Origin of the sequence: Streptomyces sp. NPDC018610, assembly GCF_044391765.1 — a bacterium.
Lineage (GTDB): Bacteria > Actinomycetota > Actinomycetes > Streptomycetales > Streptomycetaceae > Streptomyces.
In genome coordinates this window covers 113,106-169,885 of sequence record NZ_JBISAL010000010.1, presented here as the reverse complement: position 1 = coordinate 169,885, position 56,780 = coordinate 113,106, and the positions used below count along the sequence as shown (strand labels likewise).

The following is a 56,780-nucleotide window of genomic DNA, read 5'->3' as shown; positions in this document are numbered from 1 at the left end:
GTGTGGCGATCCGGACAGCGGATACCCGACACCGTCGGCCGTGGCCCGGTCAAGGCCCGCGCCACTCGCCGAGGCCCCGGCAGCCGCCGGACGGCGGGTATCGGCGCTCCTCAGTCCAGTACGAAGGTGCCGCCTGCGGTCGTCGCGAGGTCGGCTCCGAGGGCGGCTGCCGGCGTCCAGGCCCCGGGCCTGCCGACGCCACGGGTCAGCAGTTCCGTGACGGTGGCGGTGACGTCGGCCGTGAAGTCCATGCCGTCGCCGGCGCGGAGCCATCCCTCGTGCCGGGTGCCGTCCGCCCACTCGACGACGGCGTGCCCCCAGGAGTGCTTGCGCGGACGGGGTGCGGCCTTCACCGTGGCCCGGCCGAGCCGGTCGACGGCGAGGCGTCGCAGCGCCGGAACGGACAGCAGACGGCCGAGCAGCGGGAGCACGGCACGGATCAGCGGAGCGGTCGGCACGAGAGCCGAATTCGCGGTGACGAACGGTGCTCCGCTCACCGCATGCGCCGCGAGGAGTTCGCCGGACGAGACACCTGCCGACTTCGCCGATTCACCGTCCGGGAAGATGAGCTGCCGCGGGTCCGCGCCGAGGCGCGACGTCACCAGCCGCCCGTCCTCGTACCGCCGTCCGCCGGCGGTGAGCGCGTCCACGATGCTGGCCGCAAGGGCGGCACCGAGAACACCCGCCTCCACGGCCACCGAGGCCACGGCGTCGACCCGCACCCGGTGCGGCGTGGATCGGCCTTCGCACAGCTTCGCTGCCACCGCCTCCGTCGCCAGCACGCCGAATCCGGCGCCGGTGACCAGGGTGCTGCCCGCCCGCACCGCTTCGTCGTGCAGGGCGAGCAGCCCCATCACGGCGAGCACGTCGTTGGCCTGGTCGACGTAGTGGCCGCCGGGCATGCAGGCGCGGGCGATCACCGGTGCCGTGGCGGCGAAGGCGCCCATCGTGTTCACCACCACCCGCGGGCGCTTCCGGACGATCTCGTCCGCGATCCGCTCAGCAGAGTCGGCGACGATCACCTTCGCGTCCCCAGGCAGACCGGCTTCGGTCCCGGCGGCGAGCATCCGTTCCCGGCTGCGCCCGACCGGCACGACCGTCAGTCCCCGCGCGACCAGTCGCGCGGTCACGCCCCGGCCGACCCGGCCGGTGGCCCCGACTATCCATACCTCGTCGTTGGCCCTGCTCCTGCCGGCCGTTCCGTCGATCTTGCCGGTCTCGGTCATGTGAACGTCACCTCTGCCTGCTCCGGGCCGCACCGAGGACTGGTGTCCCCAGTGATGACACAGTGTGTCGTGAGTGCAGGCTAACACTGACGACACAGTGGGACATCACCTGTTACAGTCAACCTATGGCGAGGTGGGATCCGGGTGCCGAGCAGCGCCTGAAGCGGGCAGCTCTGGAGCTCTTCCTGGAGCGCGGCTACGACAACGTGACGGTGACCCACATCGCCGAGCGGGCCGGACTCACCCGGCGCTCCTACTTCCGCTACTTCCCGGACAAGCGCGAGGTCCTGTTCGCCGGCTCGGAACGCCTGCCCCCGGCACTCGCGGAGGCGGTCCTGGCGGCAAACCCGGACGCGGCCCCGCTCGCTGCTGTCCTCGAAGCGTTTGCCCGAGTCGGTGCCCAACTCGCCGAGCGAGTGGACGGCGCGACGGAGCGCCGGGCGGTGATCGACGCCAGCCCGGAGCTGCAAGAGCGCGAACGGACCAAGACGGTCGCGATCACCGAGGCGATCCGCGACGCCCTGAAGCAACGTCAGGTGAACGCCGAGACGGCCGAATTGGTCGCGCAGCTCGCCACGATGATCTTCGGGAACGCCTTCCGGCACTGGATCGAGAGCAAAGGGCATGCGAGTTTCGGCAGCTGCCTGCACACGGTGACCGACGAATTGCGAGCCACCCTCGCCGGGATGTGAGAAGAACGTCCGCCCAGTGCCATAACTGATCGCTTCACGGCGAGACCAACGTCTCCACCCGCCCGACTTCTTGATCGGCAGAGCGTCACCGGATCGTCGCTGTCAATAGCTCATTGCATCGCTCGCTTTCGTGCAGCCGGCGTGGGCTGCTTCGTCTCCTGTCGCCGGACGAGCGACACAGTCGGGCCCAGGCCTGGAGAGTCACGTGCCCAGCGGCCGGGCCGGTGCCGGCGAGACCGCCGTCGATCACGTCTGAACGTCCCGTCACCGGGCGGTGTCGCCGGCCGCCGGCGGCGGGACGGCAGAGGCGCTCGTCGTCCGACGCCGGCCGACCGGCGGCAGGAGACCGAATGAACGGCTTGGGTGGGACCGCGTTCGCCGCGCAGAAGCTGGCAAGGCCTACGGCCCGGCGGATGACACATGGTCGAACGCCGGCAGCACCTCCCGGGTGCTCGGCCGCGTCGACCTCGCCGTCCCGCCAGGCACGGCGGTGGATCGAGGCTGTCAGATCCGGAAGCGCGCTCCCGGACACCTCCCGCTGCGCTCCGAGCTGGTCAAGGAGAGGGGCGATCAGAGATCCCGCGTCGGCAGGCACGGGGCAGGCCGAGGCCGCGGAGCGCAGGGAACTCCGCCGTGACCACGGACGTCCGTGCGTGCTGTGTACCGAACGCCACCCGATATGACGATACGTCGACAACGGGCCTCAGTCGACTACGCCGAAGTTCTGACCGTGGAAGGCGCGGTAGTGCGCGACTTCCGGTTCGGGCTCCATCCGGATGCCGCCGGCGGGGGGCTTCGCTGTCGCGCTGTCGGACCATCCGGTTCGTTTCCGCTGCGCTCTTCGAGATGTACGGCGAATGGATTGCCCTACCTCGCCGCCACTTCCCCGACGGGGACGTGGGTGATATCTACCGTAAACTCTCTTTTGGTCCCTCAGTGCTACCCAACGCACCGAAATGCCACCGCCAGTTGATCTCCAACGCCACGACGAGCGACACTATCTGGCGGATGCGTGTTCCGGCCGAGCGGCGCTCGCTTCGCTATCCTTCCGTGCAGGTCATCGTGGGTCATTCGCCCAATGATTACTGGGCAGTTGACCTCAGGTTTTCATGGTAGCGTCCTTGTTCGGAGGGACAGTGCAACCTGAAAGGGAAATCGTGAACACGGAAAAGATCGCCGTTCGCCGCCTCTCGCTGGAAGAGGTGACGAAGCTCGGCGTGAAGGACAGGATATTCGTTTCCGCCGACACGGCAGAACTCAAGCTTCCCGACTGCTATGTCCCTGCTTTCCTGACCAAGTCCGGTGAGCGTTTCGAGGGCGGCTCGGTCACGGTGAGAACCGTATTCCAGGAAGAGGTCGCCTGCCTTCCCGACGATGAGAATGAAGCCGGCGTCTACTTGGCCGACGAGAACGGCTCGGTGACCATCGAGGTCCTCCAGTCCGCCGGTGTCGTGCTGGACCTGGCACTTTTCGTCCCCGGCGGGGACAAGGGGTCCCTCACGGCCCTTTACGCCGCGGCCCGGCAGGCGTTCGGCGCCGACATCGTGCAGATCTGGCGCCAGGGCCTCAAGGAGGTTCCCGACGTGAAAGTCGACATCTTCGAGGAGCAGATTCCCCGGGGGCGCAAGGGGAGCGACAGCCCCAAGCGTGACCGTCGCGCGATCGACACCTACCCCACCCGTGCGGACTTCATCGAGTTCTCCGCGGGGTGGAAGCCGGTCGTCGAGATCCACAAGCCGATTGTCGACGACACCCCGACCATCTGAGGCGGTGTCACCTCTCGGTCGCGGCCGCCTGCAAGAACTCCGAGAACGCATCGCCGGGCCCCGTCGACCTCTGAGCGGCCCAGGGAGCCGTCGGGAGACACCTCACGAACGCCAGAGCGCCGTTTCACTCGACGACCCCGCGAGGCAACCCGCCTGACCAGGATCGAACCCTGAAGTCATTCAGCGACAGCCCTCAGGGTTTCGGCGTAGTCGAGTACAGCCACTGTGTGCTCGGGGCGAGGCCGAGGAGCGTGAGGGGGCGGCGGGTGTCACGCGCATCGCGGCGACGGCCGGGGGCGATGTTCCTCGCGCCGTTCAGTCGCAGGGCGCCGACAGCGAGGTTGCGCCAGGTCGCCATGGCGACCTGGCGCGGGGCGGGCTGTACCGGGCGGGCCCCCGAGGCGCGCGGTGCGCAGGGCGCGCGGCCTGCGGTTCGGGACCCCCGGGATGCTAACGGCGGCGGTCATGGCGACCGGCATGCTGATGCCCGTCCCGGCGGCCCGCGCCGTCGAGGCCCCGGCTGGTCACCGCGCCCCTCAGGCGGCCCTGGAAGGGGCGGTGCGGGACGGGCCGCCAGGCCGCCTGGTACTCGAGATCGAGGACGACTTCGCCGTCACCCCGACCGGACTTCGTCGCCTCACCAGCCCCGCACCAGCCGACAGCCCGGCTTCATGACCGTTCTCGACCTCCACGGCGGTCTCCGGCTCGAGAGCGATCACGTGCCCTACGCGGAGGGCGTCGTCGGTGTCCATGCGCGCGGCAGCTGAGTGAAGTCCACGTCCGGCCGGGTCCCCACGTCTCCGGCTCATGTCCGCCGGTGCGGTGCTCGCCGCCGCCTGCGCGGCGCTCGGCCTGATCTCGCCCGCCTTCCTGGTGCGGACCGCCTGCGTCGTCGCCTTCGGCGTGCTGCTGGAAACCCGGGTGGTGCGCTCCCCGCTGGTCCATGCGCTCGTGCGGGACGCTGGGGCCCGCGTGTGGTGACCCACCAGGCCCGGCCCGGAACCGGGGAGCCGCACCGTCGCGGGGATCCGGAGGGCCGCTCAGCGGCACCGGAACGGCGGCCCCGAGCCGTCCCCCGGCGGCCGGACGGGGCCCTGACGGCCGCGCTCCGGGCGGCTGGGGGTGTCGCCTGAGCAACTCGATGCAGACTCGATGCGAGTTGCCCCCGCCGGGGTGCCGGACGGACCGTGACGACGAGGCAGGGAGCCATCCCGCACAAGGAGCGACACTCACCGCGGGCCGCCGTGCGTGCCGTGATGCCGAGCCGTCGGGCGCCCGCCCGTCACGCCGTCGCGCGCGCACCGCGCTCCTGCCGCAGTGGTTCCGATCCTCACCACGGCGCCCGCGGTCGGGCCCGTTCGCGCCGGCCGGCGTGAGGAGATTCGGCCCGAGCCGGTCGCCGGAGATCCGGTGCCGGGTGGTCACCGGACAGGCGCCTTCCGTGCGGACGGGGTGCGGCTCGCACGTGCGAGGGGTCGGGTGCGGTGGCAGGCGGCCCGGGGCGGCCTTCGGCCGCCGGCCCTCAGGCGCGTCCCCGGGCCCGCCTGAAGCGTTCCAGGCCCTCCGCCAGGGCCACCACCGGCTCGGGGTAACCGGTGCTCGCCCGCTCCCGTGCCGGGCGCTTCCACGGCTCGTGCACGTCGGCCGCCTTCACGTCCGCCAGTTCCGCCACCCAGCGCCGCACATACGCTCCGTCCGGGTCGTACCGCTTGCCCTGGGCGACGGGGCTGAGGACCCGGTTGGGCCGGGTGTCGGTGCCCGTGCCCGCCACCCACTGCCAGTTCAACTGGTTGTTCGCCACGTCACCGTCGACGAGCAGGTCCAGGAAGTGCCGGGCGCCCAGCCGCCAGTCGACGTACAGCGTCTTGGCGAGGAAGCTGGCGGCCAGCAGCCGGCCCCGGTTGTGCATCCAGCCCTCGTGACGCAGTTGGCGCATCGCCGCGTCGACGATCGGATAACCGGTGCGGCCCTCCCGCCATGCCTCGGCGTCGGCCTCCGCGTCCTTCCCGGAGCGCCACCGGTCGGCGCGTGTGCGGTAGTCGCGCGCGGTGGCGTCGGGACGTGCGGCGAGCACCTGGCGGTGGAAGTCGCGCCAGGCGATCTGCCGTACGAACGCCTCCGCGCCCGCGCCGCCGGCCCTACGGGCCCGGTGCACGACCTCGACCGGCGACACAGTGCCGAAGTGCAGGTGGGGGCTGAGCCGCGAGGTGGCGTCGCCCGCCAGGTCGTCGTGGCGTTCCTCGTACGCGGCCAGGCCGGAGCGCAGCCACGCGGTGAGCCTGCGCCGCCCCTCGCTCTCGCCGCCCGCGCACAGTCCCGGTGACACACCGCTCACCGCGGCGCGCTCCGGCAGCGGGGCGGAGCCCACCTCCGTCGGCACGGTGAGCGCGCTCGGCGCGTCGAACGCGTCCCGCAGGCCCTGCGCGGACCAGCGGCGGTAGTACGGCGTGAACACCGCGAAATGGTCGGAGGAGGCCGGTGTCACCGCCCCCGGCACCACGACGGTGCTCACCGTGTCGTGCACGTACAGACGCCGCCCCTCGGCCTCCAGCGCCAGGCGCAGTCGGCGTTCCCGGTGGTGCGCGAAGGCGCTCACGTCACTTGACATGTGCACTTCGTCGGCGTCCGCCTCAGCGGCCACCCGGCACGCCTCCGTGACCGTGTCGCCCTCGCGCAGCACCAGCCGGCCGCCCCGCTCCCGCAGTTGCGCGTCCAGGTCCCGCAGGCAGTCGGCGAGGAAGGCGAGCCGGTTCGGCGCGGCGAAACCCGCTGCGTCGACGGCCGGGTCACGTACGAACAGCGGTACCACCCGTCCTCCGCCGTGCAGGGCCGCGCGCAGCGGCGGGTGGTCCGACAGGCGCAGATCGCAGGTGAACACGACGACCGAGGTCTGCATGGGGCTCACTTCCGCTTCTGGTGGGAGGCACTCTCGGATGATTTCGCGGCGTCGGCCGGTGCCGGATGCGGCGGGCCGCCGGTAGCCCCCGTTCGGGTGTCGGCGCACCCGCGGCGGCGGCCGGCGGGAGCGGGCCGCGGGGCGATCTCAGGGTGACGGAACCCGCATCACGGGCCTCATGGCTGCGACGCCACGGCGGCGCGTGCTGGTCAGGGCGCTTTCGGCTGCGGGCCGTCCATCTGTCGGCCGTGCGCTGGGCCGGCGGAGTCGGTGTGCGAGAGCGCGGCGAGGAGCCGCAGTTTCTCGTCGCTGTCGCTGTCCTTGTCGGGGTAGTAGACGACGAGGATGACATCTTCGAGGGGAAGTTTGTCGCGGTGGAGGTGGAGCTCACCGACGACGGGGTGGTGCACCGTGGTGGTGCCTCCGTCGAGACTGCGGACGTCGTGGCGGGCCCACAGCGTGCGGAACCGCTGGCTGGACAGGGCGAGTTCTCCGACGAGCTCGACGAACCGGGGGTTGTCGGTGTCGTCCCCGATGGTGGTGCGAAGTGCGGCGACGAAGTCGGTGGTGGCCTTCGCCCAGTCCTGCTGGAACGCTTGTTCCTCGGGGTCGAGAAGGAGGGAACGGAGCCGGTTCTGGCCGGGCCGCAGACGGGGGGAGAGCGCGACGGCCATGGGGTTGGAGGCCAGGACGTCGAACGCGCGCCCTTCGATGAACGCGGGGATCTCGAGGTGGGCGAGCAGCTCGTGCGCGCGCGCCGGCACGTGCTCGGGCCGCTTGCGGCGCAGCGCTTTGGGGCGTGCCGCGGCCAGTCCGTGCAGATACGTCCGCTCGACGTCGTCGAGCTGCAGGACGCGCGCGAGTGAGTCGAGGACCTGCAGTGAGGGGTTCTTGTCACGTCCTCGTTCCAGGCGCAGGTAGTAGTCGGGACTGATTCCGGCGAGCAGGGCCACTTCCTCACGGCGCAGGCCGGGCACGCGACGGTTGCCGCCGGGCGGGAGTCCCACTTGAGCCGGGGAGATCAGCTCACGGCGGGCACGGAGGTAGCTGCCGAGCCGGTTGCCGGTTCCCTCATCCTTCATACCGACACCGTAATGCGGTGTGCGTATCCCTGAGGGGGCCCTGGCAGGACCAGGGAGAACGGGGCCCTGCCACCTCCGGCGGATGTCGTCAAGACTGCGTAGCGCCGCTGTGCACGTGGCATGCAGCATCACTGTCCGCGCTGTGGGTCCGAGGGCCGCCGGCGCACTGAGATGAAGGGACGATCTCATGGATCTCTCCGACCGCACGGTTCTCGTCGTCGGCGGTACCTCGGGTATCGGGCGGGAGCTGGCCCGTCGTTTCGCCGCGGCGGGCAGCACCGTGGCCGTCGGCGGCCGCAGCCCGCAGGCACTCGCGGAACTCGCCGAAGAGGGTTTCGGCGCCTTCCGCATCGATGTCACCGACGGCTCCTCCGTCACGTCGGCCCGTGACGCCGTGCTCGCCCGGTACCCCGAGCTGGACACCGTGGTGACCATGTCGGGCGTCATGCTTCTGGAGGACCTGCGCGACCCCGCGCACTTCGAGGCGGCGGAGACGACGATCGACACCAATCTGGTCGGCACCATCCGGGTCATCGACGCCTTCACCCCCCACCTGGTCCGGCGAGGTGCCGGCACCCTCATCACCGTCACCTCCGGCATCGCCTTCCTGCCGTTCCCGCCCATGCCCAGCTACGCCGCCTCGAAGGCCGCGGTGCACGCCTACTCCGAGGCACTGCGCGCGCAGCTCGACGGCACCGGTGTCGGCGTCGTCGAACTCGTCCCCCCGGCCGTCGCCACAGCAGGCCAGGAGAAGATGGCACCGCACGCGCTGCCGCTCGACGACTTCGCCACCGAGGTCATGCACCTGCTTTCGCAGGACCCCACCCCCGACGAGATCCTCGTCAAGGGCGTCCTCATGCACCGCTGGGCCGAGCGCGACGGCACCTACGACGACCTCGTCGCACAGCGCTCCCAGGCGTTGGCCATGCTCCCCGGCCGTGAAGGCTGACACCCCGCCGACGGCTCCTCGCTCATCACCCCCGGGGGCCACCGGGCGGCCATGTGCCCTGGACACGAACCCCTCTCCCGCGGGCCACCCCGGCGGCGGTAACGGGACGGCCAGGCACCATGTCCGGCGGCGGGATCTGCCAGGAACACGGACGCCGGGCGTGTGTCCGCGTCGGCCCCGGGTCCGGGCGATCGGTGGCGTCATCGAAACCCGGCCTCGTCCTCGGGGACGAGCCAGGCGCCGGACGTCGCCCTGAGGCTCTTACCCGCGGCCACACCTCTGGTAGTGACAGCGACCGCTCCGGACGACCCGGCGGGGGCGCCCACCACGTTCGGCCTGTGAACCCGGTCGTGCGGGGGCGTCGCCGGGCGAGGAATACTGGAGGGCGCCGGGGCCGAGGGGTATCCATCACATATCCCCCGGCCCCGGCGCCGGGCGTCAGCGCCAGGTGTCGTTGACGGTCAAGGTGCCGGTGGGCGGGGTGACGACGGTGCGGTTGTCACCGTTCTCCCAGGTGACGGTGCCGTCGGGGTCCTTCCGCAGGTACTTGTACTGCACGGTGGTGTTCGGCGGCAGCTGATGGCTGCCGGACCACAGCGGGTACGTGGCGGAGCCGGTGGTCAGGGGGACGGCCTTGGCCGGGTCCCAGCTGCCGAGGTCGGGCAGGTCGCCCGTGACGTAGATGTCCTGGCCCCAACTGGTGGTGGCCGTGGCGCGGAACGTGGCGGAGACCGGGCTGACGTTCCAGCTGTCGTGGTTGCCCGGCGCGTCCGGCGAGACGGTCAGGGTGCGGTTGGGGGTGCTCTCCCAGGTCACTGTGCCGGCGGGGGAGCGCTTGAGGTACTTGTAGTGCACGGTGGCGCCGACGGGCAGTCGGACGTCGGCCGACCAGTTCGGATAGGAACTCGCGGTGGTGCCCAGTGGGACGGCCTTGGCCGGGTCCCAGGATCCCAGCTGGGGAACATCGCCGGTGACGAGGAGGGCCTCCCCTGCCGTGGTGGTCTGCACGCGGAAGGTGACTGAGGTGTCCTGCGCCGTGGCCGCCCGGGCTTGGGGGGTCGTGCCGGCGAGCAGGCCGGCGAGGAGCACGGCGAACGCGAGCAGCGGCCGCAGTGCGGCTGGCACGCGGTGACGTATCGAGAGCATGACATCCCTTCGATGGAACGGTGGCGGGCGGATCCGCGTCCGCCGACCGCCGATCATCCCAACACAACTTGAAGTCAAACAGTGGCTTCCTGTGCTCTAAGCGTTCAATCACGCATGTGATTCGGCCGCGACGTCCGGCTGTTCTCGCTACTTCCTTGAAGTCTTGAACGAACTATCGACACCGGGTGCCCAAACTGATCGTCGAGGAAGTGGCTGCCTGCAGGGCCCTAAGGGATTCACCCGCGGGCCACGTCGCGTCGGTGACCATGCCTCCCCGGAGGCCGTCCCGACCTTGCGCAAGATGACGCAAAATCTTTCAGACCTCTCAGTCCCGCCGTCCTGATGCCGACCCGGCTTCCGGTCATGATGTGAGAGCGAGGCGCCTCCTGCGCCGCCCGCATCGAGAAGAAGCTCAAACCGCATGGACGGGGTCGAGGCCACCGTCAACCACGCCCCCGAGAAGGCCAAGGTCACCTTCCGCGAGGACGTCACTGTCGCCGATCTGATCGCCACGGTCGAGGCCACCGGTCATACCGCTCAGGAACCCGAGCGCGAGTCCGCGGTCACCGGCGGCTCCGCTTCCGCGCGGGGCGCGGCTGATCACGACGAACTGCGGCCGCTGCGGCAGCGCTTGACCGCGGCCGTCGCGCTTGCGGCGCCGGTCATCGCGCTGGCCATGGTCCCGAAGCTCCAGGTCGACTACTGGCAGTGGCAGTGGCAGTGGCTGTCGCTGACGTTGGCGGCGCCCGTGGTCACGTATGCGGCGTGGCCGTTCCACAAGGCCGCCTGGACCAACGCCCGGCACGGGGCAGCGACCATGGACACGCTGATCTCGGTCGGTACGTCGGCGGCGTTCCTGTGGGCGCTGTGGGCGCTGTTCGTCGGCACCCCGGCACACCTGGCATGACACACCCCTTCGAGTTCACCATCGCCCGCACCGACGGCGCCGGCAACGTCCATCTGGAGGCGACGGGCCGGGGTCACGGCCTTCATCCTGGCCGGTCGGTACTTCGAGGCCCGCTCCAAGCGCAAGGCGGGTGCGGCGCTGAAGGCGCTGCTGGAGCTGGGTGCCAAGGAGGTCACCGTCCTGCGCGCCGGCCAGCAGGAACTCATCCCCGTCGGCGAGCTCAAGGCCGGCGACCGGGTTCCTGGTGCGGCCCGGCGAGAAACCCTCGCCTCGTTCCCCAGCCTCGGCCTTTCGCCTTCGCACCGTGCCGCCGGAGCCGTGGCCACGCCGCGGCGGGCCGGGGCGGCGCTCGCCGCGCGGGCCCGCCGCCCCGGCGACGCGTCCGACGGCGATGTCACCTGGCCCCTTGTCAGCGCGCACGCTCCTCCTTACCTTTGTCCAGCGAGTGCTCGGCCCGGCGGGCTCACCGGCCCGTGCCGGCCATTGCCTGTTCCTCAGCGCACGACAGACCATGGAGGCGTCACATGCCCTTAGCCGTGCCGGATCTTCGGGAAGCCCACGGATTCCGCGACGCGGGACCGCTGGAGATCGACGACGAGGCGATCGTGTTCGAGGACGACGACCGGGGCGACCGTGAGCCCACGGCGTGTCTGGCCGACCCCTGGGTGACCGCCACCACCCGGTTCGCGTGTGACCTGAACTCGTAGCGGTGGCCGTCTCCATCGCCGGCCGCACCGGGTGGTCCGACGACGCATGGTCGTACCTGAACGATCCGCGGATGCCGGCGATGGAACACGGCTGGAAGCTCCACGTCTCGGCGCGTCCCGACGACCTCGACACCGTGACCGGGCTCGTCCTGCCGGTGCTCGCCCGGTACGTCTGCCACGCGAAGGTCGCCCGGGACCCGGAGACGCTGCGCCGTCTCAACTCCGGGACGGTGAGCGCCGGGGCCGTCGGCAAGGCGATCACCGTCTACCCGCTGGCCGGAACCGTCGTCGAGGTCGCCCGGGAGCTGGCCGCCGTGCTGCGCGACCGGGAAGGCCCGCGGATCGTCAGCGACCGGCGGGTCGACCCGAGGGCCCCTGTCTACTACCGCTACGGCCCCTTCACGGGCGACTACCGGACCGGCCGCAGCGGGCGGCTCGAATCCGTCATGACCGGGCCGGACGGCCGCGTCTTCGACGGCCTGGCCGTCGGCCGCTACCGGTGTCCTCCCTGGGCCGAGGACCCCTTCGCGACCGCCTCCGGACCCGGCACGGGACCGTCCGCGCCCGGCCTGGGCGGCGGGCGCTACACGGTCACCGCAGGCATCGCGCGCGCCGCCCATGGCAACGTCTACCGCGCCCTCGACACCACTCTCGGACGGCCGGTGGTGGTCAAACAGGCGCGGGCCTTCGTGGGCGAGGACGAGTCCGGCGCGGACGCCCGCCACCGGCTGCGCAACGAGCACACGGTCCTCACCGCGCTCGACGGCGCCCCGGGCGTGCCCCGCGCACTGGACTACTTCGCCCACCGGTCGGACGAATACCTGGTGATGAGCAGCTGCGGCGACCGGAACCTCCGCAGGGAGATCCTGCGCGACGGCCCCTACCAGGACGACGGCGCCCGACCGGGACGCGCCCTGTCCGTCCTCGCCGTGCGGCTCCTGCGGGTCCTGGACGCGATCCACGGCCGGAACGTGGTCGTCCGCGACCTCAAGCCCGACAACGTCGTACTCGACGCATCAGGCCCCGGCCACTGCCATGTGATCGACTTCGGGATCAGCGAGTGCGCGGGCGCCGGACCGGGAGGGGCGACCCCCGGATACAGCGAACCGGTGCTGCGCGCGGTCGGACCGGCCGCCCCCGCCGACGACCACTACGCCCTCGGCGCCACCCTCTTCTTCGCCGCCACCGGCATGGACCCGGTGATCGTCGACACCGGCCACGAGGTCAACCGGGACCGGACCCTGGCCTGCCTGTCCTGGGCCCTGCCCGGCCGCGCCCACCAGGAGATCCGGTCGACGATCACCGGCCTCCTGAGCTTCGAGGCGGCCGTACGGACCGCGGCCGCCGACCGGCTGCGCACCGGCACGGCCGGAACCGTGCACAGGCCCGCGCGCCGGACCGCGCGCCCCCGGATCGACCGCGACCTGCTGGACGAGATCATCGAGCACACGACCGATTTCTGCGTCGGTGAGGCGGAGGCGATCGTCGACCCGGCGCGGGCCGCGCGGCTGAACGTCCCCACCTCGATCGACGTCTACGGCGGCAGTTCGGGACTCGGCCTGGAACTCCTCCACCATGCGCACCGGCCCCGCGTGCGTTCGGCCGTCACCGCCCTGGCGCGCTGGACGGCGGAACAGTCCAGGGACCTGCCGCCCGGCCTCTACACGGGGCGCACCGGAGTCCAGCTCTTCCTCGCGGAGGCCGGCCTCGGGGAAGGGCCGGGGACGGACGAGGACGGTCGGTCCGCGCACCCCGCCGTGCCGGACCGCGCACCGGACGGGGGCCCGCCGGAGGCGGACCTGATCGCGGGGGTCGCCGGAATCGGGCTCGGTCGGGTGCTGCTCGCCCGGCACGCTCTGGGGTCCGGTCACCGGCAGGCCGCGGACCGGCACCTCGCCGTCGCCGCCGACTGCGACAGGATGCTGGCCTCGGGCACCGCTCGACTGACCCCGGCCGGTTCGGACACGGTCGGCAGCGCCGCCCTGCGTGAGGGCATGGCGCACGGCGAGGCGGGCGTCGTCGGCTTTCTGCTCGAACACGGCTTCCCGCTCGAACACGGCGGCCACGAACACAGCGGCGCGACCGGGGACCTGGAAGCGGCCTCTCGTGCCGAGAAGGCCGTGGCGCGCATGGCCGCCGTGACACCGGACATCATCGCGGCGGCCGCCGAGCCGGGGGCGACACGCCGCTACGGCTCATGGTGCCGGGGCCTGGCCGGCATCGGGACAGTACTCGTCCGGGCCTCCGAACGCCTCGACGAGCCCGGGTACCTCCGCCTCGCGCAGCAGGCCGCACGCGCCTGCGCGGCACTGGCGCCGCGGATGCCGCTGGTCACACAGTGCTGCGGACTGGCCGGGGTCGGCGACCTGATGGTGGACGTGGCGAAGGCGTCCGCGTCCGAGGAGTTCCGGGACGCGGCCGAGACCGTCGCGCTGCTCATCCTGAGCCGCAGCGGCGGCACCTGGTCCCGGCCCGTCTTTCCGGACGCGGGTCTCGCCCGGCCGAGTGCGACCTGGGCGGGCGGCTCCGCGGGCGTGCTGGCCTTCTTCAGACGACTGCGGGACGGGGGCGGCCCGCGGCTCGGCCTCGTCGCCTGACCGTTTCACCGCCGGGCTGCCCATACCCCACCTCGCCGGCCCCTTCCCCGACCTCACAACAGGAACGGCCGTGAGGCCTGCGGGCCGCACCGGCCGCTGTCAGCACCACGCCCGGCCCCGTACATCAGCCGGATCGGCGCGGGGTAGGCGGTGCCGGGACGGAACGTCTCCAGGCGCCGGACGGCGACCAGCTCGTTGAGGAGGGCGCTCGAACATGCGTGACACCGACGACCGCCGGCACCACTGGTGGGCGGCGCTGCGCCGTACGCCGGTCTCCGTCTGGAACGACGACGTCACGGACTGGGCGGCAGCCCTGACCTACTACGCCGTCCTCGCCCTCTTTCCCGTCCTGCTGGTGATCCTCTCGGTGCTGGGGCTGACCATGCCCGCCACGACTCCCGAGGTGATCGACCGGATGACCCGGGTGGTCCCGGCCGCTTCCCGCGAGCTGCTGCGTGGTGCTCTCCAGCAGATGGCCCAGCAGTCGTCCGCGGCCTGGGTGCTGGTGTGCGTCGGTGTCGTGGGGGCGCTGTGGTCGGGATGCAGCTACCTGAGCGTGTTCCGCCGGGCCCTGCACGCCATCCACCACGTCAGCTCGCACCGGCCGGTGTGGCGGACCGCGCCACGCATCATCCTCACCGCGATCGTGCTGATCGGCCTGCTGCTCACCACCACCCTCGCGCTGTTGCTGAGCGGCAGCGTGGCCGGTCGACTGGGACGGGCGATGGACCTGGGCGCCGTGCCGCAGACCGCGTGGGACGCACTGCGCTGGCCCGTTCTGGCCATGGTCGGGGTGGTGCTCGTGCTGGTGCTCTATCGTTCGGGCCCCGCCGCGTCCAGGCCGGTGCGCAGGATGGCACCGGGCGGCGGTCTCGCGATCGTCCTCCTGCTGACCGCCTCCCTGGGCTTCACCGTCTACGCCTCACATGTGACCACCTACCACCGCCTGTACGGCTCGCTGGCGGGTGTGGTGGTGTTCCTCGTCTGGCTCTGGCTGTCCAACCTGGCACTGCTGATCGGCGCTCAGTTCAACGTCGAACTGGCGAAGCCGACCGAGGCGGGGATCGGTGGCCTGACCCACGTGTGCCGAGACCCCGGCCCGCGCGCGGGGCGGCTGCGGTCAGCCGACGGTGACGCCGACGACCGGTGAGTCCGTCGGGCCGTTGATGATGCGCGGGATGTTCTTGCCCTCGAACCCGGGCTTGCCCCCAGCGAGCAGGAGCCGCTGCGAGACACGGCGGCGGACGCGGGCCGGGGCACCCACTTGCCGAGTCGACAAGGTCGCCGCCCACTGCCAGAGAACCTCTGCTCAGGTCACTGGTGCTGTGACCGTATACGTTCACCGGGTTGGGTTCCGTGACGCCAGGAGCTGAGCTGCTGTCGTGGACGGCTTGTACTCTGCACTCATTCGACGATCGGACGGTCACGGACGATGGGCATGCGGACACAGGGCGGGCGTCCAATGGGGGAGCGCGGGGACTTCGATGAGTGACGCACATCCGATACGAAGCCGCAGGCCGGCCCTCTCAGCCGGTGCGCTGATCATCGCCGGGATCGTCCTGGTCGTCTTCGGGGCCGTCGGCGCCTGGCTCCGGCACGACGCTCCCGGCCGGGGTGCGGAGCCGCGTACGGAGTTCACCGCGGACAACCCGCCCGCCGGTCTGTCCCACACGCTCACCACCGGCCAGCACCTCCGCTGGTCCCCCTGTACCTCGCCGCCTGCCGCGCGCACGGGCTACGACTGCGCCACCATGAAGGCCCCCCTCGACTACCGCGAACCCGACGGCAGGACGATCGACGTCGCCCTGATCCGCCGCAAGGCCACCGGCCCCAACGCCCGGCGCATCGGCTCGCTCGTACTCAACTTCGGTGGCCCCGGCGTGTCCGGCGTGAGCGAACTGCCCGAACTGCTCAGCCAGTACAAGCCGCTCCTCGACCGCTACGACTTGGTCTCCTTCGACCCGCGCGGCGTTGGCGCGACCATCCCCGTGCGCTGCGGAAAGACCGCGGACGACACCGGCTACGACGGGGCCCGCGCCTGTGCCGAGCACTCCGCGGCGCTCCTCCCGTACGTCGGCACCTCGCACACCGCGCGCGACCTCGACCTGATGCGCTACCTCCTCGGCGACGAGCGACTGCACTACTTCGGGGTCTCGTACGGGACGGCGCTCGGCGCGGTCTACGCCCACCTGTATCCCTCGCACGTCGGACGGCTCGTCCTCGAAGCGCCCGTCGATCCGACCGAGGACCGCGACGAGAAGCAGGTGTCGCAGGTCAAGGCGGTCCAGGCGGCGTTCGACCGGTTCGCTGCGCACTGCGCGGCCCGTATCCGCCACTGCCCGACCGGCGACGGGCCCGAGGAGGCCGCGCGACGCATGGCGCGCCTGGCCCATCGCCTGGAGAAGAAGCCGGCCCCGGCCGGCGGAGGAAACACCCTCGACGCCGACGACCTCGCGTATGCCGTCAGCGACTATCTCGTCCTCGGCACGGACGGCTGGTCGCCGCTCGCCAAGGCCCTCACCGCGCTGATCGACCGCAACGACGGCCGTCCACTGAGCAAGCACGCGGACGACATGGGCTCCGCCGACCACGCGGCGACCCCGCCCGACAACAGCCGCGCCGCCCTGACCGCGATCACCTGCGCGGACTCCAGCCTGCGCCCCGACTTCGAACGCCTCGACCGGGACGAAGCCCGCGTCAAGGCCGCTTCGCCCGTCTTCGGCGCGCCCTGGTCCACCGGCGTCTACCTCTGTTACGACTGGCCGTTCGACGGCGAGCGCGTCACGCCCCAGGTGAACGCCGACGGCGCGGCCCCCGTCCTTGTGATCGGCGGTACCGGCGACCCGATCACCCCGTATCCCGGCGCCCGCAACATGGCCCGCGCCCTGGGCGACGGTGTCGGCGTGCTCCTGACAGCCGAGGAGGAGGGCCACGGCACGTACCCGCAGAACCGCTGCGTCATGGAGGCCGTCGACCAATACCTCCGCACGGGCCGCACCCCAGCCACGGGAGCGGTGTGCCGGGGCACCATGTCCTGAGGCCCGTACGGATCCGCCGGGCGGCCGTCAGCACACCGGTTCGCTCGCGGAAGAACGTCGTCGAGGACCGCACTGGATCCCACTCCTCCTCGTGCTGCGCGCCGTGGACAGCGCGCAACACGCAAGCCCCTCCGCGACTCGGCCATCGAGATCTGACACTGCGACGCGTCCGGCGTCTGCTCCGGCTACACCCAGCACAGCAACGGCGGCGGCACACCTCCCGGCCCGCCACCCTCCGGCACGCCGACGGCACCGCCGGGCGGTCAGGGCGGTCCGGGTGGCGGGGGCGGCGGTCACGCGACCCCGACCGACGACCTCACCTGGCTGCGCGGCCCAGATGCGACAGACACAGCGGCCCGGACACCGTTCGGTCTCCGGGCCGCCACCTTCCGGCACTCCGCCTGGCATTCGGTGGACTCAACCGCCCTCAGCCTGCGCGGTCGAAGCAACGTTCCAATTCGTTCAGGTCGTAGAACGCGCTGCCCCTCGACACCGGGCGGCAGCCCTGCTTGAAGGTGGTCTCCTTCTCGTTGTAGAGCATGCGCACCAGGTAGGTGTCGTCCTTGCGGAAGACGTCCCACTGGATGTTCGCGGCCATAGGGGCGACGGACGCACCGCGCCACGCGTTGTCGGCGTAGGTGTACGGATGGTCGGGCGTCACCGCCTGGGTGCTGCCCGGCAGGCCCATCAGCGCGGCCAGCGGGATGATCTCCTCGGCGTGCGTGAAGCGCAGTTCCGCGCCCAGTGCGCTGGTGCCGTCGCGCTTGGCCTCGACCTGATCGAAGAAGTCGTCGAGCAGGACGTCGGCCATCTTGTAGGTGATGTCGCTGTCCGCGAAGCCGGGGCCCTTCTCGTAGAAGTCTTCCGCGTCGCTGAGATACCCGAACCACGCGGCGTCGCGCGGCGCGATGTAGCGCTCCATGGGCAGGCCGCGGCCGTCCGGCATCTCGGCGCTCATGGCCGGGGCGATCGCGTAGAGGTCGTAGACGGCCTGGGCGGCGTCGCTGTCGGAGGCGACGGAGGAGAACTCGCCGTCCGCGATGCGCTGGACGAACGCGGGTTTGAAGATCCTCTCCAGGACCCTGCGGGCGGCCTGCCGGGTGGCGCGCTGATCGGTGATGCTCTTGAGGGTGGCGGCCAGCCGCTGGTCGTGGTCGACGTAGTCGCGGTAGGCGGCGCCGCCGGCCGACTTGTGGAAGTAGAGCAGGTCCCTGTCGGACCGGGCGGGCCGGATGAGCGGCTTCAGGGCGGGGTCGTCGGCGGCGAGGGCGCCGGTGAACACGTTCCCGCTGGCGGCGGCGCGTGCCTCACCGGAGTTGACGACGTCGATGGGCGCGGAGTCCTTGGCGATCCGCCGGAACAGGTCCGGAAGACGCTTCTCCATGCGAGTGGCGGCGCCCCGCAGCTCTTCCTCGCCGCGCCCGCTCAGGTTCCCGTGGCCGATCTTGTCCATGGCCGCGAGGAGGGTTCGCACGTCGGGCCCGAACTGCTCGCCGGCGGAGGTGAGCTGGCCTTCATCGGCGGCTTGGTCCCACAGCCCGAGGATGAGGTCGCCGTCCTTGCTGCTGGAAGCGGCACGCGAGCCGTGCCGGGAGACAGTCTCAGTGAAGACGGGGACGTAGCCCTTGGGAGCGTGCTGGTAGCTGCGGACGCTCTGCTGCGGCTCGTACGACGCCTTGGTCCCGTAGCTGTCGAGAGACCGGGAGTCGGTGGCGTGGGCGGGCACCGAGGCGGCGAGCAGAGCGGACAGACCGAGGGCGAGGACAGGGGCGAACCGTTTCATGAGGTGCAGCTTCATCGGTACGGGTGAACAGAGGCCGACGCTGAGGTTGTCGCAAGAGGTATACGGCCTGGTCCGGCTGGATCTGCCCCGCCGGAATCCGGCGGCGCCGCCAAGAACTCACCGGTGAGGCAACCGACACCATCTCGATGACGGAGTTCAACCAGGGCATCGATCCGGTGGACATCACACTCGACGGGATGTTCGCACCCTGATCAAGGGCTGACCGAGTCCGGCCGGGTGCCGTCGCCGGTCTCCAGTGCGGTGACCAGCCGGTCCAGAGCCGGCAGCGCCTGGTGCAGCGCCGCCCGGTCGGCATCGGACAGCTCCTCCACGACGCGGGTGAGGGCCGCGGTGCTGGCCCGGTCGTAGCGCTCCAGCAGGTGCAGGGCTTCCTCCGACGCGGTGAGCACCACAGTCCGTTGGTCGTGCTCGGGCCGGACCCGTTCCACCAGCCGTGCGGCGGACATCGCCCGGACCAGGTTGCTCACGGTGGAAGGTGCCACCCGCACGCGTGTGGCCGCTGCGCCGGGGCTGAGACCCTCGGGCGAGGAGGACAGGGCCCGCAGCAGTTCGATCTGTGCCTCCGGCAGGTCGGGCAGTCCCTCGGCGTTGCGGGTGGCACGCAGGACGGCACGCCGCAGCGGTCCCAGAAGTCCGCCCAGTCCCGCCGCGACGCGGGCTGCCTCCGGTGTCCCGGGTGCACTGCGGTCACCCATCCCGTCCGCCGCTCTGTGTGTGTTGCGCATGCCCCATTGTGGACTGCGCAGACAAAGTTTTGCGGCAAACATATTTTGTGGCAAAGTGGAATGGAGGGCGATGGCACCGGACCGGCCGAACCGTACGCCGGCGGGTGACCGCTCGCAGCACAGCAAGGAGCACCACCATGACCACCCTGCACGACACCCCTACGACCGTCGAAAACCCCGTCCCGCCGCAGGATCTGTCCGGCATCGTCGGGCACCGGTTCATCTACACGTACGCCAACGGCTGGCAGTACGAGATGTACGTGAAGAACGCCACGACCATCGACTACCGCATCCACTCCGGGATGGTCGGCGGCCGCTGGGTGAAGGACCAGGAGGTCGACTTGGTGCGGCTCGCCGACGACGTTTACAAGGTGTCCTGGAACGAACCGACCGGCACCTCGGTCGTCGTCAACGTGCTGCCTCGCCTGCGGGTCCTGCACGGCACCATCTTCTTCCCGCAGTGGATCGAGCAGGACGGCAGCAAGACGGTGCTCTACCAGAACGACCACCTGGAGGAGATGCGCGCCTACCGGGACGCCGGCCCCACCTACCCGATCTACGTCGTCCCGGAGTTCGCGCGCATCACCTTGTTCGAGTACGTCGGCGAGAACGTTGAGAGCGTCGTCGCGGTGGGCCCCGAGGACCTGCCCCGGGGCTTCGCCGACCGCACTAACTGAAAGACGGCGGGTCTGTCGAACGAACGAATGATGTAACGGGGGTAGTTGGGGCTACTGGCGGGCTGCCGACAGTCGGCCGTCGAAGGTGATGTCGAAGGTCGTCGTCCGATACGAGGCGACCGTGCTGGTCGCAGCCCTCAACGAGTGGCTGTGATCAGCGCTTTCGGGACCGACTCCAGGTGTGGAATGTGGTGGTTGCCTCCAGGTCCACCCGGCCGGTCGCGACCCGGTTCACCGGCACATTCTCGTCGGGGATCAACGCGACCGGCATGGAGCAGATCGCGGAGCGGGCGCCGGTGTCCAAGCGCACCCCCTACACGCACTTCAGGACCAAAGACGAGCTGGTCCTCGCCCATCTCATGGACCTCTCCTCGACGGGACGCACCCTGGAGGGCGTGCTGGCACGCGAGGACATCCCCGCCAAGGAGCGAATCCTCGCACTGTTCGACCCGTCCCCGACCGGCACGGATCCCGTGCGCGGATGCCCGTTCATCGACGCCGCCGCGGAATTACCCGATCCCCAGAACGCGGTCCACTCCTACGCTCGCGAACAGAAACAGCTGTTGGTGCGGCTGGTGACCGACCTGGTAGCGGAACTGGGCTGCCGCGAGCCCGCCGTCCTCGCCGAGCAACTCGTGACCCTCGCGGACGACGCCGCGAGTCGCACCATGGTGCTGGGCGAGTCGAACTACAGAGCCGCGAACACCCAGGTCACGACGGAGCTGCCGTAGTGCCGCTGCTCGACGAAGGCCACCGCCAGCAGATCGAACGCCCCGGTCACCAGGCCGGTCGCGGTGGCCACAAGGACGGGCTGTGCCAGTCCCCGAGCGAACCTGTTCTGTCCGCCTGCCGGGCGGGGCTGCGGCTCGCCGCGATGGTGGAGCTGGGCCGTCCCGGGGGAAGAGACGAAGAGAAGGGTCCCCGGCAGCATACGAGCCGGTCGCCTGGCTCACAGAGAGCAGAACGGCGAGGGACGCTGTCCCGTACGACAGTCGGCCCACGAGTGCGGCGGTGAAGGTGGGGCGGGCGTGTGGAGTACGGAGAACGGCGGCGTACGAGGGGCGCGCAGAAGTAGGCGCAGACATGTGAAGGGTCCCTCGAAGGGGGGCGCGACAGGGACACCGATACGCCGCGACGGCTACGGCCGATTGCCGGGTGCCGATCGCGGGCCTGTGCGGGGCCCTATGCCAGGAGGAGGAGCACGAGGGGCAAGATGTCAGCGGTGCGGGTCCCACAGGTGGGAAGCCGGGGAAGTCGCCCCTGCGGCGGCCCGGATCACGGCCTGTCAGAACTCCCGACAGCAAACCCGTTTCACTGGTTCGTTCCCACTCGGACCCGAAACCCCCGTACCCGCGGAGAACCAACCCCGTGATCCGCGACCATCACCGGCTCGAGGGTGGCGCCGTCCAGCTCGGTGCCACCGGCCCCGGCCTGCCCGGGCCGTTCGGCACCTGACCCGTTCGGCACCTGACCCCCGGGATTCAACCAGGCGCAGCACCCTTCCGGGTGTATATGAGGCAGAAATCCCGGCACGGCCCAGGTGGGAAATCTGTCACGGTGACGGTAGACATTGGGTGCCTGCAGGGTTATTGTTTCTGTCGTACCCAGAAAGTCGAAGTGGGCACGGCAGACATGAACTGCCGTGCAAGCAGGTCAAGCAGGACGCGGCCCGAACGGGACGCGAGCAGTACCCGCGGTATCCAGCAGTACAACCGAGTAACCGAAGGTAAGGAGCAGAACGCCATCAGGATCGCCCGGGCGAGGAAGCAGTCCGCCCGGGTACCGCAAGACCCAGGATTGGAAGGTGGTCCCCGGTCACGCATCCGCGATCCCCGCAGCCCCGCCCTCCCAGGCGGACACTGCGGACAGACAAGGCCGGCGCAGCCGGCCGGTAGATGGTGTTGAAAGCTCGGGGCCCGGGTGCCGCTACGGCACCCGGGCCCCCCGACGCATCCCCGGAAGAAGAGGTATATGCCCCCTCGCGGCACCCGCCCCGCCGACAACCTCGACGACGACGGCTACCCCGCCTACACCATGGGCCGGGCCGCCGAGATGCTCGGCACCACCCCCGCCTTCCTCCGCACCCTCGGCGAACACCGCCTGATCACCCCCCTGCGCTCCGAAGGCGGCCACCGCCGCTACTCCCGCTACCAGCTGCGCATCGCCGCCCGGGCCCGCGAACTCGTCGACCAGGGCACTCCCATCGAGGCCGCCTGCCGCATCATCATCCTCGAAGACCAGCTCGAAGAAGCCCAGCGCATCAACGAGCGACTGCGCGCCCAAGCCGTCCAGCCGCAGCCGAAAGCCTCGGCCTGACAAGCTGCCGGTCCCGGTGCCATCGCGGGATTTCCAGCAGGCCGCCGAGCCGTGATCGGCGGCGCAACCGGCTCAAGCGCCTTCGGTGACGGCCCGCCGCCCTCGAGGCTTCATGGCCGGCACCGGCCTGGACCTCGACGAACTCACGTGACCTTGACAAGCTGAAGTCAGTAGCCGTTGTCGGACTCCCGGCTCACCCCCTGACGGCAGCCCTTGCCGTCAGGAGTCGAGCGTTCCGTGCGCGGTCTGTCTGCGTCGACGCTGCTCGGGGACATCCGCCACCGGGGCGGAGAGCATCAGCGCGCGGGTGTATTCGTGCTGCGGTGTGGTGGTGACGGTGTGGGCGTCGCCTGCTTCCACGATGTCCCCGTGGTGGATCACCGCGACCCGGTGGCTCATGAAGCGCACGACCGACAGGTCGTGGGTGACGAAGAGGTAGGCGATCCCGGTCTGTTCCTGAATCTCCAGGAGCAGGTCGAGAACGGTACGCCGGGTGGTGAGGTCGAGGGCGGACACCGGCTCGTCACAGATGACGAGCCGGGGTCGCAGGGCAAGTGCGCGGGCGATGGCGACGCGTTGGCGCTGCCCGCCGGAGAACTCGCGGGGCAGGCGGGCCGCCGCGTCGGCGGGGAGGTGGACACGGGCGAGCAGTTCACCGACCCGGCCGCGAGCCTCCTTGGCGCCGATGCCGTGTCCGAGCAGGGGTTCGGCGAGGGTGTCCCCGATGGTGAGGGAGGGGTTCAGCGAGGTGTAAGGGTCCTGGAAGACGACCTGGAGGTCGCGGCTCAGCTGGCGGCGGCGGGCGGCAGGGGCCTGCTCGATGCGTTCACCGGCGAAGGTGATGGTGCCTGACCGGACCGGGACGAGTCCGAGGACCGCGCGGCCGATGGTCGTCTTGCCCGAGCCGGACTCGCCGACCAGGCCGAGCGTTTCGCCCGGTCGGACGTCGAACGAGACGCCCTTGAGCACCTCCGTGCGCGGGGCACGCCGGCCCTTGCCGCGGAAGGAGACCCGCAGGCCCCGCACCTGGAGCAGGGCGTCCGTGGAGGTGGCGGCTTCGGTCGCGGTCATGCGGTGGCGCTCCTTGTCTCTCGGGCCCGCCAGGGGGCTCTGGGCGGGGCTTCGTCGAGCACGGCGCCGAGCAGGGTCCGGGTGTAGGGGTCGCGGGGGGCGTGGAGAACCTCTTCGGCGCTGCCGGTCTCCACGATCCGGCCGGCGTTCATCACGGCGACGCGGTCGCACAGGTCCGCGACGACGCCGAGGTCGTGGGTGACCAGGAGCACGCCCAGGGCGCGGTCCTTCTGCAGGCGGCGCAGCAGGTCGAGGACCTCCGCCTGGACGCGCACGTCGAGCGCGGTGGTGGGCTCGTCGGCGATGAGGAGTTCGGGGTCGCAGGACATCGCACCGGCGATCAGGACGCGCTGGGCCATGCCGCCCGAGATCTGGTGGGGGTACAGGCGCAGTGTGCGCTCGGGGTAGGGGATCTCCACCATGCGCAGCAGGTCGGCGGCGCGGCGGGCCGCTTCCCGGCGGGAGATGCCGAGGACGTGCCGCATGGGTTCCATGAGCTGGCTGCCGACGGTGAATGCGGGGTCCAGGTTGCTCATGGGTTCCTGGGGGACGTAGGCCACCGTGCCGCCCCGCAGGGCGCGGTAGGCGCGTTCGGGCAGGCCGGTGACTTCCCGTCCCTTTATGGTGATGCTTCCGCCGCTGACCGCTCCGCCGTCCGGCAGGATGCCCAGCACGGAGAAGGCGGTCTGCGTCTTGCCGGAGCCGGACTCGCCGACCAGGCCCACGATCTCACCGGCGCGGACGTCGAGGTCGACGCCGTGCACGACCTCCTTGCGGGTGCCGTCCGGCTGGGCGTAGGCGACGGTGAGGCCGCGCACCGAGAGCAGCCCGGAGCGGTCGGAGCCGTCGGCGGGCGAGTCCTTCGCGGCGGCGGCGGCAGCGGCAGGGAGCGGGGGTGCGGCGCCGTGCCGGGCCCGGCGGGGCGCGGCCGTTTCGGCGCCCCGGTCCTCCAGGATGTCGCGCAGGGCCCCGGCGAGCAGGACGAGGCAGCCGTTGGTCAGACCGAGAGCGAGGCCCGGCCACAGCATCAGCAGCGGCGCGCGCTGGATGTTCTGGAACGCTTCGTTGAGCATCGCCCCCCAGGTCGCGGCCGATCCGCTGCCGATCCCCAGGAATTCCAGACCGGCCTGGAGCCCGATGGCGATGCCGGTGACGAGGGCCACCTGGATGATGACGGGGCCGCGCACGACGATGAGGATGTGCCGGGCGACGATGCGGGCGTCGGACAGGCCCGACACCTTCGCGGCGTCGACGTAGAGCGCTCCGCGTACGCCCGCGACCACGCCGCGCACGAGGCGGAAGAAACTCGGTGCCGCGAGCACGCCGAGCACCGTCATCAGGGCCCAGACGCGCGGGCCGAGGATGGCACGGGAGGCGAGCAGCACCACCATGGCGGGCAGGGCCATGACGAGGTCGACGACCCAGTTGGTGAGGGAGTCGAACCAGCCGCCGCGGTAGCCGGCGTACAGACCCGACGGCACCCCGAGGACGAGAGCGATCCCGAGGGCGATCAGGGCTCCGCCGAGGGTGTTGCGCCCGCCGTAGAGGATGCGCGAGAGGATGTCGCGGCCGGCGGAGTCCATGCCCAGCGGATGCGCGCCATTGGGTGTGGCGAAGGCGTCGCCGAGCGAGGAGACCTGGGGGCCTTGCGGGGAGAGCAGCGGTGCCAGGCACACGGCCGCGACCAGGAGCAGCAGCACGGCGGCGGAGAGGGCGCCGAGCGGGTGCCTCAGCAGACGCCGGACGGTGCCTGTGCGGTGGGCCGGTGGTTCGCCGGCGGGCCCGGCGGCGGGGCCGGGGCGCCCCGTGCGGGCCGCCGCGGGCGCGTCGGCGGGAAGGTACTCGCTCATGCGGCCCTCGCCTTCGGGTCGAGCCAGCCGATCAGGATGTCGACCAGGAGGTTGATCAGGACGACGCCGGCCACGCTGAGCATGACGAGCGCCATGATCACGGGGATGTCGCCGCGGGTGGTGTAGGTGACGGTCATGCTGCCGATGCCGGGGAGCCCGAAGATCTGCTCCACCAGCACGGCTCCGCCGAGCAGGCCCACGAACTGCATGCCGAGGACGGACAGCGCCGGCGCCGAGGCGTTGCGCAGGACGTGTCGGAACACGATCCGGGAGGCGGGCAGGCCGCGGGCGCGCAGGGTACGGACGTAGTCCTGGCGCAGTACGTCGATCACCGCGCCGCGCACCTGCTGGGAGACGCCCGCCACGGATGCCACCGACAGGGACAGGACCGGCAGCGTGATGGTGGACAGCCAGCCGCCGGGGGACTGGGTGAACGCGGTGTATCCGATGGCGGGGAACCAGCCGAGGCGGACCGCGAAGACCAGCACGACGACCAGGGTGACGAGAAAGCCCGGGAGTGCGTAGCCGACGACGCCCAGGATCTGGACGAAGCGGTCCGCGGCACCGCGCCGGACTCCCGCCCAGACGCCCAGCAGGAACGACACGACGGTCGTGACGAGCGTGACGCCCAGCATCAGGCTCACGGTGACCGGCAGCCGGCCCGCGACGGCCTCGCCGACGTCCTCGCTGGTGAACCAGGAGGTGCCGAGGTCACCACGGACGGCGTGGGCGAGCCAGTCGGCGTACTGGGCGAGGACCGGGCGGTGAAGGCCCAGTGAGGCGTTCTTGGCGTCCACGGCCGCCTGATCGGCGCTCTGGCCGAGGAGCTGGCGGCCGACGTCCACGTCCGCGATCGACAGCAGCAGGTAGGTGAGGAACGACAGGACGAGCAGGAGCAGGGCTCCGGCCGCGATCCTGCGGGCGACGAAGTTCAGCATGGCACTCGGTATCCGTGACCGGCCGCCGGGAGCGGTCGCGCGGGTTCCCGCCCGACCGCCCCCTGGGCGGACTCACTTGACGGGGGCGTAGTTGTAGATCGAGGGGACGGCCATGCCGGACTGCGGGGTGATCTTCACCGTGCCGTCCGAGACGTGCAGGTAGGTCATCCGGTAGAAGGGGACGAACCAGCCTGACTTCACGAGGTGTTCGTTCAGGGCCCGTGCGGCCTGCTTCGCCTGCTCGCCGCTGCCGGTCTGGATCCGCGGGATCAGCTCGCGCACGGTGGGGTCGGTGGTGCCGAACATGTTGAAGGCGCCGGGGGTGACCAGTTCGTTGACGACGACCCAGTCGGACGCGGACTGGCCGATGTTCATGACGAGGCCTGAGTACGCACGGTCGGTGAACACCTTCCGGACCGCCGAGCCGCCGTCGAGGTCGTCCCAGACCAGCTTGACGCCGATGGCCTTGAAGTCGGTGGCCAGCGACGATGCGAGCGCGTCGTTGACCATGGCGGCGATGCGCGGCAGCTTCAGTGTGAAGCCCTGGGCGTAGCCCGCTTCCTTCAGCAATCTCCTGGCTCTGGCCGGGTCGTGGGGGTAGTACGTGTCCAGCTGCCTGTCATACCCCTGGGTGCCGGGGCCGAAGACCTGGTCGGTGACCTGACCGCGGTCCTGACGGATGGCGTGGAGCATGGCCGCGCGGTCGATCGCGCAGTTCAGTGCCTGGCGGACGCGGGGGTCCTTCAGGGCCGGGGTCAGCTTCCCGTCGCGGTCGAAGAGCAGCAGCCCCTGGAAGTCGAACTCCTGCTTCGCCGTCTTCATCCTGGCATCGGACTCGACGCTGATCTGCTGGTCGGCGGTCTGCAGGAGGGCGGCGTTCACCTGTCCGGTCTTGAGGCCGTTGACGATCGCCGTCTCGTTGTCGAAGAAGCTGATCGTGAGGTTCGCGTAGGGGAGCCGCTTGCCCCAGTAGGCGTTGTTGCGCTGGTAGACCCACTTGGTGCCGATCGTCGTGCGTGCCTTGACGAGGCGGTAGGGGCCGGTGCCGTCAGGGGTCGTCTTGAGGCTGTCGGCCTTCGCGAACTTCGCCGGGTTGGCCATCAGGCCGGCCGCGTCGCTCAGGTAGAACAGCATGGCGGGGTCGGCCTGCTTGAGTTTCAGGGTGACGTGCGAGGCGTCCGCGACGTCGACCGAGTCCAGGTCGTTCAGCCACTTCGCGTCGGCGCCGCCGCCCTTCTTGAAGCGCTCCATGTTCGCTTTGACCGCTGCGGCATCGAAGGCGGTGCCGTCGGCGAACTTCACGTCCTTGCGCAGCGTGAGGGCGAGTTCGGTGCGGTCGGAGTTGTACTTCCAGGAGGTGGCGAGCATCGGGCTGAAGGCGCCGTCAGGCTCCCGCTTGACGAGTGTGTCGTACGTGGCCTGGAAGAAGGGCAGGGCACTGCCGACCGCCTGCGTGGGGTCGAGGCTCTGCGGGAAGGTCAGGGTCGCGATGTTCAGCGTGGAGGAGTCGGCGCTCCCGGTGCCGGAGCCGGTGCATCCCGCGAGGGCGAGGGACGCCGCCGCGCATGCGGCGACGGCCCCGCTTCGGGTGTTTCTGCTCATGAGATTCGCTCCGTCTGGAGGGCCGGGGAGGGCGTCCCGGGCGAGATTGGCGGTGAGCTTACTCGTGGAATTAACCACTTGGTAGGTTTTTCGAGATGGAGTTGACCAGGGGAGTCGCGCCGACCGTCGGCCGGTCGGCAGCGGGCGGTGGCCGGTGCCGACCGGCCGCCGCACCGGACGGCCCGCAGCGGCGGGGAACCGTGGCAGGCTGCCTGTGACAACCGCCGCAGGGCGGGGACGCGCCCCCGCCCTGCGGCGGGCGCCGGTCGGACGACGGCAGGAGGCCGCAGAGTTGAGCGAACGACCCGAGAGTGTTCCGCGACGCCCGTCGAAGGGCGAACGCACACGGGCCCGCATTCTCGACTCCGCGGCCGAACTGTTCTCCCGTTCCGGCTTCAACGCCGTGTCGCTGCGTGACATCGCCGCGCACGCGGGGCTGACGCACGCCGGGGTGCTGCACCACTTTCCGGGCAAGGAGTCCCTGCTGATCGAGGTGCTCGGCCACCGCGACAGGATCGACGCGCAGTCGGTCTTTCCCGGCATCGTCCACCCGGGCACCCCCGAGCCGGATCCGGGTGAACGGTTGCGCCTGCTGGTCGGTCTGGTGGCGCGCAACAGTCGGACTCCGGGACTCGTCGCGCTCTACACGAAACTCTCCGCGGAGGCCACCGACCCCCAGCACCCCGCGCACCACTACTTCAGGGAGCGCTACCGCATCCTCCGGGAGGAGATGACCGTGCTCATCGAGGCCCTGCGGGCCGAGGTCGCCCCGCAGGTCCAGGGCGATCCGGCGATCATGGCACGGCAGTTGCTTGCGCTGATGGACGGTCTGCAGACGCAGTGGCTGATGGAGCCGGACGCCGTGGAGATGGAGGAACTGGTACGCGACTTCCTGCGCCGGCTGGGACTCGACCCGGAAGGCGGCGGGGGACAGGCCGGCGTCAGCGCGTGAGCGACGCGAGAACCGCATCGGCCGTACTCCGGTGCCCGGCCGCGTTGGGGTGGAACCCGGCAGCTTCCGCCGAGTCGCCGGGTTCGATCCAGCGCACGCCCGCGGGCTTGCACACGTCGTGCCCGATCGAGGGCCGGTAGGCGTCGACGTAGGTGGCGTCGTACACGTTGGCCTGCTGGGCGAGCATCGTGTTGAGCTGCTTCTCCTTGTCCCGGACCCAGGGGAAGTCTCCCGTGGCGAGCGCGACCGTCTCCCGGCAGGCGGTGCCGTCGTCGGGGAAGAGGGCCGGGTAGCCCACCAGCAGCACCCTCGCGCGCGGGGACCGGGCGTGGATCTCCGCGAGGACCGTATCGATCCTGGGTGCCGTGGTGTTGATGCGGGAACCGATCTCGTCGGTGCCGAGCAGGGTGTAGCTCTGTTTGCAGGGGGAGCCGTTCGGCGCCAGGTATCCGAGGAGCACGCAGCGTGTGATCACGCCGCCCAGGTCCAGGTCGTTGCCGCCGATGCCCAGGGTGACCAGGGTGGTGTCGGGGCGCAGGGCGTCGAGTTGCGGCGGGGCAGAGTCCTGGCGGCCTGTCATGTCGCTGGTGTCGGCTCCGGCGCAGGTCACGTCGGTGAACGACGTCGCGCCGACGGCACGCGCCACCAGCGACGGGTAGTTGTTCGAGGAGCGCCCGCAGAGGGAGTCGGTCTGCTCGGGGATGCCGAGGCCGGAACTGTAGGAGTCCCCGAGCGCGACGTAACGCACCTCGCCGGCGGCGCGCTGGGCGGTGCGCCCGGCAGGGTGCTCCGGTGCGGGAGCCGCGGTGGCGGCCGCCGTCGCGCCGGCCAGCAGGGCGATGGCTGCCGCGGTCACGACGCCGGTGCGCAGCAGCGCACTTCGGCAGGTGCCGGTGCCGTGCGGGGACGCGGTACGGGACGTGTGTCCCGCGGCGGGCGGGGCGGACGGCTGACTGGCTGGGGACATGTCCGGTCCTCGTTTCATCGGCGAGCGGAAGGAGGCGCGGCGGCGGGATCAGGACGCTGTCCCGGAGCGGCGCGGCTCGAGCGCGAAAACCGTAAGTTGATCGGTTTCTGCTCGTCAATAGGTTGCGCGGAGCGGAATCGACCGACGGGACTCGCCCCTTACTCGCCGGTAGACAGTCTTGACAGTGAAAACCGATCATTTTATGGTTTTCAGATCATCCGGCCGTCGACGCGGCTCACCCGCACCGGCCCGGAGGTTCTTCACACACCGTCAGCGAGCGGCCCGTCGCGGCAGCCCGGAAGCAGCGGCCCGGCCCCACCCCGCCTCACGAGACCTCGACAGGTGCGCCGAATGACCCACCAGACCCCACCGCCAGCGACCCAGGATCCGGCACCGCCGCAACTCACCCTCGCCCTCGCCGAGAAGGCGGCTCTGACCAGCGGTGCCGGTGACTTCGTCACCACCGCCGTCGCCTCCTGCGGCATCCCGGCGGTCGCCCTGTCCGACGGCCCGCACGGGCTGCGGCTGCCGAAGGAGAGCGGCGACGGCGGACAGCTCGACCTGCACAGCGCCGCTCCCGCCACCTGCTTCCCGCCCGCCACGGCCCTCGGCAGCAGCTGGGATCCGCAGCTCGCCCACCGCGTCGCCGGCGCGATCGCCGCGGAGGCGAGCGCCCACGGCATCCACGTCGTGCTCGGGCCCGGCGTCAACATCAAGCGGTCACCGCTGTGCGGACGCAACTTCGAGTACTTCTCCGAAGACCCCCTGCTGTCGGCCGAGATGGGCGGCGCGATGGTCCGTGGGCTGCAGGAGGCGGGCGTCGGGGCGGCACTCAAGCACTACGCCGCCAACAACCAGGAGACCGACCGCATGCGGGTCAGCGCCGACGTCGACGAGCGGCCGCTGCGCGAGATCTATCTGCGGGCCTTCGAACGCATCGTCCGCCGCGACCGCCCCTGGTCCGTCATGGCCTCCTACAACGGCGTCAACGGCGTCCCGCTGACCGAGAACACCCGGCTGCTCACGGACATCCTGCGCACCGAGTGGGGCTTCGAGGGCATCGTCATGTCCGACTGGGGCGCCGTGCGCGACCGCGTCGCCGCGCTGCGCGCCGGTCTCGACCTCCAGATGCCGGGCACGGACGGGCGCACCGACCACCAGGTCGTCGCCGCGGTGGCCGGCGGCGACCTCGACGAGTCGGTGCTCGACACCGCGGTGGAACGGCTCGTCCGCTTCGCCCGGCGCACGACCAGCGTGGTACCCCCTCACCGCGAGGTGCCCGTCGACGAGCACCACCGCCTCGCCCGAGAGGCCGCGGAGCGGTGCATCGTGCTCCTGAAGAACGACTCGGAGCTGCTGCCCCTCGATCCGGCCACGGGAAGGGTGGCGGTCATCGGTGAACTGGCCCGCACCCCGCGCTACCAGGGCGCGGGCAGTTCCCAGGTGACGCCGACCTGCCTGGACACACCCCTGGACTGCCTGCACCGGCTCTCCGGCGGCGCCCGGGTGGACTTCGCCGCGGGCTATGTGCTCCCGGGCGTCGCGGCGACGGACACGGCCGGGAAGGCGGCACCGGGCCCGGCCCCGGACGCGAACACGGACACGGATGCGGAGGCGGCCCTGGCCGACGAAGCCGTACGGCTCGCGGCCGTGAGCGACACCGTGGTGCTCTTTCTCGGCCTTGCCGCCCAGGACGAGTCGGAGGGCTTCGACCGCGACCACATCGACCTGCCGGACGTCCAACTGCGCCTGCTGGAACGGGTCCGGGCCGTCAACCCCAGGGTGTGCGTGGTGCTGTCCAACGGCGGCGTGGTACGGACCGCTCCCTGGCAGGCGGCCGTTCCCGCCCTGGTCGAGGGCTGGCTGCTCGGCCAGGCCGGCGGAGGGGCGCTCGCCCGGGTGCTGTTCGGCATGGTCAATCCCTCCGGCAAGCTGGCCGAGACCATCCCGCTGCGCCTGGAGGACTCGCCCAGCCACCTTTCCTTCCCGGGCGAGGAGGGCCGAGTCCGGTACGGAGAGGGAGTCTTCGTCGGATATCGCGGCTACGACGCCCGCCACTGCGAGGTCGCCTATCCCTTCGGCCACGGGCTGTCGTACACCACGTTCGCGTACTCCGGGCTGCGGGTCGCCCAGGACGGAGAGGGCGGGGCGTTCACCGTGTCGCTGACCGTCACCAACACCGGGGGCCGTGCGGGACGCGAGGTCGTCCAGATCTACAGCAGTGGCCCGACGGCCTCCGTGGTCGCTCGGCCGCCGAGGGAGCTGCGCGGCTTCGCCTCGGTGTCCCTGGCCTGCGGCGAGAGCCGCGAGGTGGTGGTGGAGCTGGCGCGCGACGACCTCGCGTACTACAGCGAACGCGAGGGCCGCCGGCGGGTGGAGGGCGGTGTCTACCGCATCGAGGCGGGCTCCTCCTCACGTGACATCCGCCTGTCGGCCGAGGTGAGCGTCCCCGGTGACCTCTCCCGCCTGCGCCTGAGCGGACGCAGCACGCTCGCGGAGTGGCTCGCGCACCCCGTGGGCGGGCCGCTGCTGAGCGAGAGGTTCGCCCGGGCCAGGCCGCAGGGGGCGGGACCGGGCGCCATGGGCGATCCGGTGATGCGCAGGTTCCTCGCGGGCATTCCGCTCGACGTGATCTCGGAGTTTCCGCAGAGCCCCGTGCCGCCCGAGGATGTGGCCGAACTGGCCGCTCTGGTCGCCGCCGCGGCGCACGGCCAAGGCGGCCGGGACCAGGAAGGAGAGTGACGTGACGAACGGGGCGGTGGTGGCGGCGGTCGGCGGGAGTGTGCAACCCGGCTGGGAGCGGGTGCGGGACGCCTTCGCCCGTGGCCAGGCGCACGATCCGGGTGCCGCTCAGCTGGCCGTCCATCACCACGGCCGGCTGGTCGTGGACCTTTGGACCACGGGCACCGCGGCGCCGCCGGACGGACGGCCGTTCGGACCGGACCGGATCGGCGTGCTGATGTCCGTGTCGAAGGCCATGGTCGCCGTCTGCGCCCATGTGCTGTGCGAACGGGGCGTCCTGGACCTGGACGCGCCCGTCGCACGATACTGGCCGGAGTTCGCGGCGCAGGGCAAGGTGGACACGCAGGTGGCCGACCTGCTCGCCCACCGCGCCGGGCTACCGGCCTTCACCGACGATCCCGCGGGTGTCGGGATGCCGGGGCACCTGGACTGGGAGGCACGCGTCAGCGCCCTCGCGGCCATGCGACCGGTGTGGGTTCCCGGATCGGCCTACCTCTACCACAGCCTCACCTACGGCCATCTGGTCGGAGAGGTCATCCGCCGGGTGTCGGGGGTGAGTGTCGGTTCCTTCTTCTCCCGGGAGGTGGCCGGACCGCTCGGACTCGACCTGTGGATCGGGCTGCCGGAACGGATGGAGCACCGGTTCGTCCCGCAGTTCGCCGTCAGGGACGCGCCCACGGCCGAACAGGTCGTGACGGCGATCGCGGATCTCGGCCTCTCCCCGGACGGCAGGCTGGCCGGCGCGCTGCGGGCTTCGGTGGCCGAACTGGACGCGGTCATCGACGCGTTGCGCACGCGACAGGGCAGGGCCTGCGAGCTTCCGGCCGCGGGGGGCATCGGCAACGCCCGCTCGCTCTCCCGGCTCTACGCGGCGCTCATCGGCAGGGTCGACGGCGTGCGGCTGCTGTCGAGCGCCACCCTCGACCGGGCACGCGCCCCGCACACCGACCACCTGCCGCAACCAGCGCCCCTGGACCGGCTCGACGGCCCGGACCGGTCCCGCTTCGGGCTCGGCTTCGAATTGCCCCGCCCGGGCGAACCGCTGCTGGGCGAGGGCTCCTTGGGCCATGCCGGAGCGGGGGGCCAACTCGGCATGGCCCACCCGGAGAGCGGGCTCGCGGTCGGCTACGTCTGTACGGCGATGTCCTGGGAGCCGTCGTCGGGACCCGATCCGCGCTGGGCGCAGTGGACGGCGGCCGTCAGGGAGGCGGCGGGTATCCCCGCCCGGAACTGACGTCGCTCCTCACGCGGCGCGGGCAGCGGCCACGGCAGCACGGCGACTCGCACGGCGGACGCCGGGCGGCAGTCCACGAATGGCGCAGGGACGGGGCGGGAGCCGGTACGAGACCGGCTCCCGCCCCGCGGTGTCCGCGTGCCACCCCTGGGACCGGCCCCCGCGACCTGACCCGGCTCCCCCCGCCCCGACCCCTCTCGACACGACCTGGCCGCCCTTCGACCCGAATGCCACCAGCGCGTCGCGGCCGCCCGCCCGTGGTGGACCTGGCCGGGCGCCCCGCGCGTCCCCTGCGCCTCCTCTTGGTCAGGCGCTCGGCTCTGCTGCGAGGAGCCGCATGATGTCGTCGATCGGCTGCTCCATGTCCACCGACCGGTCGATGAGCCACTGCAGCTGGATGCCGTCGGCCACCGCCAGCAGCAGGACCGCGAGGCGTTCGGCGGGGACCACGGTGGTCATCCGTCCTTCGTCCATCCGCTTCTGGACGAAGGCGGCGACGCGATCCCGCAGGACCGGATAGCGCTGGGCGAAGTGCTCGTGCGCCGGGTGACCGGGGTCGCTGGCGGCCGCCGCCATGGACACGAACAGCTCCACCAGACCGGGGGTCCGGGCGCTCTCCCGGATGATCTCCCGGTAACTCTCCGGGTTGGTCCGCTCGTCCTGCCGGACGCGGGCCGTCTCGTCGCGCATCCGCAGCACCTGCGTCAGCAGGTCTTCCTTGGAGTCGAAGTAGTGCATCAGGCCGGGCAGGCTGAGATTGCACCTGCCGGCGACCTTGCGCAGCGAGGTCCCCCGGTACCCTTCGGCCGCGAAGATCTCCAGAGCCGCGTGCAGGATCTCGGTGCGCTTCGCCTCGCCCTTCTCGTAAGGACCCCGTTTCGCCATGCCGACCAGCCTAACCCGCGGCCGGGACGCCGGTGGGGGCGGATGCCGGGCCGCCGGGAATACGTCCGGCGCGGGCCAGTGAGCCCAGCCAGCGGGCCGACTCCTTGGGTGTGCGGGCGAAGGTGTGCGGGTCGACCGAGATGAGCCCGAACGTCGGCCGGTAGGAACCCCACTCGTAGTTGTCCAGGGCGCTCCAGTGCAGATAACCGCGCACGTCGACGCCGTCGCGCATGGCCGCCGCCAGGCTTGCCAGGGCATCCGTGGTGTAGGCGATCCGCAGGGCGTCGTCGCCGGTGGCGATGCCGTTCTCGGTGACCAGGACGGGCACGTGCGGGCCGACGACACCGGCCGTGTGCCGCACCGCCTCGCCCAGGGCCTCCGGGTAGACCTCCCAGCCGGTCAGTGTGGTGGCGGCGCCCGCCGGCACGGGGAGCGGGCCGTCGGGGCCGATCCGGTGACGGGTGTACGCCTGCACGCCGACCCAGTCGTCCTCGCGGGCGGCTTCCAGGAAGACGTCCTCGCGCGGCCAGGCGTAGGCGGCGATGCGGTCCTCGGCTCCCGGCTCGGCATGGTAGACCTGGTTGGCCACCGTCCAGCCCACCTCCAGCCCGAGGCCGGACGACCTCAGAACGGCGGATGCGGCCCGGTGGGCGCGGATCAGCGCCCGGGTGACCTCGGCGTCCGGTTCGACCGCGCCGGGATCGAAGGCCGCGGCACCTTCCTGGCTCTCGTCCGCCGGAGTCGGTCGAGAGCCCGTGGAGACGCCGCCGGTGCGCTGGGCAGCCCTGCGCACCAGGCTGTGCATCAGCGCGATCATGTTCGGTTCGTTGATGGTGACCACGTGGCGCACACCGGCACGGAGGATCTCGGTGGCCGTCCGAGCGTAGGCCGCGAAGAGCTCGCTCGAATCCGGTGACGCCCAGCCCCCGAGTTCGCTGAACCAGCGGGGCGATGTGAAGTGGTGCAGCGTCACCACCGGGGTGAGGCCGCGTTCCAGGGCGCCGTTCACCATGGCGCGGTAGTGGGCGATGGCCGCGCGGGACACCTGCCCGCGCTCGGGCTCGATGCGGGCCCACTCGATGCCGAACCGGTAGGCGTTGAAGCCGAGTTCGCTCAGCATCTCCATGTCCTCGGGCCAGCGGTGGAAGCTGTCGGCCGCGTCCCCGCTGCGCTCGGCGACGAAGCTGCCAGGCCGGTTCTCCAGGGCCCACCAGTCACTGGAGACGTTGTTCCCCTCGACCTGGTGGGCGGAGGTGGAGGCGCCCAGGAGGAAGCCGTCCGGCAGCACGAGACCAGGCTCGGTCGAGGGGGTCATGAAAGGACTCCTTCCGCGTGGAGCCGGGGCGGCGGACGGCCGTGCTCGACTCCATGAAAAGCGTTCATTGATCGGTTTTCGTGTTAGCGTACAGGCGGACCCGGTCCGGCAGGAAGAGGCGACAGGGCCGCCGCGGACACGGCCCGCTGCACCAGGGCCCGGCGCCGACCTGACGCGGACGCCGGGTCCCTGGTCGCGGATGGCGCAAGCGACCTGTGAAGGTCCCGGACCAGCCCGTCGGAGGAGACCATGGACGCAGTCATTCCCAGCCCCGCGCGGCACACAGTGGTAGCCGGCGGCGGGGACCTGCCCGTCGCCGGGCCCTGGCGCATCCACGCACCCGACGGGCGTCTCGCCACGGTCGCCGGGGCGGTGCGCGCACTGCTGGAACCCCACCTGGGCGAGCGTCTGCTGCCGTCGGGCGCCGATGACGTCGCGGCAGACGCCGATCTCGCCCTCACCCTCGACCTGGACTTGGCGTCGCCCGCACCACACCGCACTCCCGTGGGTGTCAGCCCGCAGGGCCTGCCGGAACCGATGGACGAGTCCTACCGCCTCACGGTCGCCGACCGCGGCATCACCTGCCGGGCCGCCACCCCCGAGGGTGTGTTCCGGGCCGCCACCACAGCCGTCCAGTTGCTCACCGCGTCCGCTGCGGGGCTCGCCTACCAGGAACTGACGGACGCACCGCACTACGCGTGGCGCGGACTGATGGTCGATCCGGCGCGCGGTTACCTGACCCCGGGCGAATTGCGTCGCCTTGTCGACCTCGCGGCGCTCTACAAACTGAACGTGCTGCACCTGCACCTGACGGACAACGAGGGCTGGCGGCTGCACGTGCCCTCCGTGCCCCGCCTGACCGCCTGCGGGAACAACGGCACGGCGGGGGAGTTCTACACCACCGACGACTACCGCGATCTGCAGCGGTACGCGGCTGAGCGCTTCGTGACCGTCGTCCCCGAGATCGACCTGCCCGGCCACTGCGCCGCCCTGCGCGAGGCGGTGCCGGGACTTCCGGCCGCGCCCGCACCGGAAGGGCTGGCGGACCGCTTCCCGTTCGTGCCGCCGCTCGACCTGGCGGACCCGGCGACCCACGACATCGTGGCCGCGATCCTGGCCGACGTGTGCCGGCTGACCTCCGGTCCCTACGTGCACATCGGCGGGGACGAGGCCGTCGGGATGACCGCGGAGAGCTTCGCCCTCGCGATCCGCGAACTGCGCGCCCTGGTCGAGGCGTCCGGGAAACGGCCACTGGCCTGGCAGGAGTCTTCGCGGGCGGGAGTCACCGAGGACACCGTCGTCCAGTTCTGGGTGGACGTGGCGATGATGGACCTGCCCGACACGGAGGAGGAGCTGAGCCATCGCCCCGAACTGCTCAGGGCCGGACTCACCCTCGGGCTCATCAAGGCCATGAAGACGTTCTTCGCCCCCGCCGATCACGACGTCGCCCGCGTCGTCGAGGGCGGCGGACGCGTCCTGCTGTCCCCCCAGTCCCACCTCTACCTGGATCGCGCCTACGCCACGGACGTGACGCCACCCGACCAGACCGCGACCGCCGCCCGCCTGGGATTCCCCACCTACCGGCCGCGCGGGGTCCGGCACGCCGCCGCATGGGACCCGGCCTCCCACGCGATCCCGGATGCGCGGATCGCCGGGATCGAGGCGACGCTCTTCGGCGAGTCCGTCGAAGGGCTCGACGACGCGACCACTCTGCTGCTGCCTCGCCTCGCGTCCGTAGCGGAGACGGCGTGGACCGGACGGACGCCGGCGTGGCCGGACCACCGGGCCCGCCTGGCCCGCCACGCACGGATCTGGCAGGACCGGGGCCTGGCCTACTTGGCCTCCACGGAGGTCCCCTGGCCATGACCGGGCCGTAGCCGTTCCGCCGTCCCCGACCGCCTCCTCCAGGAGCCGTACGAGCTGGCGGGCGGCGGCGGAGAACCGACGGCCGCCCCGCGGAGAATCCGTCCGCGGGGCGGCCGTCGCTCACCTCACTCGGTGAAGCAGGAGTACTTCCAGGCGTCGTTGGCCGTGGAGTCGACGGTGTCGCCCGACGCACCGTTCACGTGGGAAGGGCGCACGCGCATCCGGTAGCCCGTGCCTGTCAGCGTGACGGCCGACTTGCCGTTGGTGCCGAACTCGAAGAACCGCGAGCCCGCGTCGCGCCACTTGCCCTGGTAGTGGATGTCGGGGGACAGTTTGTGCCTGTGCCCGGAGGTAGTAGCTCATCGTGGTCGTGAAGACAGCAGCGTGGAGACGGTCCGGGAAACGGTGACCCTGCCGGAACCGGACGCGGCCGAGCGCGACGCGTCGCCCGCGTGGGACACCCTGTACGTGACCTGGCCGCCGCCCGCGCAGCGAAGACGGGGTCCCGTTCGCGGCGGGCCACACGCACCGGTGACGAGCGATTCCCCGCGCTCACCGAGGCCTGCGTCAACAGTCCAGCCCGACGGGCAGGTTTCGGCGTGAGAGTTCGATCTGCGGCCAAGCCCTGGCGACGCGGGACACGAAGACCTCCGTGCGGTGCAGTCCTAAGGGCTGTCCCGTGATCCCCGGCGGGCGCGCGACGACAGCTACGGCACTCTCCCAAGCTCTTCGAGCAGGGGGCACCCCCACGCCGCGTTGTCGGATCGCCCGAATACGCCCAGTATGAGGACGACCCTCCGCCTTGCGGTGCACCGCATCTGACGCCGCGCGCTGATCCGCCGGGAATCACGGGACAGCCCTCAGACAGCTCCACCGCATTGGAGGTCTTCGCCGTGATCAAGCCCTACGAGCGTTGTCAACGTTCGTGATCAATACATCCAGGGCGTGTCGCGAGAGTCAACATCGGGACGGCGGGTTTCCGCCGTAGCGGTGGTTTGCCGTCCCGGCCGCCGTTCTGCCCGGTGCGCCGCCAGGACACTGGCCGGGGCGGCCAACGCGCCGCCGTGGAGGGCGGGAGAGCGCATGGCCGACAGCAGGATCCTGGTCGCGGTACCGGAACACCCTCGGGGCGAGGGAGCCGAGCCCGAGCAGTTACGGAAGATCCGGGACGCGATCGAGGCGGGCGGCTTCGAAGTCCGGTGGGCGGTGACGGCAGAGGACGCGGACGCGGTACTGCGCACCGAGGCTGGTCTGGCGGCGGCGCTGGTGGCCTGGGACCTTCCCAGGGCCGCCGGTGACGGGCCCGGCGCCGCGCTCGCCGCGCCGGGGAGCACACTCGCCCGGCCGGGCAGCACTCTCGACGGGACCCCGGGCGGCGGCGCTGTGCTGCGCCGGATCGGCCGCCGATTCCGGGACCTGCCGGTCTTCTTGGTGATGGCCGACGAGGGCCTGGGGGACCTGCCGCTGTGGGTGTCCGAGTCGGTCTTGGGTTACATCTGGCCGCTGGAGGACACCCCGGGCTTCATCGCGGGCCGCATCACCACCGCCGCCCGCGCCTACCGGGAATCCGTGCTGCCGCCGTTCTTCCGGGCACTGCGCCGCTTCGACGACGCCCACGAATACTCCTGGCACACCCCGGCCCACTCCGGCGGTGTCGCCTTCCTCAAGTCGCCGGCGGGACGCGCCTTCCATGACTACTTCGGGGAGCGGCTGCTGCGCAGCGACCTGTCGATCTCGGTCGAGGAACTGGGATCGCTGTTCGAGCACACCGGCCCGATCGGCGAGGCGGAGCGCAACGCGGCCCGTGTGTTCGGCTCCGAACTCACCTACTTCGTGTTGCACGGCGACTCGACGTGCAATCGCCTGGTAGGCCATTTCAGCGTCACCCGCGACGAGATCGCGCTGGTGGACCGCAACTGCCACAAATCCGTGCTGCACGGCCTGGTCGTCTCGGGTGCCCGGCCGGTCTACCTGGTCCCCACCCGTAACGGCTACGGCCTGGCGGGGCCGCTGCCCCCGGCCGAGATCGCCGCGGACGCGGTGGCGGCCCGGATCGCCGCGCATCCGCTCACCGAGGGCGCGGTGTCCCCGCACCCGCAGTACGCGGTGTTCACCAACTCCACTTATGACGGCCTGAGTTACGACGCCGTAGCCACCGCTCGCGCGTTCGCCGCGAGTACGCCCCGGGTGCACTTCGACGAGGCGTGGTTCGCGTACGCCCGTTTCCATCCGCTCTACGCCGGCCGTTACGGCATGTCGGTGGACGAGGAGGTTTTCCCCGGCCCGGACCGCCCGACCGTGTTCGCCACCCAGTCCACGCACAAGCTGCTGGCGGCGCTGTCGCAGAGCGCGATGGTGCACGTGCGACCCGCAGCGCGGGCACCGGTGGAGCATGAGCGGTTCAACGAGGCGCTGATGATGCACGGCACCACCTCGCCCCTCTACCCGATGATCGCCTCGCTCGACGTGGCGACGGCGATGATGGACGGCCCGCAGGGCGAGTGGTTGATCGACGAGGCGGTGAGCGAGGCGATCCGCTTCCGTCAGGAGATGGTGCGCCTGCGACGGCGGATCGAGAGCGCCGGGGACCGGCCGCCGTGGTTCTTCGGGGTGTGGCAGCCGGACACGGTCACCGACCCGGCGAACGGTGAACGGCTGTTGTTCGAGGAAGCCCCGCCGGAGCTGCTGCGCACCGAGCAGTCCTGCTGGCTGCTGGAGCCCGGCGCCGACTGGCACGGCTTCCCCGGGCTGACCGAGGGGCACTGCATGTTGGACCCCGTCAAGGTCACGCTGACCTGCCCGGGGATCAGCGCCACCGGCGAGATGGCCGAGGAGGGCATCCCGGCCCGGGTGCTCACCGCCTATCTGGCCACCCGCAAGATCGTGGTGGAGAAGACCGACAGTTACACCACGCTGATCCTGTTCTCCATGGGCATCACCAAGGGCAAGTGGGGCACCCTGCTGGACGCCCTGACGGATTTCAAGGCCCTCTACGACGCCGACGCCCCACTGGAGCAGGTCCTGCCGGAGGCCGTCGCCGCGCATCCCCGCCGGTACGCGGGCCTGACCCTGCGCGGGCTGTGCCAGGAGATGCACGAGCAACTGCGCTCGGTGCGCCTGGTGGAGCTTCTGGACACGGCCTTCCAGCAGCTCCCGCAGCCCGTGGCGCCACCTCAGCACTGTTACCAGCGGCTGGTGCGCGGTGACACCGAGCGGGTCCGGATCTCGGAGGCGGCGGGTCGGGTGGCGGCTGCCATGGTGACGGTCACCCCGCCTGGCATCCCGGTCCTGATGCCGGGCGAGTCCATCGGCGCACCCGACGGCCCGCTGCTGCGCTATCTCACCGCCCTGGAGTCCTTCGACCGCCGCTTCCCCGGCTTCCGCAGCGAGACCCACGGCGTGACCAACGATGAGGACACGGGCGACTACCTGATCGAGTGCCTGATCCAGGGTGCGGGGCAGCTGCCGGGGCACTCGCCCGGGCGTGTCGGTCAGAGGTCGTTTTCTCCCGTTGTTTCATCCCGTGATGCGGGGCTGGCCCCATGATGTCGGGTGGCGCCAGGAGAGGGGGTGCTCACCGGTGAGACGGCGGGCCATGAGGGCGGTCACGGTAAGGTGGATCATGGCTTCGGAGCGTTCGGGAAGGGTCACGTAGTCGCGGGCGAGCCGGCTGTGGAGCATGAGCCAGCCATGGGTCCGCCCAACCGTCCAACGTTTCGGGATCTGTGTGAAGCCCCTGCTCCCGGGGGTGCGTTGGACGATTTCGAGGACGATACCGAGAGTGGCGGCGTGCTCAAGGAAGTGTGTGCGGTAGCCGCCGTCGACCCACACTTCGCGGATGGTGGGATGGGCGGCCGCTGCCTGGCCGACTAGGGTCTGGCCCGCGGCGTTCCGCCGTGCTCACCGCGCCGGCGGGCCGACCACAGGGCTGTGAAGGCCGGGGCCAAGGACTCGTCGCAGGCCCGGCGGCAGCCCGGACTACCGGGAGCCCGCCACAGGCTGTTGCTTGTAGAAGGACTCCTCCAGGTAGGCGGCCTCGTGCGGCTGGTAGGGCTCCTCCAGGTAGGCGGCCTCGTCTTCGTCGAGTTCGACGTCCACCGCGGCGACCGCGTCGGCCAGCTGGGCCGGCTTGGTGACCCCGACGACGGGCGAGGTCACCGCCGGGTTGCGCATGACCCAGGACAGGGCGACCTGGGCCGGGGACAGACCCCGCTCGCCCGCGATCTCGTGGACGCGCTCGGCCACTGCCTGGTCCTCGTCGCGGTAGAGGATCCTGCCGCCCGGGTCTGTGGCGGCACGGGCCGTGGCGGTGTCCCGGACCCGCGTCAGCCTGCCCCGCGCCAGCGGGCTCCACGGGATCACGCCGATGCCCTGGTCGGCGCAGAGCGGGAGCATCTCCCGCTCCGCTTCCCGGTGGATGAGGTTGTAGTGGTCCTGCATCGACACGAACCGGGTCCAGCCGTTCAGGTCAGCCAGGTACAGGGCCTTGGCGAACTGCCAGGCGTACATGGAAGAGGCTCCGATGTAGCGGACCTTCCCGGACCTGACCGCGTCATGCAGCGCCTCGAGGGTTTCCTCGATCGGAGTGTCGTAGTCCCAGCGGTGAATCTGGTACAGGTCGATGTAGTCGGTCCCCAGTCGCTTCAGGGAGGCGTCGAGCTCGGCGAAGATCGCCTTGCGGGACAGCCCGGCGCCGTTCGGGCCGGGGCGCATCCGCATCCAGACCTTGGTGGAGAGAACGACCTCCTCGCGCCGGGTGAAGTCCTTGACCGCCCGGCCGACGATCTCCTCGCTGCTTCCGGCGCTGTACCCATTGGCCGTGTCGAGGAAGTTGACGCCGCCCTCGAGGGCCTGCTTGATGATGTCCCGGCTGGTGTCCGCGCCCAGCGACCAGGGCTCACCGCCCCGGTCCGGCTCGCCGAAGCTCATGCAGCCGAGGGCGATGGCGGAGACTTCCAGTCCGGTCGTTCCGAGTTTGATGTATCGCATGCTTCGGAACCTAGGAGTTGGAGTGCGCTCTCACGCAAATGCAAGGGCATGGGGCGTCTAGACGGCCAAATGAAGAGGCGAAAGGCAAGATCGGCTCGCCCCGAGAACCTACGGAGCGTCACCGCTCCACGGAAGTCGGGCCCTCCGGGTTCCGGCTCGACCTCTGTGCCGAGCCGATTCTCGATGTCCGAGGCCGGAGCGCGCCGGGGACCGACAGGTCAGCGGCTTGTCCTGAGGCAGACACAAGCCCGGGCGGTGTGGCTCCACAGAAGTTGTGCCAGAGCCACTTCACGTGGACGAAGCCGATTGATCGACACCGTGCGCAGTGGTTGGCGCGAGCCGCTTACGCTGGGCGGTTCGCCGTCCGGGCGAGCTCCACGATCTCGTCGACGGGCCTTCCGGTGTGCAGGGCGAGGGTCTGCGCGATGAGGTCGGTGAGGTCGGGCCAGGGCATGTTCCCGTGCGCGTTGTACAACGCGACCAGGCCGTGCAGGGCGGTCCAGAGCAGCAGGCCGGCCTGCCAGTCCTGCTCGGGGCCGCGACGGTCCCGGTGTTCCGGCTGATCCTGCCGGGCGCCGGCCATCGAAGCGACGACGGATCCGAGCAGTTCCTCTCCCGCGCCGTGCGTGTTCGTGGGCACCAGCTCGGCGGGCATCCCGCCGCCGAAGAGCGTGCGGTACTGCCCGGGGTGATCGACTCCCCAGTGCACGTAGGCGGCGCACCGGGCGACCAGGTCGGCCAGGGGCCCCTCGGCGCCGTCCGCGGCCGTGCGCATGACCGCGGCGAGTTCGTCGTAGCGCAGCCGCAGCACGTGCTGGACGAGCGCGCCGAGGTCGGGGAAGTGCCCGTAGATGCTCGCGGGGGCGACGCCGACCTCGCGGGCGACCTGCCGGAGGGTGAGCGTCTCGGGCCGTTCGAGCGTGGCCAGCAGCCGGGCGGCAGCCTCCACCAATTCGGCCTTGAGGACCTGCCCCTGCCCCCGTGGGTTCCGTCGGCGGGGGGCGGCTTCTTTGCTGCTCACAGGCGTACTCCCGGCGTTCGGCAACAGTCGTTAACTGTACCGCCGGCCGCGTGCCCGCCTCCAGTTCCCTTGCCCCCACCCCCCTTGACATCAGTTACCAACACTTGTTCACTTACATAACCAACAGTTGTTTAGTTACTTGGGAGGAAGCATGCGCATCGCCGTACTCGGGGCGACCGGCAGGGTCGGCCGCCTCGTCGTCGAGCAGGCCCTCCAGCGCGGGCACGAGGTCGTCGCGCTGGTTCGCCGACCGGAGACCCGCCTGGTGCCCGGACAGCCGACCGTTCAGATCCGCCAGGCCGACGTCACCGCCCCCGCCGCGTTCCCGGACCTGACGGACGTCGACGTGGTCGTCTCCGCCCTCGGCATCGGCAAGGGCGACGGCCAGGGAACGCTCGTCGCCGGCGCGCGGGTCCTCGCCGACGTCCCGGTGCGCACGCTGTGGCTCGGCGCGCTCGGCTCCGGCTCCTCCGTCGGCGCCGGCGGCGGGATCTACCAGTGGGTCATGAAGGCCTTCGTCGGCGAGGAACTGGCGGAGAAGGCCGCCGCGGACTCGATCGCCCTCGACAGCGGCGCGACCGTCTTCCACGCCCCCGACCTGTGGGCCGGCGGCGTCAGCACCAGGCGCCGCAACATCCCGCTGGAGGCCTACGCGAAGCCCGTCCTGCCGCCGCACGCCTCCCGAGCCACCGTCGCGGCGCTGATGCTCGACGAGGCCGAGCGGCCGACCCGCGCATCGGGGATCCTCGTCCCGGTGGGACGCGCCTGATGCGCGGGTACGTCGCCGTCGAGGAAGCCATCGCGATCCCAGGCCTGGCAGACCGGCGGCCGCCGACGCCGATGCCGGACAACATCGAACCGGCCTTCCTCGCGGACATGGCCGCCCGGCTGCCCGACGTCACTCGGTTGCGGCTGCCTGACATGGACGCCAACGGCATCGCCGTACAAGTGCTCTCCCTCACCGTCCCGGGGATCGAGGCGGAAACCGATGCGGCCCGTGCGGTGGACAACGCCCGGTACGTCAACGACCACCTCGCAGAGATCGTCGACGCCCACCCCGGCCGGTTCGCCGCCTTCGCGGCGCTGCCGCTCCAGGACCCGGCCGCCGCCGTCACGGAGCTGCGCCGAACTGTCGAACGCCTCGGGTTCAAGGGAGCGCTCGTCAACGATCACATCCAGGGCCGGTACCTCGACGACCCCGCGTTCGACCGGGTCTGGGCGGCGCTGAGCGAACTCGGTGTACCGCTGTACCTGCACCCCGGCATGCCGCCCGCGGACCGCTGGCGCGTCCTCGACGCCCATCCCGAGCTGGACGGCGCGTTGTGGAGCTGGCAGGCCGCCACCGGCGGGCACGCCATGCGCGTGATCATGTCCGGGGTGCTCGACCGGCATCCGGAGGCGACGATGATCCTCGGGCACGCCGGCGAGTTCCTCCCCTTCCAGCTCTCCCGCTTCGACTCGCGCTACGCGACCCTCACCGTGCCGCACCCGCTGCGGCGCAAGCCGTCCGAGTACTTCGGGACGAACGTGCTCGCCACGACCAGCGGTGTGCTGTCCCCGGCGGCGATCGAAGCACTCGTGCACGTGCTCGGTGCGGACAGCGTGCTGTTCGCCGTCGACTACCCCTACGAGAGGACACGTGCGGCCGTCACCGCCCTCGAACGGACCCGCCTTCCGGACGCCGACAAGCAGAAGATCGCCTCCGGCAACGCCCGCCGGCTTCTACGCCTCTGACCGTCTTGGTCGTCGCCCTGTCCGGCGTCCATGCCCTGCCCTCCCACCGGATCCGCACGATACCGCTGAAGCAGGTGGACCTGGCCCGGGGCCGTCTGGACCCCGACCAGGAACCGTCCGCTGGACGAGTACACCACCGAGGCGATCAACAGCTGCCTCGACCACCGGCGTCGCCGCTGGCCGAACAGCACCAACCCGCATCTGCTGGTCAGCCGGAACACCGCCACCACCACCACGACGGCGGTGGGCACATTCTGGATGGACAAACTCGTCCGGCCACTGCCGGTGGGCCTCGACCGGCTGCGGCAAGACCGCATCCTGGAGGAGGCTCTCGCCAGCGGCGCCGACCCCCTCCACCCCGCACACGTCTTCTCCCTCGCTGCACATACCAGCCTCCGCTGCACGATCGCCGTTGCCACCTCGGCCGCCGAACACGACCCGCGCACCCCATGAAGCGGCATGGCTTTGTCCGGGACAGCCCTTAGCCGATGAGGGCCCCGGTGATCTGACGGGTGGTCTGCGCGGCGACCCGGGGGTTGACAGCGGCGTAGTGGGTGTAGGCGTTCAGGGCCGTGGCCAGCGCCCAGCCGCGGCCCCGGATCCAGGTGGCGTCGTCCACACCGAGCGCGGCGCGGAAGGCGGCCCGGGGCCCGGCCGACATCAGGGTGAAGGCGATCGTCAGGTCGCAGGCCGGGTCGCCGATGCCGAGCCCGCCGAAGTCGATGACCGCGCTGAGGCGGCCGTCGATGGTCAGCAGGTTGCCGGTGTGGAAGTCACCGTGGAACCAGACCGGAGGACGATCCCACCTGGGAGCGCTCAGCGCCGCGTCCCACAGTTCGGTCATGGCCGCGGTGTCGAACGCGCCGTCGGCCTTCGCGATGGCGGCCCGCGTCGCCCGGTCGCGTGCGGCCAGCGGCCGGACGATGAGATCCTCGCGGGCGCCCTGGATCGGGATCTCCTCGGGCTCGAATCGCTGGAGGGCGACCAGGAACCCGGCTAGTTCGACGGCGGCCTCGGACGAATCGGCCAGTGCCTCGACGGTCGCCACCTCGCCGTCCAGCCAGCGGGACACCGCCCACGGCCATGGATAGCCGAAGTCGGGCTTCCCCACCCCAACTGGTACCGGGATGGCCAGGGGTAGATGCGGGGCGAGCCGGGGCAGCCACTCGGACTCCTTCCTGGCCTGCCCGATGGCCCCGGAATGGCGGGGCAGCCGGACGGACAGTTCCTCGCCCAGCCGGTAGATCACATGGTCCGAACCGGCCGGGTCGAGCAGCTCCAGGGGCAGCCCGGCCCACTGCGGGAACTGCGTATCGACCAGGCGCCTGACCAGTGCGGCATCGATCGCGGGACGGGTGTCCGCGTTTCTCTCGGTCGCCAAGAGCAGCTCCTGGATTCGGCCCGCCCCGTGCGGCGGGCAGTCAGGGCAATCACAGTGCGCCGCAGGCTCGCCTGTCGACCGGATTTTCCCACCGGCGTCTCTGGTACGGGACTTCCCGCCCCAGCTCCTCGAAACCGAGCCGACAAGTCCCACTGAACCCACGGATCCATTCTTGAGAACAGCTGCGACGAACGCTCGGGCTCACGCTGAACTGCCTTCAGTTTTCATGAATCGCGGAGGTGATGGGGCGCATTGAATTTCCCCAGCCCGTGCTCAGGGGTGGGACACACCTGCTCACCGGGACTCCCCACCCGCGTCGACAGCAGCGTCAGTGCGGAACCCTCCCCGCCGTGAATCCCTCGCCGTCCTGGAACACGATCAGCACTCCGCTGTCGACGAGACAGACCCAGCATTCAGGAGAGCACTCCAACATGGCTTCCGCCAGGACCGCTGCGTTGCCGGCTTGGCCGCCGCTCCGCGGGCCGGGGTCATGACAGCGGATGCGGGCGCGCTGGAGGCCCGCAAGGCCGCCGGGGCCGGGACCGAGCCCGCACCAGCTGCCCGGCCCCTCGGCCAGCCGCCGACGACGGTGACGTCCTTGCACGAGTGGCGCCTGGCACATCTTCCGCCGGACACCAGGCCGCTGCCCTCGGTGTCTCACTACGACCAGATGCTGCGACGCCTCCGCAGCAGCGGCCACCGTGAGGGAGAAGCGCAGACCACCGACTCAAGGCTCTGCGCGGCCATCGTCGACCGGCTCACGTCCGACGGCACCATCATCGAGACCGGCATCGACTCCTATCGCCTCGTCGGCACCCGAGCCCGAGCTGAGGAACCCGCCAAGGCCGGCTGACATCTGCCGAGCCTGACTCGACGGCCTGCCGCCCTGACGGACGGCGGGCCAGGCGGCGTTCGCGGGCAGTGCTGCCCTGTCGCGCGATTCGGTCGATTCAAGCCCTGATCGGTGCGGCCGACCTGGCGGCCTGCTCGATCTTGGCGCAGTAGGCTGCACGGGCTTCTTCGTCGATCTGCTTCTCGTGTTCGGCGCGCAACCCGGTCCGGCCGTCGAGGCCCTCGCGCAGGATATCGGCGTGCCCGGCATGCCGGATGGACTCGCCGAGGACATGGACCATGATGGCGAACAGGTTCGTGTCGGCATAAGGCTCCGGCCACCACGGCACGTGGCCGGGGGCGTCGAGGGGAAGCTCGTTGATCGTCGCGTCCGAGTGTTCCCACGTGCGCTGGTAGAACCCGATGATCTGATCGCTGGTCTCGTCCTCGGTCGCCCACAGATCGCTGCCGTTGGAGTCCTGCCACCGGGGCAGCGGTTCCGGGGAAGGGCGGCCGAAGACCTCGCCGAAGTACCTGGCCTCGACGCCGGCCACGCAGGGATTCCCGTGCCGTCCGCTCCCTCCGCTGTATCCGATTCCGGTCGACCTGTTCCGTCAAGCCTGTGGCGGGACGCCGACTTCCGCAGACTCTGGATGGGTCAGACACGACTTCCCGGCCGAGCACTGGCTTCGTCTGCGGACCACGAATCCGATCGAGTCGACCTTCAGCACGGTCAGGTCGCGGACCAGCGGCCCGGGAACGGTCTCGGAGTGCGCATACGGCGTTGCGGATCGCGGGAGCGGCGTACGTCAACACCGGCCACTGATGTCGGGGCGAGTGGGCGTGGTGGGACGGCACATGAGTATCACGACCAGCACAAGCACCCGGAACAGCGTCACTGAGCCGGGATCGGCTGGGTCATCGCGCGGACGGCACCACCTGTCGGCGACGGCACAGCGGGAGGTCGGCGGCCTGCTGCATCCGGGCGGCGCGACCCATCCGTGGCAGCGCCGCCGCGTCTCCGTCGGCTGGGGCACGCGCGAGACGATCGACCACCGGCCGGTCGTGCCCGACACCGTGGGCGAGTTCGCCGGGGACACCCCAGTGGACGAAGGCCGCTACCGGTATCGGGTCCAGGTTCCGTCGGCCTCCGTGACGAAGTGGATGGTGGTCTTGCCGTGGTAGCCGAGGGGCAGGGCGACCACAGCTGCGGGGGCATGGAGGACCAGGTCTTACGTCTCGGGCGAAGATCGAGCCCCTCCGATGCCCGGCGCATCGCCTCTCGCGAGGCGAAGGTCGTGTGATGCCCGATCGTGATCCGCGGGCGTACAACCTCATGTTGATCACGGCTGTCGAAAAACGCGCCGGAGGATGAGTCTCCGGCGCCTTTCGGTACAGAGATCGGGGATCAAGTGGGCAAGAACCTCTGGAGAGCTGTCGTGGCCGGTGGCGCGGCTGCTGTGTTCACCGGCATGGCCGCAGTTCCGGCCGGCGCGGCCGAAGGCGGGGCCTCGTTCACCCGCGTCCAGGTGAACGGCGGCAAGCCGATCGTGATCGGCGTGTCGAACGAGGTCGCGGTACCCACCTCCTTCCGGATGGCGACCACCCACAAGTGGAAGTGGCCGACGGCGTTTCTGTACCGCGGCGGCACGGGTGATCGACTGTGGCACGCCATCGAGACAAGCGACTGCATCAAGGTGAGTTCAGGCGTCTGCGACTTCAACGAGACGATGTACTTCCAACCGAGCGAATACGACATGCACAACAGCGAGGCCGGAGCCTGGAAGGTCGCAGCCGAGGTGTACTTCCAGGGCGGCGGCGGTGACACTGATGACGAGGGCCTCACGGTCTACGTCAAGCGCAACTCCCACCTGACCGTGGCCGCCTCACCCGAGCCGGTGACCAAGGGCAGCACCATCACTGTGACCGGAAAGGTCACGCGAGCCAACTGGGAGACCAGGAAGTACGCCTCCTACGGAGGCCGCCTGGTGAGCCTGCAGTTCAAGCCCACCGGAGCCACCTCCTACACCACGGTGAAGAAGGTGTACGCGAACGGCTCGGGTGATCTCAAGACGACCGTGAAGGCGTCCAAGACGGGCACGTGGCGCTGGGCGTACTACGGCAACACCACCACCGGGCCGTCGACTTCGGCCGGGGACAACGTCAAAGTGAAGTGACCCCCTGGGCTGCCTTCTCATGCCCGCAGCCGCTCATCGACCCGATCGCGCAGCACCTGCTCGGTGGCGGTGCCGGGTGTGGAGGCGCGGGCTGGGGCGTGGGGCAGTTCCTCGCCGGGGCCGGCCAGCTCGTAGTGCCCTGTCGGGTGCGGGCAGCGCAGCTGCGGCGATTGCGCTGCTCTCGTGCACGATATGTTGAATGACTACGAGCAACTTGAGCGGCAAGTTGCCCTGATCGCATGGGTGTTCACCCGAAGTGCACCCTTCCGACCTCTCTGCGCGAGCGGAGGTGAGCCGCCGGCGGCCCTCTCGGCGATGAGGTGGGCGCCGTCCTCGCTGCCGGGCACCTGGTAGGTGAAGGGCATCTTCAGGTCACTCGTCGCATCACCGCCGGCCGGGATGGTGACGGAGGCGGAGCCGCTGAAGGTCACCGTTGTCTGTGTCGCGGCCGCGTTGGCTCCACCTGCGGTGGCGTCCTGCGGTGCGACGGACGCGGCGTCGAAGGTCACGGGCGTCGCACCATGGCGTCGGACAGGGGCAGGCGTACTGCGTTGCCGTCGTCGGTACCGATGCTGATATGGCCCGGGATCCGCAGTGTCTGTCCATCGACGGTGGCGATGCTGCCGCCCTCGTCACCGCGATGGGAGAGCGGTAGGGCGGCACGCACACCCGGGTCCCGTCGCGCCGTTGACGCCCGCGGCGGCGCTGCGACCGTGCCGCCGAACAGCGGCGACGGGCGGGCGCCACGAAACCTTCACAGCATGATCGCCATCACTCGGGCAACCCGCGCCGCCGAACCCGCGTCTTGGTCGACAACAGACCGACACGCCCCGGTCCTCTCGGCCGGGGCGTATTCACAACGCGCTATACACGGCGTGTATACACAGCGTTTATAGAAAGGCATGCATGTACGGCAAGGCTTTCGCTCCCGAGTACCAGGGTGCCCTGACCACCCTGTCCGTGAACTCCTCGCTGACGGACGTGCTGGCGGAAGGCATCGAGAAGCTGCGCGATGCCGAGCGGTCGGGTCAGCCGGCCGAGGCCGCCCGCTGCGGGCTCGCCGTCGCTGAGGCGTACCGGCGGCTCGGAAAGGTGGAGGAGGCCGACCGGGCCTGGAAGGCGAGCTACCGCACCGCTCGGGAGGCCGGTGACGCCGCGGCGATGGCGTGGGCGCTGTGGAGCGGCGGCACCCTCGCCCGGCAGCGCGGGGCGTTCCCTCTGGCCTGGCGGCTGCTCGGACTCGCGGCCGAACTCGGCGAACGGGCCGGCGACGTCGTCTGCCGGGGCTATTCGCTGGCCGGACTCGCGGAGACCGGCCGTATCCAGGGCGACTACGCGGCGGTCGGCCGGCTGCACGAGCAGCTGCTGGCCGAGGCCCGCAGGCGCGGCGAGGCCCGGCACACGGTGTGGGCCCTGGAGGGCATCGCCCAGATGCACCGCAACACCGGGGACTTCGACCGGGCGTACGCGCTGTTCGAGGAGGCGGCGGAGATAGCCGAGCGCGCCGAGGACCGGCGCGGGCACGCATGGGCGCTGCGCGGCCTCGCGGACATCCTCTCGGTGCGCGACAAGGACACCGAGCGCGCACTGGAGCTGCTGTCCCGGGCGGAGGCCGGCTGCCGCGCGATGAACCTGTCCAGCGCGCTGGCCTACAACCACAAGATGCGCGGCAACGTCCTCTACCGGGCCGAACGCCACGAGGAGGCGCGCCGGATGTACGAGCTGGCGCTGTCGGAGTTCCGCGCGATGAACGAACCGCGGGGCGAGGCGCTCGCCCGGCTGGGCCTCGCCAAGTCGCTGGCACGGCTTGGCAGGAGCCGCGACGAGACGGCGGCCGAACTCACCGACCTGGCACGCTCGTTGGAAGGCAGCGGCCTCAAGCACGTGCAACGGCTGGTGGAACGCGCCCAGGAGGAGTTCGGACTCGACGCGGAGGTCGTACGGTGACCGCGCTCCAGGCCCCGCCCGCCGCGTCCGAACTCCTGACCCACTGCGCCGGGTTGGTGCGGCCGGCGCTGCACCAGGCGGTGGGTCGGCTTCATCCGTGGCTGGGCGAGATGGCCGCGTACTCCTTCGGCTGGTGCGAGGTGGGCGGCGCGCCCGCCACCGCACCGGGCGGCAAGGCTGTACGGCAGGCACTGGCGGTGCTCGGCGCGCGAGCGGTGGGCGCCGACGAGCATGCCGGGATCCCGGCGGCCGTCGCGGTGGAACTGGTCCACGCTTTCTCGCTGCTGCACGACGACATCATGGACGGCGACGCGACCCGGCGCCGCCGCCCGGCCGTGTGGAAGGCGTACGGCACGGGCCCGGCGGTGCTGGCCGGCGACGCATTGTTCGCGCTGGCGGTGGAGACCCTCGCCGCCGTGCCGCAGGGTGCCGGTGCCGTACGGCTCCTCTCGGCGGCCCTGGCCGACCTGATGCGCGGGCAGGCCGACGACCTGCTGTTCAGCGGCCGGCCGTGCACCGGCCCGGACAGGGTGACGGTCGAGGAGTACCGGTCCATGGCGGAGGCCAAGACCGGTTCCCTGCTGGGCTGCGCCGCCGCCCTGGGCGCCGTGCTCGGCGGCGCGGACGAGGACACCACCAGCGTGCTGGACCGGGCCGGACGGCATCTCGGCATCGCCTTTCAACTGGTCGACGACGTACTCGGAATCTGGGGCGACCCCGCCGTCACGGGCAAGCCCACGGGCGGCGATCTACGGGAGCGCAAGAAGACCTACCCCGTGCTGGCCGCCCTCGATTCCCCGGCGGGCGGTGCCCTGCCTGAACTGCTGGACTCGCCGGGGCGTTCTGAGGAGGCAGCCGAGCTGATCGAGGCGGCCGGCGGCCGAACAGCGGCACTGGCCGAGGCCCGCACGCACACGTCCACCGCCCGTGCCCTCCTGTCACGGGCCCCGCTGGTCGCCGGGGCCGCAAGGGACCTACTCACGGTGCTGAACTTCCTGGTCGGCCGCGAGGTGTAAGGGCTCGCAGAGGATCAACATGTTGGTTTGATCTTTGTGGGGCCGCTGTTGGCGAGGAACGCGGTGACGTCAGCGCGTGTCCGGAACCTAGTACCGCAACGGTCTTCGCCGTGGCGGGTGGCCAGCTTCGTCGTTGATGTGGTTATGGGTGGGGGACCTTGCTGATGTCAGGTTCTGGGCGGGTGAACTCGAGGCGGTGCATGAGCGGTTCGTGCACCGTTTCAGCAGGTCGGATCCGCGTGAGTCGGCACTGGTCTCTATGCGCGGGCTGATCGCTCCGCTGCGGCGCAAGAACGGCTGGACGCTGGCGGAGGAGGCCGGCCACGCGGGCCCGGACCGTATCCCGCGGATGCTGAACCGGATCGAGTGGGACGCCGATGAGGTGCGCGACGACGTGCGCCAGTACGTGGTCGAGCACCTCGGCGACCCGGACGCCGTGCTGGTCGTGGACGACACCGGCTTCCTGAAGAAGGGGACGCGGTCGGCCGGGGTGCAGCGGCAGTACTCCGGCACCGCCGGGCGGGCGGAGAACTGCCAGGTCGGCGTCTTCCTCGCCTATGCGACCGACCGCGGGCGGACGCTGATCGACCGGCGTCTGTATCTGCCGTCATGGCTCTGATCAGCGGTCTGCCAATGCCTCCCGGCCCGTGACACCACTTTTTCGACCACGCGCCATGACTCGATCCTCTCAGGGAACCGAGCCTCCATCAGACCCGGAGCCGTTCAGTGCTCGTGCGGTCGGTACTGCAACGACACCTATGACGTCGATCGGATCGCGGAGATGTCGAACTGGAGCCGGACCTTCTCGCTCACCATGGTGCCGCCTGTCTTGAGGCGCTGGTTGTAGACCAGGCCCCATTCGGTGCGGTCGATGGTGGTGGTGCCGTCGAAGCCGGCTCGCTCGTAGCCGAAAGGATCCAGGACCGAGCCGAGGTAGTCGAGTTGCAGGTCGATGGGCCGGGTGACGTCGCGGATGGTCAGGTCCCCGGTCATGCGGAAGGTCTCTCCGTTCTCGTGGAGGGTGGAGGTGCTGCGGAAGGTCATTTCCGGGTAGCGGCGCGCGTCGAAGAAGTCACGGCCGATGATGTGTGCGTCTCTTTGTTCCACGCCCGTGTCGACGCTGGCGACCTGGATGACGAGGTCGGCCCGCGACTCGGAGGGCCGGGCTCCGTCGAAGTACAACGTGCTGTCGTATTCGGTGAAAGCCCCTCGGACTGTCGTGACCATGGCGTGCCGCACGGAGAATCCGATGCGGCTGTGCGGGCGGTCGATGGTCCATCGCCCGGTCAGGGCTCGAAGTGCCGGGTCGAGCGTGGTTTCCGTGACGGAGGCGCCGGTGCCGGCAGCCGGGTTCGGCTCGCTGAGGGCGGTCTGACGTCGGCTGAAGATACCCATGATCCTGATCCCTTTCCCATCTGCTCGCTCTGTGCTGTCAAGGTGTCGCCGGGCGCTGCCGGGGAGATCGGTGTTCCCGTGCGGCCGGCCGGCAAGCCGCAACGCGATGTGGAGGTGCGCTGCCGGACGGCCTCGACCAGCACCCCCATGAATGACCGCGATACTTCTGCCGGACCGCATCCGCGTCAGGCGCCCCCGTATGAGGGTCTACTGCGGTGGCGTGGGCGTGTCGTGGGTGTGGTACATCGCCTGGACGTCCAATTCCAGTTGGACGGTCGGACCGACGACGGCGATGCCGCGAGCCAGCATGGAGCGCCAGTTGAGGGTGAAGTCCTCCCGGTGGAGTTCGGCCTTCGCGAGAGCCGCGCAGCGCAGTTCCTGGTCGTAGCCTCCATTGACCGTCCCGAGGTAGGTGGTGTCCAGGCCGACGGAGCGACTGGTGCCGTGCATGGTGAGCGTGCCGTGCAGGGTCCACTTGGAGCCGCCGCGGTGGGCGAACCGGGTGCTGGTGAAGTCGATGTGCGGGTAGCGTTCGACGTCCAGGAAGTCGGCGGAACGCAGGTGGTTGTCGCGGGTGTTGTTGCCCGTGGTGACGCTGGAGGCGTCGATGCGCACCGACACGTGTGAGTCGGCCATGTTCGGTGCGACGCGGATGCCGCCCTGGAAGCGGGTGAACCGCCCGTGGACATGCGCCATGCCCACATGTTTGGCGATGAATCGGATCGCGGTGTGCGGAGGATCGAACAGCCAGGTTCCGGCTGTCGGAAGCTCCACCTGGCGGGCGGACTGGAGCGCGATGCGCACCGGGGGCAGTGCCACCCCGGCGGCGATGTCGAGGTTCTCGCGGGCAGGGGACAGGCCCTCGGCCGCGATCATCACGCTGTAGGGGCCCGGTGGCAGCGTCGCTATGAAGTAGCCGTGGGGATCCGTGGTGCCATGCGTGGCGACCCGGTGGCTGTCCACGGCGGTCACGGTGACCTCGGCTCCTCCCATGGGCTGGCCCATGGGATCGAGGACCTCGAAGCCGAACGCCCCGGCGCCGGGCGGCAAGGGGACCGAGATGCTCGATCCGGCGCCGGAGACACCGTGGGAGCGCCGACGGCGGAGCAGCCCGAGAGCCATGGAGTTCACCCTTCTTCACCCGCGTCACCGTCACGCGACCCGCTCAGTGGTCACGTTCGCGGTCGCCAAGAATCACCGACGAAAGGAGGGCAGACGCGGAGCCAGCAGTTCGTCGGCGATCATAAAGCCACGCACGCGCAGGTGGCTCGAGCCGATGTCCAAGCTGATCAACCCACCCGTCGGAGGCTGTGGGGCCGTAAATCAGTACATCGGCCGACCATATCGCCACACCTCGGCTTCATTGCTTTGCGGCAATGCTGTGGTGAAGGACACGGAATGGGATCACTACATTCACAACCGGTCTGCGGTTTCATCACGGACCTGACACAGGCGGGCGGGGACTTCGTCGGCTCAGGTGTGCCGTTGACTGACGCGCAGTGGGTGCGGATCGACCCATTGCTCCCGGACACTGGACCGCCCTGGCAGCGCCCGACGAACGAGAACACCAGCGGGCTGCTGAGACGGTGCTTCCCGAAAGGCGCTGACCTGGAGTTGGGCATCCGGCTGTCCGTCGGCCGCACCGGCCAGTGCTGGGGCAACGCGCTGGCCGAGTCGTTCTTCGCCACCTTGAGGCAGTTCGAGCCCGCAGTGCGCGTCGGGCGGATGCTCTAGCGTGAAGCCGACGCCGGCTGGGTGACAGCCAGCGGACGGGCCCAGCCTTGTACGTATGGCTGTCCTTCATGGTCACAGGGCGCTCGGAGTTGGGCTGAGGCGGGTGTCGGATCTCACCCGGGGCATCAGTCGTGGCCTTTCCGTGTCGGGTGATGGGGGGACTTGCCGGTCTTTGCGGGCGGCTTCGGCTTCGGGCCACCGCGCTCGGCCTGGCGGGTGTGGTCGTCCGCGTCCCGGCCAGCCGGTGCCCGATGCTCCGGGTCTGTCCAATGGGACGATCCTGGGCTCTTGGAGGGGAGCTCGGCGTGAGATCCGGTCGGCGCGGCTGTCGCGCCGGAGGCGACGAATGTCCTGACGTCGGGCTCGGCACGAGAACCGGTCGCCGCACCGGCCGATCCTGACACGTCGATTGTCGGGGAGGTGGGCCGGGTGTGACCGGATCCGGTCGGTGGGAGAGCACCGGGCCTGCTTCCGGGACCCGCTGTGCGGGAGGGCTGGTGCGCGGGGGGCACGGCGGGCGGAGCGGTCTCGGCGCGGTCGCTTCCGTTGGTGGTCGTGGCGACGGTGAGGGTCGTGCCAAGGGCCAAGGAAAGTGCGGCGATCGC

The 56,780-nt window shown here is 70.8% G+C and carries 45 protein-coding genes and 5 pseudogenes (1 of these 50 only partly in view); 27 read left to right on the top strand and 23 right to left on the bottom strand.

Features of this window, described 5'->3' with window-relative positions; translation table 11 throughout:
* Positions 1 to 110: 110 nt before the first annotated feature.
* Positions 111 to 1,226, bottom strand: a complete 1,116-nt coding sequence (locus tag ACH5A8_RS25355; RefSeq protein WP_399005571.1) for a hypothetical protein — start codon at positions 1,224 to 1,226, stop codon at positions 111 to 113.
* Between the two features lie 125 nt (positions 1,227 to 1,351).
* Between ACH5A8_RS25355 and ACH5A8_RS25350 the strand changes: the two genes are divergently transcribed.
* The 3 genes from ACH5A8_RS25350 (at position 1,352) to ACH5A8_RS25340 (ending at position 4,665) form a co-directional block, all read left to right on the top strand.
* Positions 1,352 to 1,918 (top strand): TetR/AcrR family transcriptional regulator, encoded by a 567-nt coding sequence (locus ACH5A8_RS25350; RefSeq protein ID WP_399005569.1) that lies wholly within the window; start codon positions 1,352 to 1,354, stop codon positions 1,916 to 1,918.
* Between the two features lie 1,157 nt (positions 1,919 to 3,075).
* Positions 3,076 to 3,684, top strand: coding sequence for a hypothetical protein (locus ACH5A8_RS25345; protein WP_399005567.1), 609 nt, complete (start codon positions 3,076 to 3,078; stop codon positions 3,682 to 3,684).
* An 807-nt stretch (positions 3,685 to 4,491) separates the two neighbouring features.
* Positions 4,492 to 4,665 carry a hypothetical protein gene (locus ACH5A8_RS25340; protein WP_399005565.1) on the top strand — a complete coding sequence of 58 codons (174 nt, stop codon included), beginning with the start codon at positions 4,492 to 4,494 and terminating at the stop codon, positions 4,663 to 4,665.
* A gap of 541 nt (positions 4,666 to 5,206) precedes the next feature.
* Here ACH5A8_RS25340 and ACH5A8_RS25335 read toward each other — a convergent pair.
* Entirely contained in the window at positions 5,207 to 6,580 is a 1,374-nt protein-coding gene (locus ACH5A8_RS25335) for a cryptochrome/photolyase family protein (protein WP_399005928.1), read from the bottom strand.
* 209 nt (positions 6,581 to 6,789) lie between these two features.
* Positions 6,790 to 7,662: a helix-turn-helix transcriptional regulator gene (locus ACH5A8_RS25330; RefSeq protein WP_399005563.1), complete on the bottom strand. Its 873-nt coding sequence runs from the start codon at positions 7,660 to 7,662 to the stop codon at positions 6,790 to 6,792.
* Positions 7,663 to 7,849: 187 nt separating this feature from the next.
* Here ACH5A8_RS25330 and ACH5A8_RS25325 point away from each other — a divergent pair, with 187 nt between their 5' ends.
* Positions 7,850 to 8,611, top strand: coding sequence for an SDR family oxidoreductase (locus ACH5A8_RS25325; RefSeq protein WP_399005561.1), 762 nt, complete (start codon positions 7,850 to 7,852; stop codon positions 8,609 to 8,611).
* A 438-nt stretch (positions 8,612 to 9,049) separates the two neighbouring features.
* On the opposite strand, the gene ACH5A8_RS25320 is transcribed toward ACH5A8_RS25325, so the two are convergent.
* Positions 9,050 to 9,736 (bottom strand): carbohydrate-binding module family 20 domain-containing protein, encoded by a 687-nt coding sequence (locus ACH5A8_RS25320; RefSeq protein WP_399005559.1) that lies wholly within the window; start codon positions 9,734 to 9,736, stop codon positions 9,050 to 9,052.
* A gap of 402 nt (positions 9,737 to 10,138) precedes the next feature.
* On the opposite strand from ACH5A8_RS25320, the pseudogene ACH5A8_RS25315 reads away from it, so the two are divergent.
* The 4 genes and pseudogenes from ACH5A8_RS25315 to ACH5A8_RS25300 form a co-directional block, all read left to right on the top strand.
* Positions 10,139 to 10,926, top strand: a pseudogene (locus tag ACH5A8_RS25315) (cation transporter); the annotation flags it as partial.
* A gap of 262 nt (positions 10,927 to 11,188) precedes the next feature.
* Positions 11,189 to 11,371 (top strand): SflA family class IV lanthipeptide, encoded by a 183-nt coding sequence (locus ACH5A8_RS25310; protein ID WP_009192895.1) that lies wholly within the window; start codon positions 11,189 to 11,191, stop codon positions 11,369 to 11,371.
* A gap of 2 nt (positions 11,372 to 11,373) precedes the next feature.
* Positions 11,374 to 13,968 carry a class IV lanthionine synthetase LanL gene (gene lanL / locus ACH5A8_RS25305; protein ID WP_399005557.1) on the top strand — a complete coding sequence of 865 codons (2,595 nt, stop codon included), beginning with the start codon at positions 11,374 to 11,376 and terminating at the stop codon, positions 13,966 to 13,968.
* Between the two features lie 214 nt (positions 13,969 to 14,182).
* Positions 14,183 to 15,118, top strand: coding sequence for a YihY/virulence factor BrkB family protein (locus tag ACH5A8_RS25300; RefSeq protein WP_399005555.1), 936 nt, complete (start codon positions 14,183 to 14,185; stop codon positions 15,116 to 15,118).
* Here ACH5A8_RS25300 and ACH5A8_RS25295 read toward each other — a convergent pair.
* Positions 15,089 to 15,232 (bottom strand): hypothetical protein, encoded by a 144-nt coding sequence (locus tag ACH5A8_RS25295; protein WP_399005553.1) that lies wholly within the window; start codon positions 15,230 to 15,232, stop codon positions 15,089 to 15,091. The genes ACH5A8_RS25300 and ACH5A8_RS25295 overlap by 30 nt on opposite strands.
* Before the next feature lie 220 nt (positions 15,233 to 15,452).
* On the opposite strand from ACH5A8_RS25295, the gene ACH5A8_RS25290 reads away from it, so the two are divergent.
* Complete coding sequence (locus ACH5A8_RS25290; RefSeq protein WP_399005551.1) at positions 15,453 to 17,006, top strand: alpha/beta hydrolase; 1,554 nt, start codon at positions 15,453 to 15,455, stop codon at positions 17,004 to 17,006.
* 427 nt (positions 17,007 to 17,433) lie between these two features.
* On the opposite strand, the gene ACH5A8_RS25285 is transcribed toward ACH5A8_RS25290, so the two are convergent.
* Both ACH5A8_RS25285 and ACH5A8_RS25280 read right to left on the bottom strand, forming a co-directional pair.
* Positions 17,434 to 18,789, bottom strand: coding sequence for a histidine-type phosphatase (locus tag ACH5A8_RS25285; RefSeq protein WP_399005549.1), 1,356 nt, complete (start codon positions 18,787 to 18,789; stop codon positions 17,434 to 17,436).
* A 212-nt stretch (positions 18,790 to 19,001) separates the two neighbouring features.
* Positions 19,002 to 19,505, bottom strand: a complete 504-nt coding sequence (locus ACH5A8_RS25280) for a MarR family winged helix-turn-helix transcriptional regulator (RefSeq protein ID WP_399005547.1) — start codon at positions 19,503 to 19,505, stop codon at positions 19,002 to 19,004.
* A 167-nt stretch (positions 19,506 to 19,672) separates the two neighbouring features.
* On the opposite strand from ACH5A8_RS25280, the gene ACH5A8_RS25275 reads away from it, so the two are divergent.
* The 3 genes from ACH5A8_RS25275 to ACH5A8_RS25265 all read left to right on the top strand — a co-directional run bounded on the left by ACH5A8_RS25275 (position 19,673) and on the right by ACH5A8_RS25265 (position 22,528).
* On the top strand, positions 19,673 to 20,212 hold the full coding sequence (locus tag ACH5A8_RS25275) for a phenolic acid decarboxylase (protein ID WP_399005545.1): 540 nt from the start codon (positions 19,673 to 19,675) through the stop codon (positions 20,210 to 20,212).
* Positions 20,213 to 20,403: 191 nt separating this feature from the next.
* Positions 20,404 to 20,943 carry a TetR/AcrR family transcriptional regulator gene (locus tag ACH5A8_RS25270; RefSeq protein WP_399005543.1) on the top strand — a complete coding sequence of 180 codons (540 nt, stop codon included), beginning with the start codon at positions 20,404 to 20,406 and terminating at the stop codon, positions 20,941 to 20,943.
* Between the two features lie 1,240 nt (positions 20,944 to 22,183).
* A complete protein-coding gene (locus ACH5A8_RS25265) occupies positions 22,184 to 22,528 on the top strand; it encodes a MerR family transcriptional regulator (RefSeq protein WP_399005541.1) in 345 nt (114 codons plus the stop codon).
* Between the two features lie 219 nt (positions 22,529 to 22,747).
* Here the strand turns inward: ACH5A8_RS25265 and ACH5A8_RS25260 are convergent, their stop codons facing one another.
* The 4 genes from ACH5A8_RS25260 to ACH5A8_RS25245 form a co-directional block, all read right to left on the bottom strand.
* The gene (locus ACH5A8_RS25260) at positions 22,748 to 23,599 is read right to left on the bottom strand and encodes an ABC transporter ATP-binding protein (protein ID WP_399005539.1); all 852 of its coding nucleotides are present in this window, start codon (positions 23,597 to 23,599) and stop codon (positions 22,748 to 22,750) included.
* Positions 23,596 to 25,449 (bottom strand): dipeptide/oligopeptide/nickel ABC transporter permease/ATP-binding protein, encoded by a 1,854-nt coding sequence (locus ACH5A8_RS25255; protein WP_399005537.1) that lies wholly within the window; start codon positions 25,447 to 25,449, stop codon positions 23,596 to 23,598. The genes ACH5A8_RS25260 and ACH5A8_RS25255 overlap by 4 nt, the downstream gene beginning before the upstream one ends.
* Positions 25,446 to 26,387: an ABC transporter permease gene (locus ACH5A8_RS25250; protein ID WP_399005535.1), complete on the bottom strand. Its 942-nt coding sequence runs from the start codon at positions 26,385 to 26,387 to the stop codon at positions 25,446 to 25,448. The genes ACH5A8_RS25255 and ACH5A8_RS25250 overlap by 4 nt, the downstream gene beginning before the upstream one ends.
* Before the next feature lie 72 nt (positions 26,388 to 26,459).
* On the bottom strand, positions 26,460 to 27,989 hold the full coding sequence (locus ACH5A8_RS25245) for an ABC transporter substrate-binding protein (protein ID WP_399005534.1): 1,530 nt from the start codon (positions 27,987 to 27,989) through the stop codon (positions 26,460 to 26,462).
* Positions 27,990 to 28,281: 292 nt separating this feature from the next.
* On the opposite strand from ACH5A8_RS25245, the gene ACH5A8_RS25240 reads away from it, so the two are divergent.
* Positions 28,282 to 28,941: a TetR/AcrR family transcriptional regulator gene (locus tag ACH5A8_RS25240; protein WP_399005532.1), complete on the top strand. Its 660-nt coding sequence runs from the start codon at positions 28,282 to 28,284 to the stop codon at positions 28,939 to 28,941.
* On the opposite strand, the gene ACH5A8_RS25235 is transcribed toward ACH5A8_RS25240, so the two are convergent.
* Positions 28,931 to 29,908 carry an SGNH/GDSL hydrolase family protein gene (locus tag ACH5A8_RS25235; protein ID WP_399005530.1) on the bottom strand — a complete coding sequence of 326 codons (978 nt, stop codon included), beginning with the start codon at positions 29,906 to 29,908 and terminating at the stop codon, positions 28,931 to 28,933. The two genes, ACH5A8_RS25240 and ACH5A8_RS25235, sit on opposite strands and share 11 nt — an antisense overlap.
* A 351-nt stretch (positions 29,909 to 30,259) precedes the next feature.
* On the opposite strand from ACH5A8_RS25235, the gene ACH5A8_RS25230 reads away from it, so the two are divergent.
* Positions 30,260 to 32,650: a glycoside hydrolase family 3 C-terminal domain-containing protein gene (locus ACH5A8_RS25230; RefSeq protein ID WP_399005528.1), complete on the top strand. Its 2,391-nt coding sequence runs from the start codon at positions 30,260 to 30,262 to the stop codon at positions 32,648 to 32,650.
* A 1-nt stretch (position 32,651) separates the two neighbouring features.
* Positions 32,652 to 33,884, top strand: coding sequence for a serine hydrolase domain-containing protein (locus tag ACH5A8_RS25225; RefSeq protein ID WP_399005526.1), 1,233 nt, complete (start codon positions 32,652 to 32,654; stop codon positions 33,882 to 33,884).
* 306 nt (positions 33,885 to 34,190) lie between these two features.
* On the opposite strand, the gene ACH5A8_RS25220 is transcribed toward ACH5A8_RS25225, so the two are convergent.
* A complete protein-coding gene (locus ACH5A8_RS25220; protein ID WP_399005524.1) occupies positions 34,191 to 34,769 on the bottom strand; it encodes a TetR/AcrR family transcriptional regulator in 579 nt (192 codons plus the stop codon).
* 10 nt (positions 34,770 to 34,779) lie between these two features.
* A complete protein-coding gene (locus tag ACH5A8_RS25215; RefSeq protein ID WP_399005522.1) occupies positions 34,780 to 36,084 on the bottom strand; it encodes a glycoside hydrolase family 1 protein in 1,305 nt (434 codons plus the stop codon).
* Positions 36,085 to 36,333: 249 nt separating this feature from the next.
* Between ACH5A8_RS25215 and ACH5A8_RS25210 the strand changes: the two genes are divergently transcribed.
* Positions 36,334 to 37,950, top strand: coding sequence for a family 20 glycosylhydrolase (locus tag ACH5A8_RS25210; protein ID WP_399005520.1), 1,617 nt, complete (start codon positions 36,334 to 36,336; stop codon positions 37,948 to 37,950).
* 1,083 nt (positions 37,951 to 39,033) lie between these two features.
* Entirely contained in the window at positions 39,034 to 41,496 is a 2,463-nt protein-coding gene (locus ACH5A8_RS25205) for an Orn/Lys/Arg decarboxylase N-terminal domain-containing protein (protein WP_399005518.1), read from the top strand.
* Here the strand turns inward: ACH5A8_RS25205 and ACH5A8_RS25200 are convergent.
* From ACH5A8_RS25200 to ACH5A8_RS25190, 3 genes and pseudogenes are all read right to left on the bottom strand, one after another.
* Positions 41,467 to 41,841: pseudogene (locus ACH5A8_RS25200) on the bottom strand (transposase); the annotation flags it as partial. The gene ACH5A8_RS25205 and the pseudogene ACH5A8_RS25200 sit on opposite strands and share 30 nt — an antisense overlap.
* An 87-nt stretch (positions 41,842 to 41,928) precedes the next feature.
* Entirely contained in the window at positions 41,929 to 42,939 is a 1,011-nt protein-coding gene (locus tag ACH5A8_RS25195) for an aldo/keto reductase (protein WP_399005516.1), read from the bottom strand.
* A 343-nt stretch (positions 42,940 to 43,282) separates the two neighbouring features.
* Positions 43,283 to 43,960, bottom strand: coding sequence for a TetR/AcrR family transcriptional regulator (locus tag ACH5A8_RS25190; RefSeq protein ID WP_399005514.1), 678 nt, complete (start codon positions 43,958 to 43,960; stop codon positions 43,283 to 43,285).
* Between the two features lie 151 nt (positions 43,961 to 44,111).
* On the opposite strand from ACH5A8_RS25190, the gene ACH5A8_RS25185 reads away from it, so the two are divergent.
* The 3 genes from ACH5A8_RS25185 (at position 44,112) to ACH5A8_RS25175 (ending at position 46,147) form a co-directional block, all read left to right on the top strand.
* A complete protein-coding gene (locus ACH5A8_RS25185; RefSeq protein WP_399005512.1) occupies positions 44,112 to 44,729 on the top strand; it encodes an NAD(P)-dependent oxidoreductase in 618 nt (205 codons plus the stop codon).
* On the top strand, positions 44,729 to 45,694 hold the full coding sequence (locus ACH5A8_RS25180; protein WP_399005510.1) for an amidohydrolase family protein: 966 nt from the start codon (positions 44,729 to 44,731) through the stop codon (positions 45,692 to 45,694). Before ACH5A8_RS25185 ends, ACH5A8_RS25180 begins: the two co-directional genes overlap by 1 nt.
* Positions 45,695 to 45,952: 258 nt before the next feature.
* Positions 45,953 to 46,147, top strand: coding sequence for a hypothetical protein (locus tag ACH5A8_RS25175; RefSeq protein WP_399005508.1), 195 nt, complete (start codon positions 45,953 to 45,955; stop codon positions 46,145 to 46,147).
* A 28-nt stretch (positions 46,148 to 46,175) separates the two neighbouring features.
* Here ACH5A8_RS25175 and ACH5A8_RS25170 read toward each other — a convergent pair whose 3' ends face one another.
* Entirely contained in the window at positions 46,176 to 47,075 is a 900-nt protein-coding gene (locus ACH5A8_RS25170; protein ID WP_399005506.1) for an aminoglycoside phosphotransferase family protein, read from the bottom strand.
* Between the two features lie 721 nt (positions 47,076 to 47,796).
* On the opposite strand from ACH5A8_RS25170, the pseudogene ACH5A8_RS25165 reads away from it, so the two are divergent.
* Positions 47,797 to 47,928 (top strand): annotated as a pseudogene (locus ACH5A8_RS25165) (AAA family ATPase); the annotation flags it as partial.
* Positions 47,929 to 48,025: 97 nt separating this feature from the next.
* Here the strand turns inward: ACH5A8_RS25165 and ACH5A8_RS25160 are convergent.
* Positions 48,026 to 48,460, bottom strand: a pseudogene (locus ACH5A8_RS25160) (DUF664 domain-containing protein); the annotation flags it as partial.
* 304 nt (positions 48,461 to 48,764) lie between these two features.
* Here ACH5A8_RS25160 and ACH5A8_RS25155 point away from each other — a divergent pair.
* Positions 48,765 to 49,091, top strand: a complete 327-nt coding sequence (locus ACH5A8_RS25155) for a hypothetical protein (protein WP_399005960.1) — start codon at positions 48,765 to 48,767, stop codon at positions 49,089 to 49,091.
* Between the two features lie 227 nt (positions 49,092 to 49,318).
* On the top strand, positions 49,319 to 50,083 hold the full coding sequence (locus ACH5A8_RS25150; RefSeq protein WP_399005504.1) for a hypothetical protein: 765 nt from the start codon (positions 49,319 to 49,321) through the stop codon (positions 50,081 to 50,083).
* Between the two features lie 203 nt (positions 50,084 to 50,286).
* On the opposite strand, the gene ACH5A8_RS25145 is transcribed toward ACH5A8_RS25150, so the two are convergent.
* Positions 50,287 to 50,592: a hypothetical protein gene (locus ACH5A8_RS25145; RefSeq protein WP_399005503.1), complete on the bottom strand. Its 306-nt coding sequence runs from the start codon at positions 50,590 to 50,592 to the stop codon at positions 50,287 to 50,289.
* A gap of 397 nt (positions 50,593 to 50,989) precedes the next feature.
* On the opposite strand from ACH5A8_RS25145, the gene ACH5A8_RS25140 reads away from it, so the two are divergent.
* The 3 genes and pseudogenes from ACH5A8_RS25140 to ACH5A8_RS25130 form a co-directional block, all read left to right on the top strand.
* Positions 50,990 to 52,030 carry a tetratricopeptide repeat protein gene (locus tag ACH5A8_RS25140; protein WP_399005501.1) on the top strand — a complete coding sequence of 347 codons (1,041 nt, stop codon included), beginning with the start codon at positions 50,990 to 50,992 and terminating at the stop codon, positions 52,028 to 52,030.
* Positions 52,027 to 53,046, top strand: a complete 1,020-nt coding sequence (locus ACH5A8_RS25135; RefSeq protein WP_399005499.1) for a polyprenyl synthetase family protein — start codon at positions 52,027 to 52,029, stop codon at positions 53,044 to 53,046. Before ACH5A8_RS25140 ends, ACH5A8_RS25135 begins: the two co-directional genes overlap by 4 nt.
* A gap of 136 nt (positions 53,047 to 53,182) precedes the next feature.
* Positions 53,183 to 53,659 (top strand): annotated as a pseudogene (locus tag ACH5A8_RS25130) (IS701 family transposase); the annotation flags it as partial.
* Positions 53,660 to 53,802: 143 nt separating this feature from the next.
* Here ACH5A8_RS25130 and ACH5A8_RS25125 read toward each other — a convergent pair.
* A complete protein-coding gene (locus ACH5A8_RS25125) occupies positions 53,803 to 54,441 on the bottom strand; it encodes a YceI family protein (protein ID WP_399005497.1) in 639 nt (212 codons plus the stop codon).
* A 207-nt stretch (positions 54,442 to 54,648) separates the two neighbouring features.
* Positions 54,649 to 55,563 (bottom strand): YceI family protein, encoded by a 915-nt coding sequence (locus ACH5A8_RS25120; protein ID WP_399005495.1) that lies wholly within the window; start codon positions 55,561 to 55,563, stop codon positions 54,649 to 54,651.
* Positions 55,564 to 55,926: 363 nt separating this feature from the next.
* Between ACH5A8_RS25120 and ACH5A8_RS25115 the strand changes: the two genes are divergently transcribed.
* The gene (locus ACH5A8_RS25115; RefSeq protein ID WP_399005958.1) at positions 55,927 to 56,175 is read left to right on the top strand and encodes a hypothetical protein; all 249 of its coding nucleotides are present in this window, start codon (positions 55,927 to 55,929) and stop codon (positions 56,173 to 56,175) included.
* Between the two features lie 125 nt (positions 56,176 to 56,300).
* Here the strand turns inward: ACH5A8_RS25115 and ACH5A8_RS25110 are convergent, their stop codons facing one another.
* Positions 56,301 to 56,780 carry the 3' end of a protein kinase gene (locus ACH5A8_RS25110; RefSeq protein ID WP_399005493.1) on the bottom strand. 897 nt of this gene lie beyond the right edge of the window, so 480 of the gene's 1,377 nt are visible here — the last part of the coding sequence; its start codon lies beyond the right edge, outside the window; its stop codon occupies positions 56,301 to 56,303.

Excerpts from the sequence above, each read along its gene's own strand:
- ACH5A8_RS25235 (WP_399005530.1), bottom strand. The coding sequence starts at position 29,908 with ATGTCCCCAGCCAGTCAGCCGTCCGCCCCGCCCGCCGCGGGACACACG.
- ACH5A8_RS25140 (WP_399005501.1), top strand. The coding sequence starts at position 50,990 with ATGTACGGCAAGGCTTTCGCTCCCGAGTACCAGGGTGCCCTGACCACC.
- ACH5A8_RS25280 (WP_399005547.1), bottom strand. The coding sequence starts at position 19,505 with ATGGGTGACCGCAGTGCACCCGGGACACCGGAGGCAGCCCGCGTCGCG.
- ACH5A8_RS25330 (WP_399005563.1), bottom strand. The coding sequence starts at position 7,662 with ATGAAGGATGAGGGAACCGGCAACCGGCTCGGCAGCTACCTCCGTGCC.
- ACH5A8_RS25210 (WP_399005520.1), top strand. The coding sequence starts at position 36,334 with ATGGACGCAGTCATTCCCAGCCCCGCGCGGCACACAGTGGTAGCCGGC.
- ACH5A8_RS25290 (WP_399005551.1), top strand. The coding sequence starts at position 15,453 with ATGAGTGACGCACATCCGATACGAAGCCGCAGGCCGGCCCTCTCAGCC.
- ACH5A8_RS25285 (WP_399005549.1), bottom strand. The coding sequence starts at position 18,789 with ATGAAACGGTTCGCCCCTGTCCTCGCCCTCGGTCTGTCCGCTCTGCTC.
- ACH5A8_RS25215 (WP_399005522.1), bottom strand. The coding sequence starts at position 36,084 with ATGACCCCCTCGACCGAGCCTGGTCTCGTGCTGCCGGACGGCTTCCTC.
- ACH5A8_RS25255 (WP_399005537.1), bottom strand. The coding sequence starts at position 25,449 with ATGAGCGAGTACCTTCCCGCCGACGCGCCCGCGGCGGCCCGCACGGGG.
- ACH5A8_RS25125 (WP_399005497.1), bottom strand. The coding sequence starts at position 54,441 with ATGGGTATCTTCAGCCGACGTCAGACCGCCCTCAGCGAGCCGAACCCG.
- ACH5A8_RS25265 (WP_399005541.1), top strand. The coding sequence starts at position 22,184 with ATGCCCCCTCGCGGCACCCGCCCCGCCGACAACCTCGACGACGACGGC.
- ACH5A8_RS25275 (WP_399005545.1), top strand. The coding sequence starts at position 19,673 with ATGACCACCCTGCACGACACCCCTACGACCGTCGAAAACCCCGTCCCG.
- ACH5A8_RS25220 (WP_399005524.1), bottom strand. The coding sequence starts at position 34,769 with ATGGCGAAACGGGGTCCTTACGAGAAGGGCGAGGCGAAGCGCACCGAG.
- ACH5A8_RS25230 (WP_399005528.1), top strand. The coding sequence starts at position 30,260 with ATGACCCACCAGACCCCACCGCCAGCGACCCAGGATCCGGCACCGCCG.
- ACH5A8_RS25175 (WP_399005508.1), top strand. The coding sequence starts at position 45,953 with ATGGACAAACTCGTCCGGCCACTGCCGGTGGGCCTCGACCGGCTGCGG.
- ACH5A8_RS25195 (WP_399005516.1), bottom strand. The coding sequence starts at position 42,939 with ATGCGATACATCAAACTCGGAACGACCGGACTGGAAGTCTCCGCCATC.
- ACH5A8_RS25185 (WP_399005512.1), top strand. The coding sequence starts at position 44,112 with ATGCGCATCGCCGTACTCGGGGCGACCGGCAGGGTCGGCCGCCTCGTC.
- ACH5A8_RS25120 (WP_399005495.1), bottom strand. The coding sequence starts at position 55,563 with ATGGCTCTCGGGCTGCTCCGCCGTCGGCGCTCCCACGGTGTCTCCGGC.
- ACH5A8_RS25205 (WP_399005518.1), top strand. The coding sequence starts at position 39,034 with ATGGCCGACAGCAGGATCCTGGTCGCGGTACCGGAACACCCTCGGGGC.
- ACH5A8_RS25350 (WP_399005569.1), top strand. The coding sequence starts at position 1,352 with ATGGCGAGGTGGGATCCGGGTGCCGAGCAGCGCCTGAAGCGGGCAGCT.
- ACH5A8_RS25340 (WP_399005565.1), top strand. The coding sequence starts at position 4,492 with ATGTCCGCCGGTGCGGTGCTCGCCGCCGCCTGCGCGGCGCTCGGCCTG.
- ACH5A8_RS25260 (WP_399005539.1), bottom strand. The coding sequence starts at position 23,599 with ATGACCGCGACCGAAGCCGCCACCTCCACGGACGCCCTGCTCCAGGTG.
- ACH5A8_RS25250 (WP_399005535.1), bottom strand. The coding sequence starts at position 26,387 with ATGCTGAACTTCGTCGCCCGCAGGATCGCGGCCGGAGCCCTGCTCCTG.
- ACH5A8_RS25155 (WP_399005960.1), top strand. The coding sequence starts at position 48,765 with ATGAGTATCACGACCAGCACAAGCACCCGGAACAGCGTCACTGAGCCG.
- ACH5A8_RS25355 (WP_399005571.1), bottom strand. The coding sequence starts at position 1,226 with ATGACCGAGACCGGCAAGATCGACGGAACGGCCGGCAGGAGCAGGGCC.
- ACH5A8_RS25325 (WP_399005561.1), top strand. The coding sequence starts at position 7,850 with ATGGATCTCTCCGACCGCACGGTTCTCGTCGTCGGCGGTACCTCGGGT.
- ACH5A8_RS25245 (WP_399005534.1), bottom strand. The coding sequence starts at position 27,989 with ATGAGCAGAAACACCCGAAGCGGGGCCGTCGCCGCATGCGCGGCGGCG.
- ACH5A8_RS25310 (WP_009192895.1), top strand. The coding sequence starts at position 11,189 with ATGCCCTTAGCCGTGCCGGATCTTCGGGAAGCCCACGGATTCCGCGAC.
- ACH5A8_RS25180 (WP_399005510.1), top strand. The coding sequence starts at position 44,729 with ATGCGCGGGTACGTCGCCGTCGAGGAAGCCATCGCGATCCCAGGCCTG.
- ACH5A8_RS25335 (WP_399005928.1), bottom strand. The coding sequence starts at position 6,580 with ATGCAGACCTCGGTCGTCGTGTTCACCTGCGATCTGCGCCTGTCGGAC.
- ACH5A8_RS25300 (WP_399005555.1), top strand. The coding sequence starts at position 14,183 with ATGCGTGACACCGACGACCGCCGGCACCACTGGTGGGCGGCGCTGCGC.